Annotated in this window: 49 protein-coding genes, 1 tRNA gene and 2 riboswitches (1 of these 52 cut by a window edge); of the genes, 27 read left to right on the top strand and 23 right to left on the bottom strand. The window is 62.7% G+C overall.

The genetic code is table 11. From position 1 onward, the window contains the following. From nagA to metA, 5 genes are all read right to left on the bottom strand, one after another. A protein-coding gene (gene nagA, locus ACODTZ_RS19120) for an N-acetylglucosamine-6-phosphate deacetylase (protein WP_489027260.1) crosses the window boundary here: on the bottom strand, positions 1-1,121 show its 5' portion. Its footprint begins 31 nt before the window's first position; only the first 1,121 of its 1,152 coding nucleotides appear in the window; its start codon is at positions 1,119-1,121; its stop codon lies beyond the left edge, outside the window. Then, positions 1,121-2,152 (bottom strand): SIS domain-containing protein, encoded by a 1,032-nt coding sequence (locus ACODTZ_RS19115; RefSeq protein ID WP_047508964.1) that lies wholly within the window; start codon positions 2,150-2,152, stop codon positions 1,121-1,123. The genes nagA and ACODTZ_RS19115 overlap by 1 nt, the downstream gene beginning before the upstream one ends. Next, positions 2,149-2,922 (bottom strand): GntR family transcriptional regulator, encoded by a 774-nt coding sequence (locus ACODTZ_RS19110; protein WP_413394949.1) that lies wholly within the window; start codon positions 2,920-2,922, stop codon positions 2,149-2,151. The genes ACODTZ_RS19115 and ACODTZ_RS19110 overlap by 4 nt, the downstream gene beginning before the upstream one ends. A gap of 113 nt (positions 2,923-3,035) precedes the next feature. Further along, positions 3,036-4,058, bottom strand: coding sequence for an aldose epimerase family protein (locus tag ACODTZ_RS19105; protein ID WP_111562659.1), 1,023 nt, complete (start codon positions 4,056-4,058; stop codon positions 3,036-3,038). A 137-nt stretch (positions 4,059-4,195) separates the two neighbouring features. Next, complete coding sequence (gene metA, locus ACODTZ_RS19100) at positions 4,196-5,119, bottom strand: homoserine O-acetyltransferase MetA (protein ID WP_018901853.1); 924 nt, start codon at positions 5,117-5,119, stop codon at positions 4,196-4,198. Between the two features lie 34 nt (positions 5,120-5,153). Further along, a riboswitch (SAM riboswitch) is annotated at positions 5,154-5,231 on the bottom strand. A gap of 151 nt (positions 5,232-5,382) precedes the next feature. Here metA and ACODTZ_RS19095 point away from each other — a divergent pair. After that, a complete protein-coding gene (locus ACODTZ_RS19095; protein ID WP_489027257.1) occupies positions 5,383-7,212 on the top strand; it encodes an ABC transporter ATP-binding protein/permease in 1,830 nt (609 codons plus the stop codon). A gap of 15 nt (positions 7,213-7,227) precedes the next feature. Here ACODTZ_RS19095 and ACODTZ_RS19090 read toward each other — a convergent pair whose 3' ends face one another. Further along, entirely contained in the window at positions 7,228-7,851 is a 624-nt protein-coding gene (locus ACODTZ_RS19090; protein WP_489027256.1) for a DUF5666 domain-containing protein, read from the bottom strand. 147 nt (positions 7,852-7,998) lie between these two features. Between ACODTZ_RS19090 and ACODTZ_RS19085 the strand changes: the two genes are divergently transcribed. Continuing rightward, positions 7,999-8,394, top strand: a complete 396-nt coding sequence (locus ACODTZ_RS19085) for an ester cyclase (protein ID WP_489027254.1) — start codon at positions 7,999-8,001, stop codon at positions 8,392-8,394. 7 nt (positions 8,395-8,401) lie between these two features. On the opposite strand, the gene ACODTZ_RS19080 is transcribed toward ACODTZ_RS19085, so the two are convergent. The 4 genes from ACODTZ_RS19080 to ACODTZ_RS19065 all read right to left on the bottom strand — a co-directional run bounded on the left by ACODTZ_RS19080 (position 8,402) and on the right by ACODTZ_RS19065 (position 12,375). Further along, positions 8,402-10,225 carry an ABC-F family ATP-binding cassette domain-containing protein gene (locus ACODTZ_RS19080; RefSeq protein WP_489027252.1) on the bottom strand — a complete coding sequence of 608 codons (1,824 nt, stop codon included), beginning with the start codon at positions 10,223-10,225 and terminating at the stop codon, positions 8,402-8,404. A gap of 3 nt (positions 10,226-10,228) precedes the next feature. Further along, the gene (locus tag ACODTZ_RS19075) at positions 10,229-10,885 is read right to left on the bottom strand and encodes a thiamine diphosphokinase (protein ID WP_489027250.1); all 657 of its coding nucleotides are present in this window, start codon (positions 10,883-10,885) and stop codon (positions 10,229-10,231) included. Between the two features lie 188 nt (positions 10,886-11,073). Beyond that, positions 11,074-11,754: an OmpW/AlkL family protein gene (locus ACODTZ_RS19070; protein ID WP_489027248.1), complete on the bottom strand. Its 681-nt coding sequence runs from the start codon at positions 11,752-11,754 to the stop codon at positions 11,074-11,076. Between the two features lie 84 nt (positions 11,755-11,838). Further along, positions 11,839-12,375, bottom strand: coding sequence for a MarR family winged helix-turn-helix transcriptional regulator (locus ACODTZ_RS19065; protein WP_209234594.1), 537 nt, complete (start codon positions 12,373-12,375; stop codon positions 11,839-11,841). A 116-nt stretch (positions 12,376-12,491) separates the two neighbouring features. Here ACODTZ_RS19065 and ACODTZ_RS19060 point away from each other — a divergent pair, with 116 nt between their 5' ends. The 5 genes from ACODTZ_RS19060 to ACODTZ_RS19040 all read left to right on the top strand — a co-directional run bounded on the left by ACODTZ_RS19060 (position 12,492) and on the right by ACODTZ_RS19040 (position 19,428). Then, the gene (locus ACODTZ_RS19060; RefSeq protein ID WP_489027246.1) at positions 12,492-14,024 is read left to right on the top strand and encodes an MDR family MFS transporter; all 1,533 of its coding nucleotides are present in this window, start codon (positions 12,492-12,494) and stop codon (positions 14,022-14,024) included. A 72-nt stretch (positions 14,025-14,096) separates the two neighbouring features. Beyond that, a riboswitch (TPP riboswitch) is annotated at positions 14,097-14,212 on the top strand. A gap of 80 nt (positions 14,213-14,292) precedes the next feature. Beyond that, positions 14,293-15,273: a thiamine ABC transporter substrate binding subunit gene (gene thiB, locus ACODTZ_RS19055; protein WP_489027442.1), complete on the top strand. Its 981-nt coding sequence runs from the start codon at positions 14,293-14,295 to the stop codon at positions 15,271-15,273. 13 nt (positions 15,274-15,286) lie between these two features. Continuing rightward, positions 15,287-16,933: a thiamine/thiamine pyrophosphate ABC transporter permease ThiP gene (gene thiP, locus ACODTZ_RS19050; protein ID WP_489027245.1), complete on the top strand. Its 1,647-nt coding sequence runs from the start codon at positions 15,287-15,289 to the stop codon at positions 16,931-16,933. Then, positions 16,926-17,642: a thiamine ABC transporter ATP-binding protein gene (locus tag ACODTZ_RS19045; protein ID WP_489027243.1), complete on the top strand. Its 717-nt coding sequence runs from the start codon at positions 16,926-16,928 to the stop codon at positions 17,640-17,642. Before thiP ends, ACODTZ_RS19045 begins: the two co-directional genes overlap by 8 nt. A gap of 241 nt (positions 17,643-17,883) precedes the next feature. Continuing rightward, complete coding sequence (locus ACODTZ_RS19040) at positions 17,884-19,428, top strand: M48 family metalloprotease (protein WP_489027241.1); 1,545 nt, start codon at positions 17,884-17,886, stop codon at positions 19,426-19,428. A 59-nt stretch (positions 19,429-19,487) separates the two neighbouring features. Here the strand turns inward: ACODTZ_RS19040 and ACODTZ_RS19035 are convergent, their stop codons facing one another. The 5 genes from ACODTZ_RS19035 to ACODTZ_RS19015 all read right to left on the bottom strand — a co-directional run bounded on the left by ACODTZ_RS19035 (position 19,488) and on the right by ACODTZ_RS19015 (position 25,745). After that, on the bottom strand, positions 19,488-20,348 hold the full coding sequence (locus ACODTZ_RS19035; RefSeq protein ID WP_018901866.1) for an RNA polymerase factor sigma-32: 861 nt from the start codon (positions 20,346-20,348) through the stop codon (positions 19,488-19,490). 380 nt (positions 20,349-20,728) lie between these two features. Further along, positions 20,729-21,304, bottom strand: coding sequence for a CarD family transcriptional regulator (locus ACODTZ_RS19030; RefSeq protein ID WP_489027239.1), 576 nt, complete (start codon positions 21,302-21,304; stop codon positions 20,729-20,731). A 395-nt stretch (positions 21,305-21,699) separates the two neighbouring features. Further along, positions 21,700-22,038 (bottom strand): ferredoxin FdxA, encoded by a 339-nt coding sequence (fdxA, locus tag ACODTZ_RS19025; RefSeq protein ID WP_026283614.1) that lies wholly within the window; start codon positions 22,036-22,038, stop codon positions 21,700-21,702. A 194-nt stretch (positions 22,039-22,232) separates the two neighbouring features. Continuing rightward, on the bottom strand, positions 22,233-22,637 hold the full coding sequence (locus ACODTZ_RS19020; protein WP_018901869.1) for an RNA-binding S4 domain-containing protein: 405 nt from the start codon (positions 22,635-22,637) through the stop codon (positions 22,233-22,235). A 3-nt stretch (positions 22,638-22,640) separates the two neighbouring features. After that, a complete protein-coding gene (locus ACODTZ_RS19015) occupies positions 22,641-25,745 on the bottom strand; it encodes a helicase-related protein (RefSeq protein ID WP_489027237.1) in 3,105 nt (1,034 codons plus the stop codon). A 680-nt stretch (positions 25,746-26,425) separates the two neighbouring features. Between ACODTZ_RS19015 and ACODTZ_RS19010 the strand changes: the two genes are divergently transcribed. Together ACODTZ_RS19010 and ACODTZ_RS19005 are read left to right on the top strand one after the other, a co-directional pair. Beyond that, the gene (locus tag ACODTZ_RS19010; RefSeq protein ID WP_081619995.1) at positions 26,426-26,581 is read left to right on the top strand and encodes a DUF3309 family protein; all 156 of its coding nucleotides are present in this window, start codon (positions 26,426-26,428) and stop codon (positions 26,579-26,581) included. A 30-nt stretch (positions 26,582-26,611) separates the two neighbouring features. Continuing rightward, positions 26,612-26,872: a YMGG-like glycine zipper-containing protein gene (locus ACODTZ_RS19005; protein WP_018901871.1), complete on the top strand. Its 261-nt coding sequence runs from the start codon at positions 26,612-26,614 to the stop codon at positions 26,870-26,872. A 95-nt stretch (positions 26,873-26,967) separates the two neighbouring features. Here the strand turns inward: ACODTZ_RS19005 and ACODTZ_RS19000 are convergent, their stop codons facing one another. The 3 genes from ACODTZ_RS19000 to efp all read right to left on the bottom strand — a co-directional run bounded on the left by ACODTZ_RS19000 (position 26,968) and on the right by efp (position 28,408). Next, the gene (locus ACODTZ_RS19000) at positions 26,968-27,348 is read right to left on the bottom strand and encodes a helix-turn-helix domain-containing protein (RefSeq protein WP_489027235.1); all 381 of its coding nucleotides are present in this window, start codon (positions 27,346-27,348) and stop codon (positions 26,968-26,970) included. A 17-nt stretch (positions 27,349-27,365) separates the two neighbouring features. Beyond that, positions 27,366-27,677 (bottom strand): type II toxin-antitoxin system HigB family toxin, encoded by a 312-nt coding sequence (locus ACODTZ_RS18995; protein ID WP_047508931.1) that lies wholly within the window; start codon positions 27,675-27,677, stop codon positions 27,366-27,368. A 161-nt stretch (positions 27,678-27,838) separates the two neighbouring features. After that, positions 27,839-28,408 (bottom strand): elongation factor P, encoded by a 570-nt coding sequence (gene efp / locus ACODTZ_RS18990; protein ID WP_018901872.1) that lies wholly within the window; start codon positions 28,406-28,408, stop codon positions 27,839-27,841. 151 nt (positions 28,409-28,559) lie between these two features. On the opposite strand from efp, the gene epmA reads away from it, so the two are divergent. The 8 genes from epmA to ACODTZ_RS18950 all read left to right on the top strand — a co-directional run bounded on the left by epmA (position 28,560) and on the right by ACODTZ_RS18950 (position 40,139). Further along, positions 28,560-29,624, top strand: coding sequence for an EF-P lysine aminoacylase EpmA (gene epmA, locus ACODTZ_RS18985; protein ID WP_489027232.1), 1,065 nt, complete (start codon positions 28,560-28,562; stop codon positions 29,622-29,624). Further along, on the top strand, positions 29,621-30,670 hold the full coding sequence (locus tag ACODTZ_RS18980) for a lysine-2,3-aminomutase-like protein (RefSeq protein WP_489027231.1): 1,050 nt from the start codon (positions 29,621-29,623) through the stop codon (positions 30,668-30,670). The genes epmA and ACODTZ_RS18980 overlap by 4 nt, the downstream gene beginning before the upstream one ends. Positions 30,671-30,928: 258 nt before the next feature. Then, the gene (locus ACODTZ_RS18975; protein WP_018901875.1) at positions 30,929-31,180 is read left to right on the top strand and encodes an acyl carrier protein; all 252 of its coding nucleotides are present in this window, start codon (positions 30,929-30,931) and stop codon (positions 31,178-31,180) included. After that, on the top strand, positions 31,180-32,361 hold the full coding sequence (locus tag ACODTZ_RS18970; protein ID WP_489027229.1) for an acyl-CoA dehydrogenase family protein: 1,182 nt from the start codon (positions 31,180-31,182) through the stop codon (positions 32,359-32,361). The genes ACODTZ_RS18975 and ACODTZ_RS18970 overlap by 1 nt, the downstream gene beginning before the upstream one ends. 5 nt (positions 32,362-32,366) lie before the next feature. Next, entirely contained in the window at positions 32,367-33,275 is a 909-nt protein-coding gene (locus ACODTZ_RS18965) for an amino acid--[acyl-carrier-protein] ligase (RefSeq protein WP_112942666.1), read from the top strand. An 8-nt stretch (positions 33,276-33,283) separates the two neighbouring features. Further along, the gene (locus tag ACODTZ_RS18960) at positions 33,284-34,246 is read left to right on the top strand and encodes a DUF1839 family protein (RefSeq protein WP_489027227.1); all 963 of its coding nucleotides are present in this window, start codon (positions 33,284-33,286) and stop codon (positions 34,244-34,246) included. 16 nt (positions 34,247-34,262) lie between these two features. Next, positions 34,263-36,737, top strand: coding sequence for a glycoside hydrolase family 2 protein (locus tag ACODTZ_RS18955; protein ID WP_489027225.1), 2,475 nt, complete (start codon positions 34,263-34,265; stop codon positions 36,735-36,737). 90 nt (positions 36,738-36,827) lie between these two features. Further along, positions 36,828-40,139 (top strand): alpha/beta fold hydrolase, encoded by a 3,312-nt coding sequence (locus ACODTZ_RS18950; RefSeq protein ID WP_489027223.1) that lies wholly within the window; start codon positions 36,828-36,830, stop codon positions 40,137-40,139. Between the two features lie 77 nt (positions 40,140-40,216). Here ACODTZ_RS18950 and ACODTZ_RS18945 read toward each other — a convergent pair whose 3' ends face one another. The 3 genes from ACODTZ_RS18945 to ACODTZ_RS18935 all read right to left on the bottom strand — a co-directional run bounded on the left by ACODTZ_RS18945 (position 40,217) and on the right by ACODTZ_RS18935 (position 42,722). After that, positions 40,217-41,383, bottom strand: coding sequence for a glycosyltransferase family 4 protein (locus tag ACODTZ_RS18945; protein WP_489027222.1), 1,167 nt, complete (start codon positions 41,381-41,383; stop codon positions 40,217-40,219). Between the two features lie 139 nt (positions 41,384-41,522). Then, positions 41,523-41,759 carry an Lrp/AsnC ligand binding domain-containing protein gene (locus tag ACODTZ_RS18940; RefSeq protein ID WP_018901882.1) on the bottom strand — a complete coding sequence of 79 codons (237 nt, stop codon included), beginning with the start codon at positions 41,757-41,759 and terminating at the stop codon, positions 41,523-41,525. Between the two features lie 72 nt (positions 41,760-41,831). After that, entirely contained in the window at positions 41,832-42,722 is an 891-nt protein-coding gene (locus ACODTZ_RS18935) for a LysR family transcriptional regulator (RefSeq protein ID WP_489027220.1), read from the bottom strand. 112 nt (positions 42,723-42,834) lie between these two features. Here ACODTZ_RS18935 and hglS point away from each other — a divergent pair, with 112 nt between their 5' ends. The 6 genes from hglS to ACODTZ_RS18905 all read left to right on the top strand — a co-directional run bounded on the left by hglS (position 42,835) and on the right by ACODTZ_RS18905 (position 51,112). Beyond that, positions 42,835-44,244, top strand: coding sequence for a 2-oxoadipate dioxygenase/decarboxylase HglS (gene hglS / locus ACODTZ_RS18930; RefSeq protein ID WP_489027218.1), 1,410 nt, complete (start codon positions 42,835-42,837; stop codon positions 44,242-44,244). 24 nt (positions 44,245-44,268) lie between these two features. Then, positions 44,269-45,552, top strand: a complete 1,284-nt coding sequence (locus ACODTZ_RS18925) for an NAD(P)/FAD-dependent oxidoreductase (protein ID WP_489027216.1) — start codon at positions 44,269-44,271, stop codon at positions 45,550-45,552. A 25-nt stretch (positions 45,553-45,577) separates the two neighbouring features. Further along, on the top strand, positions 45,578-47,116 hold the full coding sequence (amaB, locus tag ACODTZ_RS18920; protein WP_489027214.1) for an L-piperidine-6-carboxylate dehydrogenase: 1,539 nt from the start codon (positions 45,578-45,580) through the stop codon (positions 47,114-47,116). 207 nt (positions 47,117-47,323) lie between these two features. Beyond that, complete coding sequence (locus tag ACODTZ_RS18915; RefSeq protein WP_489027212.1) at positions 47,324-48,355, top strand: iron ABC transporter substrate-binding protein; 1,032 nt, start codon at positions 47,324-47,326, stop codon at positions 48,353-48,355. 163 nt (positions 48,356-48,518) lie between these two features. Next, on the top strand, positions 48,519-50,078 hold the full coding sequence (locus ACODTZ_RS18910) for an ABC transporter permease (protein WP_489027440.1): 1,560 nt from the start codon (positions 48,519-48,521) through the stop codon (positions 50,076-50,078). Further along, on the top strand, positions 50,075-51,112 hold the full coding sequence (locus ACODTZ_RS18905) for an ABC transporter ATP-binding protein (protein WP_489027210.1): 1,038 nt from the start codon (positions 50,075-50,077) through the stop codon (positions 51,110-51,112). Before ACODTZ_RS18910 ends, ACODTZ_RS18905 begins: the two co-directional genes overlap by 4 nt. A 56-nt stretch (positions 51,113-51,168) precedes the next feature. On the opposite strand, the gene ACODTZ_RS18900 is transcribed toward ACODTZ_RS18905, so the two are convergent. Next, the gene (locus ACODTZ_RS18900; RefSeq protein ID WP_489027208.1) at positions 51,169-52,497 is read right to left on the bottom strand and encodes a glucoamylase family protein; all 1,329 of its coding nucleotides are present in this window, start codon (positions 52,495-52,497) and stop codon (positions 51,169-51,171) included. A 456-nt stretch (positions 52,498-52,953) separates the two neighbouring features. Then, positions 52,954-53,028, bottom strand: a tRNA-Gly gene (locus ACODTZ_RS18895). A gap of 255 nt (positions 53,029-53,283) precedes the next feature. Between ACODTZ_RS18895 and ACODTZ_RS18890 the strand changes: the two genes are divergently transcribed. The 4 genes from ACODTZ_RS18890 to ACODTZ_RS18875 all read left to right on the top strand — a co-directional run bounded on the left by ACODTZ_RS18890 (position 53,284) and on the right by ACODTZ_RS18875 (position 55,840). After that, on the top strand, positions 53,284-53,793 hold the full coding sequence (locus ACODTZ_RS18890) for a prolyl-tRNA synthetase associated domain-containing protein (protein ID WP_111562633.1): 510 nt from the start codon (positions 53,284-53,286) through the stop codon (positions 53,791-53,793). 53 nt (positions 53,794-53,846) lie between these two features. Beyond that, complete coding sequence (gene trxA, locus ACODTZ_RS18885; RefSeq protein ID WP_489027206.1) at positions 53,847-54,845, top strand: thioredoxin; 999 nt, start codon at positions 53,847-53,849, stop codon at positions 54,843-54,845. A gap of 124 nt (positions 54,846-54,969) precedes the next feature. Continuing rightward, positions 54,970-55,641, top strand: a complete 672-nt coding sequence (locus ACODTZ_RS18880) for an LON peptidase substrate-binding domain-containing protein (RefSeq protein WP_489027204.1) — start codon at positions 54,970-54,972, stop codon at positions 55,639-55,641. A 10-nt stretch (positions 55,642-55,651) separates the two neighbouring features. Beyond that, on the top strand, positions 55,652-55,840 hold the full coding sequence (locus ACODTZ_RS18875; RefSeq protein WP_018901898.1) for a Trm112 family protein: 189 nt from the start codon (positions 55,652-55,654) through the stop codon (positions 55,838-55,840). Positions 55,841-55,903: the final 63 nt, after the last annotated feature.

The following is a 55,903-nucleotide window of genomic DNA, read 5'->3' as shown; positions in this document are numbered from 1 at the left end:
TTGACCTTGATGCCGTCGGTCATGTGCACGAGATCGGCGCGCAGGCCGGGCGCGAGGCGGCCACGGTCATCGAGCTTCAGGAAGCGGGCGGGGTAGAGCGTGGCCATGCGCAGCGCCTCCGCGAGCGACAGATCGAGATAGGTGAGCCCATAGCGGATCGCCGAGGCCATATCCACGTCGGAGCCGGCGAGCGTGCCGTCTGACAGCACAAGTCTTGAGCAGAAAGCGCCGGTCTCGCGCCGCACCGTGCGGCCGTTCAGCGTAAAGCTGTTCTCGGTGGAACCTACCAGCGACATGGCGTCGGTGACGAAGAACAGCTTGCCCTCGCCGCGCTTGGCTCTCAGAGCCGTGCGCAGCGCCTTGGGATCGACATGGTGGCCATCGGCGATGATGCCGCACCAGACGGCCGGATGATCGATTGCCGCGCCCACAAGCCCTGGTGTGCGATGGCCAAGCTGGCTCATGGCGTTGAAGAGATGCGTCACCCCACGGGCGCCGGCGTCGAAGCGCGCCTCGGCGGCTTCGCTCGTGCAATCGGAGTGACCGATGCTGACGGTGACGCCTGCCTCGCTCAGTTCGCGCACCTGTCGTGCCGTCACCTGCTCGGCCGCCATCGTCACCAGCAGCGTGCCGATCGCCTCGGCGGCAGCGGAAAGCGCCTTGACGTCGCGGTCGTCAACCGGACGCATCAGTTCGGCCAGATGCGCGCCCTTGCGGGCAGGCGCGAGATGAGGCCCCTCAAGATGAAGGCCAGCCACGCCGCGGTTCGCCTTGACCGCTTCTTTCGCGGCGTCGATGGCGGCGGCTGTGGCTTCACCGGTATCGGTGATCAGCGTCGGCAGCAGCGACGTCGTGCCATAGGGGCGATGTCCCTCCGCGATGCGGTACATGGAGGCGGGCGACGGTTCGTCGTTGAGCATGCGGCCAGCGCCGCCATTCACCTGGGCGTCGATGAAGCCGGGCGCGAGAATGCCACCGTCAAGCGTGATCGTCTCGCCATCCGGCAGGTCGTTCAGGCCGGCGATCGTCTCGATGCGGCCGTCGGCGACAACAAGCGCCCTGTCGTCGTGAAAGCGCTCGCCGTCGAAGATGCGGGCGCCGGTGAAGATCTTGCGCAACATCAGACGGTCTCCGTCACCTTCAAGAGGTTCGCCGGCTTGTCGGGGTCGAAGCCCTTGCGGCGCGTGACCGCCTCGATCATGCGATAGTAGACGAGCAGCGAGACCAGCGGGTCCAGGAGGCCGTTGCCTGTCGTGGGGACGCGCAGGTTGATGCCGGGGAGTTCCTTGGTCGAGAAGGGCACGGTGGTGGCGCCGAGCTTGCTCAGACGCTCCAGCGCCTTGACGTTGTTGGCGTAGGCGGCGTCATCTGGCGTGAAGGCGAGGATCGGGAAGCCCGGCTGCACCAGGCGCATCGGGCCGTGCATGAGCTCGGCGAGTGAGAAGGCTTCGGCGTGCAGGCCGGAGGTCTCCTTGGCCTTCAGCGCCGCCTCGAGGGCGATGGCGAAAGCCGGGCCGCGGCCGCCGGTATAGAGCGAGGTGGCGTTGAAGAGCACGTCTTCGGCGGCAGCCGTATCGATGCCCGATGTGGCGCTCAGCGCTTCGGGAAGCTTTTCAAGCGCTGCCTGCAGGTCGCCACTGGCGCCGATTGCCGCCGTGACGCCCGACAGGGCCGCGACCGAGGCGATGAAGGACTTGGTCGCCGCGACGCTCTTTTCGGCGCCGGCGTTGAGGTCGAGCACGAGGTCGGCCTGCTTGGCGAGCGGGCTGTCGGTGACGTTGACGACGGCGATGGTCGTCGCGCCGCCGCGCTTGGCCGCTTCCTGAAGCGCTACGATATCGGGGCTCGCGCCCGACTGCGAAACGGTGAAGTGAATGCCGCCCTTGAGGCGCAGTGGCGTGCCGTATACCGACGCGATCGATGGGCCGACCGAGGCTACCGGAATGCCGCAGGTGATCTCGAAGAGGTATTTGAAGAAGGTGGCGGCGTGGTCGGACGAGCCGCGCGCGGCGGTGGTGACGACGCTTGGCGCGTTCTTGGAAAAGAGCTTGGCGATCTCGTCGAAAACAGGCTTTTCCTTGCGCAGCAGCGTGGCGACCACCTCGGGTGACTGGCCGGCTTCCTGCAACATCAGCGACTGGGTTTCACTCATAGCTCGTCTCCAATTCTCAATTCTGCAACAAAATCATATGCATCGCCACGATAGTGGGAGCGGGTGTATTCAACGACGCGCTGGTCTTCCAGGCGCGATACGCGTTCGATCAGAAGGGCCGGCGCACCAGCCGCAACGTCGAGCGCTGCCGCCGAGGTCGCGTCGAGCGTGACGGCGGAGAGTTTCTGTAGCGCGCGCACCGGGCGATGGCCGCTCGCCGTCAGCGCGTCGTAGAGCGAGCCTTCGCCGCCGGCGGTGTCATCGAGAAACTTCACGGGGACCACGGAGCGATCGATCGCCAGCGGCAGCCCGTCGGCGAGGCGCAGGCGATCGAGGCGCAACACGCGCTCGTCGACGCCGAGGCCGAGCAGGAAGGCCTCCTCCGGCGAGGGCTTGTTGATGGTGCGCGACAGGATTCTTGCCGCCGGCACGCGGCCACGCGAGCGCATGTCTTCGGAGAAGGATGAAAGTCGCCAGAGCGATTGCTCCATTCGCTCCACCTTGGCGGAGACGAAGGTGCCGCTGCCATGGCGTGATTCCAGCGTGCCCGCGTTTAGGAGATCGCGATAGGCGGTGCGCACCGTGACGCGACCGATCTTCAGGGCTTCCGCCAGATCGCGCTCGCTCGGCAGTGCTGCCCCAGGCTTCAGCAGGCCCTCATTGATCAGCCCGGTCAGTGTCTGCGCGAGACGGCGATAGAGGGGCCCGCTGCGCGCTGTGTCGCGCAGTCCGCGTGCCTCGATCTCGGCTATCAGACTGGTTCTATCCATGAGATTAAAATAGAACCTCTTTGGAACCAATTGCAAGCGCTAACTTGCATGAAAAAACCCTCGCAGAGCTCTGCGAGGGTTTGATGACATCAGAAGCGGTCGGCTTGCTGCCGTCAGCTCTTCGAGAAAATGTAGTCCGTTTCCTGGCGCAGCACTTCGCCGGGACGCAGAACCGCGTTGGGGAAGCCCTCGTGGTTGATGGCATCGGGCCAGATCTGCGTTTCCAGGCAGAAGCCGGCGAACGGGCCGTATTTGCGGCCGCCGATGCCGGGCACCGGCACATCGAGCTTGAAGGCGGCGTAGAACTGGACGCCGGGCTCGGTCGTTCGCACTTCCATCGAGACGCCGGAATAGAGGCTGCGCGCGAGCACCACGGAGCGCTTGGCAACACGTTCGGATGAGAGGCAGAAATTGTGGTCGTAGAGCGCCTGGGTGTCGCCCTCGAAGCGTTTCAGCGAGGCCATTTCGCGGAAGTCGAAGACAGTGCCTTGCACCGGGCGGATTTCGCCGGTCGGGATCTGGCGTTCGTCGGTCGGAAGATAGCTATCGGCCGCGATCATGATGTCGTGGCCAAGCGTGTCGTCGCGGCCGTCGAGATTGAAATAGGCGTGCTGGCAGACATTGGCGATGGTCGGCTGGTCGCTCGTCGTCTCGTAGACGACCGAGAGTTCACCATCGCCGTGCACGCGGTAGGTGACGAGGATGGTGCAATTGCCGGGATAGCCGCCGCGGCCATCGGCATCGACGATCTTCAGGACGACGCGGTCGCTGTCGTGCTCGACGATCGTCCAGTTGCGCAGCGCGATGTTCTCGAAGCCGCCATGCAGGTGGCTGACGCCGTTTTCGTTGAGGTCGAGCTGATAATTCTTGCCGTCGATCGTGAACTTGCCGCCGCCGATGCGGTTGGCGTTGCGGCCGGGCGTCGCGCCGAAATAGGCAGAATGCGCGGGATAGCTGTCGAAGTCATCGAAGCCGAGGGTGAGCGGCGCGTCATGGCCTTCGAGCCTGAGGTCCTGGATGACCGCGCCCCAGGTGATCACCTTGGCGGTCAAGCCGCCGCCCGAGATCTCGACGCGATGGACGGTTTCGCCCGTCTTCGTCGTTCCAAAAACGTCCCGCTTCAATCCATCCGCCATCCTGTTTCCTCCCCGGTTCGCGTCCGCAATTTCGCGAGGGAACCTGCTCTCAATTGAATGAAATCGCAACCGCCGCGATATAAAAAACAAACGCCGCCGGTCAGGTCCGGCGGCGTATCAGGCAAAGCGAAAAGGTCTCAGCCGTCCTCGCCAATATCTTCCAGATTGTAAGGTGTCGTCTGGTAGATTTCGTTGATCCAGTTGCCGAAAAGCAGGTGCGCGTGGCTGCGCCAGCGGTTCTGCGGCGGGATCGACGGGTCGTTATGCGGGAAATAGTTGTGCGGCATCTTGATCGGAACGCCGGCATTCACGTCGCGGAAATACTCGTCACCGAGCGACGTCGAATCATATTCGACGTGATTGAAGATATAGAGCCGGTTGCCCTTCTTCTCGTGAACGAGGCAGACGCCCATCTCGCTCGATTCCATCAGGATTTCCAGCGTGTCGGATTTTTCGATATCGGCGCGTCGCACTTCCGTCCAGCGCGAGACCGGAACCTCGAAATTGTCGGAGAAACCGTTCAGGTAGACCGACGACGGCTTGAGGTTCTTGTGGCGATAGACGCCGAAGGCCTTTTCCGTCAGCGCGTGCTTGGGAATGTCGTGAAAATGGTAGATCGCGGCCATCGCACCCCAGCAGACATTCATCGCGGAGTGCACGTTGGTGCGCGTCCAGTCGAAAATCTGCTGCATTTCATCCCAATAAGTAACGTCTTCGTATGGAAGCGTTTCGATCGGCGCGCCTGTGATGATGAAGCCGTCGAACTTCCGGTGTTTGATCTCCTCCCAGGTCTGGTAGAAGGAGAAGAGATGATCTTCCGAGGTGTTCTTCGCCTTGTGGTTCCCGACGCGAACAAGCGACAGCTCGACCTGCAGCGGCGAGGCGCCGATAAGGCGCGCCATCTGAATCTCGGTCTTGATCTTGTTCGGCATGAGGTTCAGAAGCCCGATCTGCAGGGGGCGAATGTCCTGACGGATCGCGGCCGTCTCGGTCATCACGCGCACACCTTCCTGAACCAGGGTTTCAAAGGCGGGCAGGGTATCGGGGATCTTGATCGGCATGGCGGTCACTCGATGAAAAAACGAAAATATCGCTATCGGTCCGCACGCGGCCCTTTAGCAACTTCTTTAACGTGGCTGCAAGCCGGCCGGCCAAATCACCACGGAGCGCTCTAAATAGACCCAGTCAGGCCGCGAATCAATGACCGATACGCGGCGTCGCCTATTTGCCGAGGTAACTCGCGCATTACCTGATGCTAGAAACTGTTGCTGGACAGGCTGACTCACGGTGCTATTCAGGTGCTACATACGCGTAAGGAAGCATGATGGCAGAGGACGTCAAAAGCAGACCGAGCATCCAGGGGCAGGACCGGGTAGGGTATGATCTCAGCCTGATCTTCCGCCTCAAGGTGATGTTTTCGGCATTCTGGCATTCCAGGGTGCGCGCGCCGGTGCTCATTCTCTCGACGGCGTTGATCGGGATCATTCTCGCGACAGCCTATGCCACCGTCATCCTCAACCAGTGGAACGCGCCTTTCTACGACGCCATCTCGCGGCGCGACCTGCCGGGGTTCTTCCACCAGCTGAAGATCTTCGCGCTGATCGCCGGCATGCTGTTGCTTCTCAACGTGGTGCAAGCCTGGCTGAACCAGATGACGGCGCTTTACATGCGCGAGGGGCTGACGCGGGATCTCGTCGACCAGTGGCTGCAGCGCAAGCGGGCGCTCCGCCTCGCCTCCAGCGGGCTGATCGGCGTCAATCCGGATCAGCGCCTGCATGAGGATGCGCGCAATCTGGCGGAAAGCACCACGGGTCTCGTCATCGGCCTGGTGCAATCGACGATCCTGCTGGTGAGCTTCATCGGCGTTCTCTGGGAGTTGTCGAGCGGCTTCGTTTTTCGCTTCGGCGAGTACGCCTTTTCCATTCCGGGCTACATGGTGTGGGCGGCGATCTTCTATGCCGCTTCAGCCTCGGTGCTCAGCCAGCTCGTCGGACGCAAGCTCGTCAAGCTCAATGCGGACCGTTTCTCCAAGGAAGCTGAGCTGCGCTTCGCGCTGATGCATGCCAACGAGAACATTCCGGCGATCACGGCTGCGCGCGGGGAGGAGAATGAGCGGGGGCGGATCAACACCGATATCAGCGCCGTTCTCGCCGTCATCAAGAAGCTGGCGATGGCCAACGTCAACCTGACCTGGGTGTCGGCCGGCTACGGCTGGCTCGTCGTCGTCATTCCGATCATCGTGGCCGCACCCGCCTATTTCTCCGGCGGCCTTACCTTCGGCCAGCTGATGATGTCGGTCGGCGCCTTCAACCAGGTCAACACGGCGCTGCGCTGGTACGTTTCGAACTTCGGCCCGATCGCCGAATGGCGCGCAACCTTGATGCGCGTTACCGACTTCCGCCAGGCTCTGACCACGATGGGCGACGACGTCGATCTCAAGGAAACGATCGCCTATGAGCGCAGCGCGCCAGGCACGTTGACGCTTGAGAATGTGACCATCGCTACCAAGATGGACGAGGAGATCGACCAGTGCGGCGGCTTCCGCCTGCATGAGGGCAGCGTCACCATCAAGGCCGGCGAGAAGGTGATGATCAACGGCGACCATAACGTCAATCGCAAGCTCCTCTTCCTGGCGATGTCGGAGCTGTGGCCCTGCGGTAGCGGCAAGATCGGCCTGCCGCCCACCGACGATATGCTGTTCGTGCCGCAATCGGCCTATATTCCCGGTGGTACTCTGCGCGAAGCGCTGGCGTTTCCTGCGGCCGCCGACACATACAAGAACGACGATGTGGTCGCGGCGCTCGAAAAGGCGGGGCTGCACAATCTCGTTGCCCGACTGGATACGCGCGCGCGCTGGGACAAGCTGCTCGATGCCGATGAACAGCGGGCTATCGGCTTCGCGCGGCTGTTGCTGGTCCGGCCGCAATGGATGGTTTTCGACGAAGTGCTGGAGGGCATGGAGCCCGAATGGCAGTCGACGATGATGAAGGTGCTCGAGGCGATGCCGGATGCGACGATGATCTATATCGGCCGCTCCGACGCCTATATCGAGGCCTTCCATCCGCGCGTGCTGCATCTCGAAGCGCTTGCCGCCAAGCCCGACGAAAACAAGGTAGCGGACAAGGCGCCGAACACCCCGGCGCCGGCACTCTGATCGCTTCGATCGGGCTTACATCGGCGGAACGACGCCGTTTGTGCCGACCGTGACCTGTGCCGCGGAGACAGTTCCGTCCGCTGCCTTCTCGCCCATGACGATGACATGCGCGCCTGGCGTCAGGTCCGACTTCTGCGCGGCCGTGAAGGTCACGATCGGTGTGTCGTCCGATATCGAGATGGTCTTTTCCTTGCCTTGATAGGTCAGCGTCACGGTGTGGCCATCGACGGATTTGACCGCCTTGGCGACGGTCGCGTTGGTCATGCTGCTGTTGGGTTTCAAATCCCAGGGGCGGCTGCCTTCGCCGGTGCCTTTCATGGCCGCCGGAAAGATCAGCACTTCCAGCGCGCCATCGCCGCCGTCCTGCTTGGGCAGCGAGGCGATGCCGACGAAATCGCCGGGCTTGATGTCCTCGACCGACGCCTTCTTGATGCCGCCAACCTTCCATTCCGGCTTCAGCGCAATGGTCTGGTCGGCGCCCTCGCGGGTCTTGACGACGAGCGTGTCGCCGGAAAGGCTGGCAATATCGCCACGCACGCGCACGCGCTGCGCATCAGCCGCCGATGTGATCTGCGACGTGCTCAGAAGAATGCCGACGGCAAGCGCCGCGACATGGCTGGTAATCAGATAGCGAGACATGGGTTTTCTCCTCTTGGCTCCGGGGGCGGGAGCCTTCGGGAGCTTAGGCACGAGGTCTTAGCGCTGGCCAATCAATGAAATGTGAGGGTTTCCGGCTCGGAGACGGGAGCTATCTGGCAGGGTATACCAATGGGTGGGAGAACTTGAATGCCGGAGACGAGACTTGCGGACATATATCGCGCCTATATCCATTGCCTGAATTCCGAGGATTGGGAAAACCTCGGCACCTATGTCGGGCAGGATGTGCGCTATAACGGCCAGATGGTTGGCCTCGATGGCTATCGGCAGGCGCGTGAGGCCGAGTTTCGCGGGATACCCGACCTCTATTTCGACGTCCAGATCCTGATCGCCGATGACACCACGGTGGCCAGCCGGCTGAATTTCGACATCAGCCCGCAAGGCACATTTCTCGGCTTGCCTGTCAACGGCAGGCGAATCTCGTTTTCCGAGAACGTGTTCTACGAATTTACCGAGGGCCAGATCGCGAAGGTGTGGTCGATCGTCGACAAGGCGGCGATCGAGGCTCAGCTTTCGGCGGTGTAGAGGGCGATCAGCCCTCCAGCTCTTCCCGGAGCATTTCGAGCTCCAGCCATTCCTCTTCCATCTTCACCAGGCTGTCGCGGAATTTCTCCATCTCGGCGGCCAGGCGGTTGAAGGTCGTGGGGTCCTTGGAGAAGAGGTTGGGGTCGGCCATCTTTTCCTCGCGCTTGGCGATCTCGGCTTCCGCCTTGGCCATCTCCTTGGGCAGGTTCTCGAGCGCGAATTTCTGCTTGAAGGAAAGCTTTCCCTTGCCCTTTGGCGCTTCGGCGGCGGGCGCCGCGTCCAGCGCTTTCGCCTTCTCGGCTTTCTCCGCCTTCTTGCGCTCGTCGGCGGCACCCTTGCGCTGCGCCAGCATGTCGGAATAGCCGCCGGCATATTCGATCCAGCGGCCATCGGGTGCATCGGGAACGGCCGGCGCGATGGTCGAGGTCACGGTGCGGTCGAGGAAGTCACGGTCGTGGCTGACGAGGATGACGGTGCCCGGGAAGCCTGCGACGACCTCCTGCAGCAGGTCCAGCGTCTCGATGTCGAGGTCGTTGGTCGGCTCGTCGAGGATCAGCAAGTTGGACGGCCGCGCCAGCATGCGGGCGAGCATCAGGCGGGCGCGCTCGCCGCCAGAGAGGTTCTTGATCGGCGTGCGGGCCTGCTCTGGCTGGAACAGGAATTCTTTCATGTAGCCGGTGACGTGGCGCTGCTCGCCGTTGACAAGCAGGTTCTCACCGCGCCCGTCGGTGAGATAATGCGCCAGCGTGTCCTCGGGGTTCAGATCCTCGCGCTTCTGGTCGAGCGTGGCGATCTCCAGATTGGTGCCGAGCTTGATGATGCCGGTGTCGGGCGGCAGCTGGCCGGTCAGCATCTTCAGGAGCGTGGTCTTGCCGGCGCCGTTCGGGCCGACGAGGCCGATGCAATCGCCGCGATGAACGCGGATCGAAAACGGCGTGACGATCGGGCGCTCGCCATAGGTCTTGGTGATCTTGTCGGCTTCGATGACGAGCTTGCCGGATTCCTGCGCATCGGAGACGGTCGCCTGCACGGTGCCCTGCGGCCCTTTGTGGCCGCGATAGCTGGCGCGCATCGTCTGCAGCTCGCCGAGGCGGCGCATGTTGCGCTTGCGGCGCGCGGTGACGCCGTAGCGCAGCCAGTGCTCCTCGCGCTCGATCGCCTTGCCGAGCTTGTGCTGCTCCATCTCCTCGGCTTCCAGAACCTGGTCGCGCCAGGCCTCGAAATGGGCGAAGCCGCGGTCGAGGCGGCGCGAGGTGCCGCGGTCGAGCCAGACGGTGGCGGTCGAGACCTTTTCGAGGAAGCGCCTGTCGTGCGAGATCAGGACCAGCGCGCTGCGGGTCTTCTGCAGCTCGCCTTCCAGCCATTCTATGGTGGGCAGGTCGAGATGGTTGGTCGGCTCGTCGAGAAGCAGGATATCGGGCTCTGGCGCGAGAACGCGGGCAAGTGCCGCGCGGCGCGCTTCGCCGCCCGAGAGGTTCTTCGGATCTTCCTCGCCGGTGAGGCCGAGATGCGACAGAAGATAGGTCACACGGTAGGGGTCGTCGCCCGGTCCAAGCCCAGCTTCCGCGTAGGCCTGCACGGTGCTGTAGCCGGCGAAATCGGGCGCCTGTTCGAGATAGCGCACGGTCGACGACGGGTGGCGGAACACCTCGCCGGACTGCGCCTCGACCATTCCGGCGGCGATCTTCAGCAACGTCGATTTGCCGGAGCCGTTACGGCCGACAAGGCAGATCTTGTCGCCGGGCTCCACCTGCAGGGCAGCGCCCGCCAGAAGTGGCGCGCCGCCGAAGCTCAGGAAGATATCGTCGAGTTTAAGGATAGGGGGCGCCAAAAATCAGACTCCGGAAAGATCGTAAGGGCGGGCGAGCACGATGGCGCGGCCGCTTTGAAGCGAGAAGCGCACGGGGCCTTCCGCGACATTGGAAATGGTGCGTGACGAGCCGAAGGGCAAATGGAAATCGCTGAGCGGATAGCGGGCGTTTTCGATGAAGAGGCCGCTGAGCTCGCTGAAGGCGGGAACGGAAAACAGGCTGTTCTTCGGCAGGTCGAGCGTGATGCTGCCCGCGATCAGCGGCACGGCTTCCTCCGTGCCTGAGGTGAGCAGCACATCGAGGCCGGTCTCTGCCAGACTGACAGCGTAGAGCAGGTGCTGCAGCGCGTGGTCGGAGCGGTCGCCTGAGAGGGCGCCGACGAGGATCAGCCTTGTCGCGCCGCGGGCTATCGCTTCCGATACGGCGATCTCGCCATCGGTGGCGGCCTTGGCGGCGGGGTAGGGTTTTCTCGGGATATTGGAGAAGGCCGCCGTCAGATCATCCGGCGTGGAATCGAAATCGCCGACCCAGAGCTCAGGCCTGACATCGAGCGCCAGCGCGTGCCGCATGCCACCATCGGCCGCGATGAAACGGCTGCCGGAGACGGCTGCGCGAAGGCGCTCCGTCATATGCAGCTCGCCGCCGAGCAGGATGGTGAAGGTGGATTGGCTCATGGGCATTGCCCATAGCGCAAAGCGGGGGAAAAGGGAAAGGGCGCGGACATGGTTTGTCCGCGCCCTCAAGCGTTTCTGCAATAAAGGTTGGCTAAAGCGCGTCGCGATCCTTCGGATTCGCTTGCCACGCTTTAAGCCTTTGTCTGTCGCATGTCGGTGCCGCAAAACCGCTGCACACTTTTGCGCGACATGCTTTAGAAGCGGTAGGTTACACCGGCGCCGATCAGCCAGGGATCGAGCTTGGCCTTGCCGGTCATGTCGGTGCCGCCGACGTTCACGTTGAAATCGGGACGCAGGAAGATCTTCTTGACGTCGACGTTGAGGCCCCAGTGCTCGTCGAACATGTAGTCGAAGCCGGCCTGGAGCGCGACGCCGAAGGTGTTGTCGATGTCGAGGCTCTGGGCGCTCTTGCCCTTCTCGTTGTAGAAGATGGTGTAGTTCAGGCCGGCGCCGACATAAGGCTTGAAGTTGCCGAAATCGTTGAAGTGATACTGCAGCGTCACCGTCGGCGGCAGCAGCCAGGTCTTGCCGACATCGCCGAGGCTTTCGATCGAACCCTTGCCGGTAACGTTGGCGAATGTCGTGCCGAGAATGAGTTCGGCGGCGATGTTGTCGGTGAAGAAGTAGGTGACGTCGAATTCAGGAACGACGGTGTCCGAATAGGAGAGATCCGAGCCAGGGACGCCGCCAACGTAGCCGGAATCCTGGGTGATAACGCCAAGCGCGCGCAGGCGGATCATCCAGGGACTCTGGCTCTGCGTCGCTTCCTGTGCCGCGGTCGGCTGGGTCAGGTCGGCGGACATGGCCGGATGGGCAGCGGCAACCAGAACGACGGCAGCGAACATGCCCTTTAGTTTTGCCAGGCGGCGTTTCATTCGATTCTCTCCTAGGTTTTATGGTCAGGGGGAGTTCTATGAAACGCGGCAAGGTAACTGTTTGATTCAGATCAATCTCTCGATCTATTTTCCGGCTTTTGGTGTCGCAGGCAAATGTTTGTCCGGCATGGCGAAAACGCGCTCGAAACCTGTCATGTACCGATCAAACAGCTCGGCAAAGTTTTTGGCGTCCTCGGACGACCAGTCGGAGACGACATCCTTGATGATCGCGAGCTTTTGAGATTTCAGTTCTGTGAGCAGGCTCCAGCCGGATGGCGTGATCACCACCAGGATCCGCCGGGCGTCCTGCTGAGATGCGGCGCGTTCGAGAACACCGCGGCCCACCATGTCGGCGACAATGCGGCTTGCGCGGGACGGATCGATGCGCATGGCCTCGGCAATCGTCCCCACGGTCACCTCGCCATTCCTGCGGGCGAGCTTGACGGCTTCGAGAACATCCAGATGCGAAAGCTCCAGATCCGGAGCCACCTTTTCGATGGCGAGGCGGGCAATCAGTCGTCGCCCCGTGATCATCCGCATACGGCTCATGCTTTGGCCGATATGGGCGATATCATCTTCGGTCGGCGTGGTGTCGGGGTCGATTTGCAAAGTATCTGTCATGAGGTGGAGGATAACAGAAGCGATCGGGGAGGAAAATATGCTGATGTCATTTACATGACGTTGACATTTATATGCTGATAGCACATAAATTGCGCCCCAACCAGAAAGATCGCCCCATGAATCCACAGATCGCAGCGCAGCCGCTGGTGACCGACCCCCGTCGTCGGCTCATTCTCTTTCTTTTCCTGATGACCGCCATGTTCATGGCCATGCTCGACAACCAGATCGTCGCCACGGCGCTTCCGACAATCGTCGGGGAGTTCGGGCATCTTGAGCGGTTCAGCTGGGTCGGCTCGGCCTATCTGCTGGCTGTCAGCGCGGTGATGCCGCTCTATGGCAAACTCGGCGATCTCTTCGGCCGCAAATATGTGATGATGGCCGCGATCCTGATCTTCACCGTGGGTTCGGCGGTTTGCGGGCTGGCGGTTTCGATGAATACGCTGATCGCCGCGCGCCTGCTGCAGGGTCTCGGTGGCGGCGGGATCATGGTGTCGATCTTCGCGGTGACGGCCGATCTCTTCGAGCCGCGCGAGCGCGCCAAATACCAGAGCTATGTCAGCCTTGTGCTGATGGCGTCGGGCGCTATCGGGCCCGTGCTCGGCGGCACGATGAGCGATCTCTTCGGCTGGCGCTCGATCTTCCTCGTCAATATTCCTATCGGTGTTGTCGTGCTCGGTGGCCTGGTTTTCATGCTTCCCTATCGCAAGCCGAACCGTCGTCCGACGATCGACTATGCCGGCGCCATTCTGCTGGCGCTGACGACGACAAGCATCGTTCTGGCCGCTGATGGCGCACAGGTGTTCGGCTCGCTGATCGCCCCGCTTAATCTCGCAATCATCGCTGCCGGCGTGGTCTTCCTGGTGTCGTGGGTGTTCGTCGAGCGCCGTGCCGCCGAACCGATCATTCCGCTGTCGCTGTTTCGCAATTCGACCTTCAGCCTGCTGCTGATCATGTCGATCATGAGCGGCGGCATCGCTATCGGCATGGTGAACTATTTCGCGCTCTTCCTGCAGACCACGACAGGGCTTTCTCCGTCCGCGGCCGGGCTGCTCTTCATCCTGTTGACCGGAGGCCTGATGTGCGGGTCGATCTCGGCCGGCCGGATCATCTCGGTGACGGGGCGCTACAAGCCGTTCGCCATCGCCAGCCTCAGCTGCAACGCCTTGGCCTTCGCGCTGTTGTCGCAGTTTCATGCCGGCACGCCGCTCATCTTCATCGGCGCGGTGATGACACTGCAGGGTGTCGGCGTCGGCCTGGCGCAACAGGTGCCGATCATCGGCGTGCAGAACGCGGCGCCGGTGCGCGATATCGGTGCGGCAACCGGCTCGGTGACACTGTCGCGCATGGGCGGGGCCTCTATCGCGATCTCGATCTACGGCGCGATCATCGGCTCGCAGCTTTCGCGCGTCGGTTCCTCCATCCCCGGCGTTGCCGATATCGAGCAGCTCACGCCGAAGATGCTGGCCGCCTTGCCGGAGGCCGCACGCCAGGCGGTTGCCGAGGCCTATGCCAATGCCTTCGTGCCGCTGTTCATTACGTCCTGCGGCATCGCGCTGATCGGGCTTGTGGCGGCCCTCATGCTGAAGCCGGTGCAACTGCCGCGTACAGGTGGCGCACCGGCGAAAGCGGCTGCCGAGGCCGCCGAATAGCCAACGAACTGGCAGACTGAACCTGGCCGACGTCCGCTCTTGCCAGACGCCGGCTACGGATATACACCTTGCGACGCTCTAACGGGGTGCCTCGTATCTTCAGGATGCTTGGCTGAGAGGCTTGCAAAAGCCAACCCGCGGAACCTGATCCGGCTAACACCGGCGGAGGGATTAGACGCGTGACACCAGGCACCGCCCTTTTCCCCTTCAATGAACCTAGAGGAGAGGTGTCATGACCCATTTCAAGACCTATGCGCTCGGCGCCGCCATGCTGTTGGCGGGCTTTTCGGCAACGGCAGCACACGCCGCCGACAAGACGCTCACCATCTACACCTATGAGAGCTTCACCTCCGAATGGGGTCCCGGCCCGAAGGTGAAGGCAGCGTTCGAGAAGACCTGCGGCTGCACGGTCAACTTCGTCAGCGTTGCGGATGGCGTGGCGCTGCTGTCGCGTCTGAAGCTCGAGGGATCGGGCACGAAGGCGGATGTCGTCCTCGGCCTCGACACGAACCTCATCACCGAAGCCAAGGCTACCGGCCTGTTCGATGCGAGCGGCGTCGACACCGGCGCGTTGCAAGTCCCCAGCGGCTTCAAGGATGATGTCTTCGTGCCCTATGACTACGGCCATTTCGCCGTGATCTACGACACGCAGACCTTCAAGACGCCGCCCGCGAGCCTGAAGGAACTGGTCGACGGCGATCCCGCGCAGAAGATCGTCATCGAGGATCCTCGCACCTCGACACCGGGCCTCGGCTTGCTCTTGTGGGTGAAGTCGGTCTATGGCGACCAGGCGCCGGAAGCCTGGGCGAAGCTCAAGAAGCGCGTGCTGACGGTGACGCCCGGCTGGTCGGAGGCCTATGGCCTGTTCACCAAGGGCGAGGCGCCGATGGTGCTCTCCTATACGACGTCGCCCGCCTACCACATGGTTTCGGAAAACACCGATCGCTACCAGGCGGCCGCATTCTCCGAAGGGCACTACATCCAGATCGAGGTCGCGGGCCTGTTGAAGAATGCGCCGGACAAGGTGCTGGCGCAGGACTTCCTGAAGTTCATGGTCACCCCAGGTTTCCAGGACACGATCCCGACCAACAACTGGATGATGCCGGTGTCCAAAACCTCGGAGCCGCTGCCGGATGCTTTCGGCAAGCTCGTCAACCCGTCGAAGACCTTCCTGATGAGTTCGGATGAGGTCGCCAAGAACCGCAAGGCCTGGATCGACGAATGGCTGGCCGCCATGAGCATGAATTGATGAGCATGAATTGATGCTTCTTGCGCCGTCCGAAAGACGATATGCGCTGGCCGGCGGGGCGCTCAGCCTCGCCGCCATTCTTGTCTTCGTGACGGTCGCTACGCTCTCGCTGCTGATCTCCACCGACGGCATGCCTGTCGGCGCGATCCTCTCCGACCCATACATCCTGCGCGTTCTGCGCTTCACGCTTCTGCAGGCGGCGCTTTCGACGCTGCTGTCGGTCGTGCTGGCCATCCCTGTCGCACGGGCGCTGGCGCGGCAGCCGCGATTTGTTGGCCGCATCTGGATCATCCGGCTGATGGCGGTGCCGATGGGGCTGCCGGTGTTGATCGGCGCACTCGGCCTGATCGGCATCTGGGGCCGGCAGGGTGTCGTCAACACGATGCTCTCGTGGACGGGTCTCGATCAACCCGTCAGCATCTATGGCCTGTCGGGCATTCTGCTCGCGCATGTGTTCTTCAATCTGCCGCTTGCCTGCCGGCTGATGCTGGCGGCGCTGGAGCGGGTGCCGGGCGAATACTGGCTGGTGGCGAGCGGTCTCGGCATGCGGCCGGTTTCCGTCTTCCGCTTCATCGAATGGCCGGTGCTGCGCTCTGTCATACCAGGCGTGGCGGGACTGATCTTCATGCTCTGCGCCACCAGCTTCACGCTGGTGCTGATGCTCGGCGGCGGACCGGCGGCGACCACGATCGAGGTGGCGATCTACCAGTCGCTGCGCTTCGATTTCGATCCCGGCCGCGCGGTGGGCCTGTCCCTGCTGCAGATCGCGTTGACGGCCGTGGTGCTCGGCATTCTGTCGCTGCTGCCGGCATCCGGAGATGCGGGACTGACGGCGGGCCGCACGATCCGGCGGCCCGATGGCACGCTGTTTGGTGCATGGATCGCCGATCGCGCGCTTCTCACGCTGGCTGTGCTGTTTCTCGGCTTGCCGTTGCTCTTCATCGTCATTGCCGGCCTGCGCGCCGATCTGGTGAAGCTCGTCGGCGAAGCGATCTTTTGGCGGGCGCTTGCCACCAGCGGCGTGATGGCGCTCTCGTCGGCCTTGCTGTCGTTCGCCCTGTCGATGCCGCTCGTGCGTGCGCGCCATACGCTTTCGCTTGAGAGGAGATCACGGCGCGGCGCGCGGTCCTTCTTTGCCGCCATGGGGGCTGCATCGTCGCTCGTGCTGCTCTTTCCGCCCATCGTTCTCGCCACGGGGTGGTTCCTGGCGGCGCGTGATGTCGGTGACGTCAATGTCGTGGCGCCGGTGCTTGTCGTCGTCATCAATGCGCTGATGGCGCTGCCCTTCGTCGTCAGGGTGCTGGAGCCGGCCTACGCAATCCACCAGCGCCGCACGCAGCGGCTGAGTGCCAGCCTTGGCATCTCCGGTCTTGCCAAGCTGCGACTGATCTCGTGGCCCGATCTGCGCAAGCCGGTGCTGACGGCGCTTTCTTTCGCCATGGCGCTGTCGCTGGGCGATCTCGGCGCTGTCGCGTTGTTCGGTTCGGATAGTTTCGTGACGCTGCCATGGCTGGTCTATTCCAGTCTCGGGAGCTATCGCACCAATGATGCCGATGGGCTGGCGTTGATCCTTGGCGTGATCTGCCTGCTATTGACGATTTCGGGCACGATGGGCGGGGTGGCGGATGAACCGAAGCGGGAGGCGCTATCGCATGACTGATGCCATCGAGATGCGCGGCGTGACGCTGCGGCTGGGCCAGAACTCATTCGTGTTCGATTGCGCGTTGCCTGAGGGCGCCGTCATCGGCGTTACCGGCGCGTCTGGCGCGGGCAAGTCGACCTTCCTCAATCTGCTGGCCGGTTTCGATACGGCGGATGCAGGGCAGATCCTATTCAAGGGCAAGGATATCGGCCATCAGCATCCGGCAGAGCGGCCCGTGTCACTGGTGTTCCAGGATAACAACCTCTTTGCGCATCTCGATGTCTTCACCAATATCGGGCTCGGCATTCATCCGGCGCTGAAACTCGGGGACACCGATCGGCGCGCGATCACGTCGGCGCTTGAGAAGGTCGGGCTGTCAGGCTTCGAAAAGCGAATGCCGGCGACGCTTTCCGGTGGCGAGCGGCAGCGGGTGGCGTTTGCCCGGGCGCTGGTGCGTCAGCGACCTATCCTTTTGCTCGACGAGCCCTTCGCCGCACTCGATCCAAGCCTGCGCCGCGACATGGCGGGGTTGCTTCTGGCGATGCATCGCGACAGCGGCAACACTGTTGTCATCGTGTCGCACGACGCCGACGAGATCAGGCGGATTGCCGACTATGCAATTTTCATTGATCAGGGAAGGGTCGCGGTTGCCGCACCGATCGAGCGGTTTTCGACCGGCGAGAACAATTCCGCGCTGCGGCAATTTCTCCGGATCGACGAATCTTAACAAGACAACGGCACTTTCGCCATAATTTGCGGCGACCCAGAGAACTCCTTAACCACGTTAGGCTTGCTAAAGTATAAAGCCGCCATATTTAGGCAGAGTCTCGCTATGCAACCGATGCGGAAATCAGCTAAAGCAAAGACTTGGGCCCTCGATTGTGCACTGCGGAAACGGGGGCGTACGCCTGTTGAACCTTGATGAAGACGACCGGGGCGCCATGACGGCGAGCCGGCCGAGAAGCGCGATGACTCGGGGAGCCAGACTGGACCGCATGACGACGTGGAAACTGCCCGCGCCTTCCAGTGATGTGTTCTTCGCAGCGTGCCGCTGGGCGCGACGGGCGTCGATCCTGTCCGCCTCCACCCTGGCGCTTTACGGCTGTCAGTCGGCGCTCGAACAATCCTATCAACCCAGTGTCGGCCCTTCGTCCAATCCGCAGATTGTCGACGAGGTGCAGAAGAACGATCCGCGTGCCGCCATGGGCGCGCGCGAGCATCCGCGCATCGTGGCCAGCTATGGCGGCGAATACAAGGACGCCAAGACCGAGCGGCTCGTGGCGCGTATTGCCGGTGCGCTGACGGCGGTGTCGGAAAATCCGAGCCAGTCCTACCGCATCACCATCCTGAATTCGCCCGCGATCAATGCGTTCGCGCTGCCCGGCGGCTATCTTTACGTGACCCGCGGTCTTCTGGCGCTCGCCAACGATGCGTCGGAAGTGGCCGCCGTGCTGTCGCACGAGATGGGCCACGTCACCGCCAATCACGGCATCGAGCGGCAGAAGCGCGAAGAGGCGGAAGTGATTGCCAGCCGCGTCGTCGCCGAAGTTTTGTCGAGCGATATCGCCGGCAAGCAGGCGCTGGCGCGCGGCAAGCTGCGCCTTGCCGCCTTTTCGCGCCAGCAGGAATTGCAGGCCGACGTCATCGGCGTGCGCATGCTCGGCGAAGCCGGCTACGATCCCTATGCGGCCAGCCGCTTCCTCGATTCCATGGCCGGCTACAGCCGCTTCATGTCGGTTGATCCCGATGCCGACCAGAGCCTGGACTTCCTGTCCAGCCACCCGAATTCGGCGCAGCGCATCGAACTGGCGCGCGATCATGCCCGCGCCTTCGGGCAGGAGGGCAAGGTCGGCGATACCGGGCGCGGATATTATCTCGACGGCATCGATGGCCTGCTCTACGGCGACAGCCCGGAAGAGGGCTATGTTCGCGGCCAGACCTTCCTGCATGGTGGTCTCGGCATCCGCTTCGACGTGCCGCCGGACTTCAAGATCGACAACAAGGTCGAGGCGGTCATGGCGACCGGTCCCGGCGATATCGCGATCCGCTTCGACGGCGTGGCCGACAACCAGAACCAGTCGCTGACCAATTACATCTCGAGCGGCTGGGTCACCGGGCTCGATCCGTCGACCATCCAGCAAATCACGGTCAACGGCATGGAGGCCGCCACCGCGCGCGCCAGTGCCGATCGCTGGGATTTCGACGTGACTGTCGTGCGCAACAACTCGCAGATCTTCCGCTTCCTCACGGCCGTGCCGAAGGGAAGCACCGCGCTGCAATCGACCGCCGATGTGCTCCGCTCCAGCTTCCGCCGCATGACGCCGGCCGAGGCCGCGTCGCTGAAGCCGCTTCGGGTTCGTGTGCTGACCGTGCAGCCGGGTGACAACATCACCACGCTCGCGGCGCGGATGATGGGGACGGATCGCAAGCTCGATCTGTTCAAGCTGATTAACGCCCTGCCGACCGGCGCGTCTGTCGCGCCCGGCGACCGCGTCAAAATCATCTCGGAATAAAAAGAGGCCCGGCTTGCGCCGGGCCAGTTGCATCACTGGGGAGTAATCTCGGGGATGTCTTAATGCGCGGCCATGTACGGGTCGGCGCTGACGAGCGCTGTGCGGAGCTTTTCCATCGCGCGGCTTTCGATCTGGCGGACGCGCTCCTTGGAGATGCCAAGGTCGGCGCCGAGCTCTTCCAGCGTCGCGCCATCTTCGGCAAGGCGGCGGGCGCTGATGATCTTCATCTCGCGTTCGTTGAGATGCGTGAGCGCGGAGGCAAGCCAGACACGGCGGCGTTCGCCGTCGATCATGTTGGTGACCTGTTCGTCGGGCAGCGGCTCGTTGCTGACCAGGAAGTCCATTTTCTCGGCGCTGTCGGCATCGCCAGACACTGATGGCGCCTGGAGCGAGGCGTCGTTGCCAGAAAGGCGCGCATCCATGGTCTGGACGTCGGAGAGGCTGACGCCGAGCGCTGCCGCGATCTCCTGGTGGATCGATTGCAGCGTCAGCTGCGTATCGCCCTTGGCGAGCTTGGCGCGCAGGCGGCGCAGATTGAAGAACAGCGCCTTCTGCGCCGAGCTGGTTCCGCCGCGTACGATCGACCAGTTGCGGAGAATGTAATCCTGGATCGAAGCGCGGATCCACCAGCTTGCATAGGTGGAGAAACGGACGTCGCGCTCCGGCTCGAAACGGGCGGCGGCCTCCAGAAGGCCGACATAGCCTTCCTGGACGAGGTCGCTCATGGGAAGTCCGAAGTTGCGGAATTTCGCGGCCATGGAAATGACGAGGCGCATATGCGCCATTGCGATCTGGTTGCGTGCCCCACGGTCGTCGTTGTGCTTCCAACGGACAGCGAGGTCGTGTTCTTCCTCGCGGGCAAGATAGGGAGCCGCCATGGCGATCTTGATCATGCGCCGGTCTGCAGACATGTTCTTCATATCGGTCTCCTGAGTTCAGACTTTTAGCCCTGAAAAAGGGCAAACAAGGCTTGCTTCCGGACATTGCGGACCGGATCAAATTCATGGCTGGAAGATATGAAGGCCCCTAACTCTGGACGTCTCAGAGAGAGGCCCTAGTTACTGCTATGTGCTGGTTATGCCGCGAGCCCAGACCGTTTTCTTCACGTTGCCAAATCGGCAATTTGTGGAAGGCATGATCCGCTCCTCGTCGCATCCTGACATGAAAACCGGACCTCCAGCGAAATTGCTTTCTCCCGGAAGTCCGTGGTGACAGTGTGTAAACGCGCGACCGTGGAAAAGGTTCCAATAAAAAAACCCGGCACGATGGCCGGGTTTTTTGGTGAGAAGAAAGCCTGAAATCAGGCTGCTTCTTCCTCTTCTGCTTCGTCTTCTTCCACAGCCTTGCCGCGCTTCGGACCCTTGTTCAGGTTCGTCTCGACGAGGCGGACAGCTTCGGTTTCCGAGAGCTTGTTGACGGCGGCGATTTCGCGCGCCATGCGGTCAAGCGCTGCTTCGTAAAGCTGGCGTTCGGAATAGGACTGTTCCGGCTGGTTTTCGGCACGATAAAGGTCGCGAACGACTTCAGCGATCGAGATCAGGTCGCCGGAGTTGATCTTGGCATCATATTCCTGCGCGCGACGGGACCACATGGTGCGCTTGACGCGCGCCTTGCCCTGCACGACCTTCAAAGCACGCTCGACGAAATCCGTCTCGGAAAGCTTGCGCATGCCAATGCTCATGGCCTTTGCGACCGGCACTTTCAGGCGCATCTTGTCCTTCTCGAAATCGATAACGAAAAGTTCGAGCTTCATCCCGGCAACTTCTTGCTCTTCGATGGCGCTGATGGTACCGACGCCATGAGCGGGGTACACGATCGATTCACCGGTCTTGAAACCAAGGCGGGCTGCTGAAGGCTTTTTCTGCTGGATCGTCATTCTTGTCAAAAACTCCCTGTTACGCTTCCGGCCAAGGCCGGAGCCGGGTCAGTCAGGCCCGGATGAGACGGTCGGATCCGTCGGGTGACTTTACTTCTGGTCCCACCGGGAAGAAGCAAGCATATTCAGACACGCAATCTTGGGGCGTGACAGCTCAAGATCATGATATGTCACGGAAATCGCGCTTGGATTTGTTTGCTTTCGTGGTGGTTTGGGGCATCCTTGATGCCGCAAAAGGAACAGTGTGTGAAAGTTACCACAAAAATATGAGGAAATCAATAATTTACTGCGTATGAGTCATGCGGGCAACACATGTCGCCCCCATAAGTCATGCATATCCGCCGTGAGATTGGGCAGATTCCGGCCCTGTCTCAGACTATAGTATCAACGGGCGATCAATCGCCGGCGCCGGGCTTTTCCGAGAAGTATTTCTCGAACTTTCCGGTCTCGCCATCCACGTCCTTGGCGCCATCCATCGCGTCCTTCTTGACGGTGATGTTGGGCCAGATGCTGGCGAACTCGGCATTGATCTTCAGCCACTTGTCGAGGCCCGGTTCGGTATCCGGCTTGATCGCCTCGGCGGGACATTCCGGCTCGCAGACGCCGCAGTCGATGCATTCGTCAGGATTGATCGCGAGGAAATTCTCGCCTTCATAGAAGCAATCAACGGGGCAGACTTCAACGCAATCGGTATATTTGCAGCGAATGCAGTTGTCGGTCACGACATAGGTCATGAAGAACTCCAGGATTTTCACGCAGACGGGGCCGGGCAACCTGGAACGTCGCGCCTTTCCCCTGGCCGGAGACGGACATGACCAGTCTTGGGAACTGCCACGCCATCCGGCAAGTTGCTTGTGAAGTATCGGCTTTGGTGCCGGATTTCAAGGATAAAGAAAGCGCGAAACAGCCGAGTTTGGAGACGGATTTTCTAATCGTCGTCCGACATCAGGCGGTCGATTGCGCGGCGCTCTTTCTTGGTCGGGCGTCCAGCGCCCGTATCGCGGGTCGCCTGCTCGTAGGGCGTCAGCTGTTTGCGGTCTTGCGCGGAGGGGGAGATGTCGTCGTAGAGGAGGCGGGCCTCCTCGAAAGGGCCGCGCCGCGCGCCACCGGATTTGACGATCAGAACGAACTCGCGGCGGTCGAGCGAGAGCTCGATCCTGTCGCCGGTCTTGATCTGGTGGCTTGGCTGGGAAACGCGCTCGCCGTTGATGCGCACATGCCCGGATTGAACATGGGCCTGCGCCAGCGAGCGCGATTTGATCATGCGCGTGAAGAACAGCCACTTGTCGATGCGCTGGCGCGAACCGCTTGATGGCTGTGTCTTCTCGCTCATCGATTACTTCTTCATCTGCTCCTTCAAGGCAGCGAGCTTGGCGAAGGGCGAATCCGGATCGACCGGCTTTTCCTTGCGCGGGGGCTTTGCCTCGAAGCGCAGCGGCTGGGAGCCGCCACGGTTGTTGTTGCGGTCGTCGCGACCCTTGCCGCCGCGGTCCTGACGGTCGCCGCGCTGGTCGTTGCGGCCCTGGTGCGGCTTGCCGCCGTCCTTGCCACGGTTCTGGCGGTTGCCGTCGCGGTTCTCGCCTTCGCCGCCCTGGCGACGATGGCCGTGGCCACGATCCTGGCGATCACCCTGACGCTCACCCTGGCGTTCGCCGCCACGACGCTCGCCATGGCCGCGTGCCTGGCGCTGGTTGCCGTCGGTGCGGCCGCCAAGACGCCAGAGCAGAACCGGCTTCGGCTCTTCGGCTTCGGCTGCAGCGACTTCGGTTGCGGGTGCAACTTCGGCAGATGCTTCGGTCGCAGTTGCTTCAGCGGCCGGTGCTTCGGCAACAGGGGCTTCGGCGGTTTCGGCGGCTGGCGCTTCCACAGCCGTCTCGTCAGCAGAGGCGCTGTCGGCGTCGTCGTGCTCGGCCGTTTCAGCGGCGGCGTCAGCGGTTGCTTCCGTCGTTGCAGCTGCGGCAGCCGGCGTCGCGGCGGCGTCCTGTGCTGCCAGATAGGTGGCTGCTTCCTCGGCCTTCACGGCGTCGGCGCGGTAGCCGAGACCCTTCAGGATCTCTTCCATGTCTTCGAGCGTGGCGCCGAGGATGGAGAGCATCGCCGTGGTCGTGGTGAAGCGGCGGCCGTCATACGCACCCTCTGGGCGGTTCGGCTGACCCGGCTTCCACTGCAGCAGCGGACGGATGATGTCGGCCAGGCGCTCGAGGATATCGACGCGAACGGCGCGCTTTCCAAGGAAGCGGAAGCCCGCCAGCTTGTAGAAATTGCGCTCATAGCTCGGATCGGTGACGACAGAGGTACGGCCGGCGGCCAGAACCGGAATGAGGTCGCCGTAGCCCGGCTTGTCGAGACCGTCATTTTTCAGCGCCCAGAGCAGCGTGATGAGTTCGGCCGGAGCCGGCTTCAGCAGTGCGGGGACGAAGATGTGGTAGGCGCCAAAGCGAACGCCATAGCGGCGCATCGAGGCGCGTGCGTCCTGATCGAGCGACTTGACCTCTTCGGTCACGTCGCGACGGAAGAGCACGCCGAGATTTTCCACCAGCTGGAACGCAAGACCCTTGGCGAGGCCCTGCAGGTCTTCAGCGCGCGACAGATCGTCGAGCGGCTTCAGCACGGTCGAGATGTGGTGATTGACGAAGCGCTCCAGGCGGGCGGCGACGTGGTCGCGCGCATTGCCGGTCAGCTGTTCGTCGGCAAGCAGGATCAAGCGCGGACGCATGATGTGCTCGGTGCCGGCCAGACGTGCCACGGGATCGCCGAGCCAACGGATCGAGCCGTCGGAGCCGATCGCCAGATCGCCGTTGCCGGACGCGTGAATACGCGCTGCGCGGGCTTCGAATTCCAAAGCAAGCGCCTTTTGCGAAGCAGCCTGGACAGCCTTCGCGTCCGGACCATCCGCTCCCGATACAGGCGTGAACCGGAAACCCGACAACTGCCCTACATGATGTCCTTCTACGAAGACATCGCCATTTACACTGATTTCAGCTTCCAGCATCGCATTCTCTCTCAGGCGCTTCATGAGCACAGATGTCCTGCGATCAACAAAGCGTTTCGTCAACCTTTCATGTAACGCATCGGACAATCGATCTTCGATTTCCCGCGTCTTTTCCTGCCAGTGTGTCGGATCGGCAAGCCAGCTGGGCCGATTCGATACATAGGTCCACGTCCTTATCTGCGCGATTCGCGCCGAAAGCGTGTCAATTTCACCGTCAGTTCGATCTGCGCGGTGCACTTGTTCGGCAAGGAAATTCTCATTTACCGTGCCATAGCGCACGAGATCGGAAAAGAGGGTCGCGATCAGATCGGCGTGCTGGGCCGGCGTAATGCGCCGATAATCCGGCAGCGCGCAGGCCTCCCACAGCTTTTCGACCCTTGCCGGCGTATCGGCCAGATCGCGAATCTCGGGATAGCGCGACAGCTGCTCGAGCGCCTGCTGGTCGACAGCCGGCAGCGCGCGCGTCAGGCCGGGTACGCGCGGCCCGGTTTCAAGGCTGGCGCGCAGCGTCTGGATCGACTTGAAATCGAGGTCCGTGGTGCGCCACTGCAGCATCTTGACGTTGTCGAAGTGGTGGCCCTCGATGCGGCCGACCAGCTCCTCGTCGAACGGGTCGACATGGCCCGTCACACCGAATGTGCCGTCGCGCAGATGGCGTCCGGCGCGGCCGGCGATCTGGGCGAGCTCGGCGGGATTGAGGTTGCGGAATTGGTAGCCGTCGAACTTGCGATCCTGGGCGAAGGCGACATGGTCGACATCGAGGTTGAGCCCCATGCCGATCGCGTCGGTCGCCACCAGATATTCGACGTCGCCGGCCTGGTAGAGCGCCACCTGGGCATTTCGAGTGCGCGGGCTCAGCGCGCCGAGAACGACAGCCGCGCCACCGCGCTGGCGGCGGATGAGCTCGGCGATCGCATAGACCTCGTCGGCCGAAAAGGCGACGATGGCGGAGCGCTGCGGCAGGCGAGTGATCTTCTTCTGGCCGGCGTAGAGCAGGTGCGACAGGCGCGGACGCTCGACGACGGTGATGCCGGGAAGCAAATGCTGGAGGATCGGCCGCATGGTCCCGGCGCCGAGTAGCAGCGTCTCGTCGCGGCCGCGCAGATGCAGGATACGGTCGGTGAAGATGTGTCCGCGCTCGAGATCGCCTGATAGCTGCACTTCGTCGATGGCAACGAAGGCGGCCTTGGTTTCGCGCGGCATGGCTTCGACGGTGCAGACCGAGTAGCGCGCATTCGGCGGCGAGATCTTCTCCTCGCCGGTCACCAGGGCTACGTTGTGGACACCAACCTTTTCGCAGACACGGGTATAGACCTCACGCGCGAGCAGGCGCAGCGGCAGGCCGATGATGCCAGTGCCGTGGGCAACCATCCGCTCGATGGCATAATGGGTCTTGCCTGTATTGGTTGGACCGAGCACCGCGGTCACGCCGCGCCCACTCAGTATCATCGGCTGCGATGTCAGTGTCTTTGTCCTGCAGACGGGGCGGGGGTGCCCCGGGGGTAAAACCAAGCTCCTGATCCGAAGCAGACAAACAAATGGACAGCCGCTGGCGCAAACGCAAGGGCTGATTTGAATTTCACCGGCGGATTTTAGCTCTCGCGAATAGCTTGTGGAATGCTCGCATAACGATTCGGAACAGCAGTAGAACGAATCGGAGACGAATCGCTGACTCCCGATGATTCAGGGTTTGTTCACTGCTAAGTATTGATTTTGAATCACTTTTTCCCACCAGATGCTGAATCGGATGATTCTCGCTTGGCGTGTACAGGCATTTTTGTTCGGCGGATAAGGAAGGGGCGCTCAGCCATGACTTCGGTCCCGCCCGAAATGTAAAAAATCCGTTTCGAAGCGTGCTCGATCAAATCCGGAACAAAGGGCAGACGAATCAGCGACTTTGCCAACTTCCCGGTTTGTTCACGACAACCTATTGTATTTTATGGAAATTTTAACCATAGGCGCAAATGCGCTTTTGGCGCCGCGCCTGCTATGCGTCAGCGCGAGGATGCCAGGTGACGTCGGCTTACCTGCTGAAAAATATTGTCCTCTTGGAAAAAATCGGCGGAACCAAAAGCCGGCTTACGTGTTTCTGGCTCATTCAAACTCGAAATGCGCTGAGGTCACGGGATATGCTTGGAACGATACTACTCATTATCCTTATTCTGCTTTTGCTCGGAGCCCTACCGAATTGGGGTTATAGTCGCAGCTGGGGCTATGGACCTTCTGGCGGTTTGGGCTTAGTTCTTGTGATTATTATCATTCTCGTACTCATGGGCCGCATCTAAAGCGCGCCAAAAACCCTGGGAGACATAGTTATGATGAAGAAGATTGTACTCATCGGCGCTCTGGTCGGCGCGCTCGCATCCTGCACGGCCACGGAACAAGGCACCGCGATCGGCGCCGGCACCGGCGCTGTGATCGGCGGCGCTGTCAGCCACAGCTGGGGTGGTGCGGCCGTTGGCGCCGTTGCCGGCGGTCTCGCCGGCGCGCTCATCGGCCAGTCGGTCGAACGCCGCGGCTACTGCGTCTACCGCGACCGCTACGGCCGCCGCTACGAAGCACGTTGCCCGCGCTAATGGGTTTGGCCTGAGCGATCGGGCCTATGGATAAGATAAAGGCGTCGGTTTTCCGGCGCCTTTTTTGTTGCGATTCCGCATTGCGCCAGACGCCATCAGGCGGCAATTTCGCCGATCAGCGCGCCCGCCGGAATATTCCATTCCCTGCTAAGCTTTCTGATCTGGTCCAGGTTGATTTCCCGCTTGCCATTCAAAAGATCGGCCGCTCGCGCCTTGGAGCCAATCACGGCCACCAGATCGGCACGGCTGTAATTGTTGGCCGCCATCACCGATTTAATCACCTCGACTGGGCTTGCGACCGGTATTGGGTAATGCTTGGCTTCATATTGCTCGATCAGCAAGACGAGCGCATCGAAATGAGCGGCCGCATCGGACCCTTCGTCGGGTTCGTTTTCGAAATATGGCCTGACTTCCTGCAAGGCGGCATTGTATTCGTCCTCGCTCTGAAGCGTTCGAAAGGTCTTCAAGTCGAGCATATCGATCTCCATTGACGTCAGAGTTTATGCACGTCGATCGCGTCATACTGGGCGTGGGTTCCAACAAACAGTACGAAAATCCGTTTTGTTCGAAACGCGACGAGGCCCACTATTCGGTACTTGTTGCCGCCGACGTCGAAAATGACCTTGTTGCCGGCAACAATATCGGCCGAATTGAACGTCTTCTTCAGTTCGCCGAAGTTGCTCCAATTTGCCTTGGACGCTGCCGTGTACCACTCGGTCATCGCAGCTTCGGCGGTTTGTCTCGGCGCGCCTTTCGGCAGGCTATTCCAGAAATTGACCAAGGCGGACTTAGCGATGACGTTCACTTTCCCTCCTATATAGCTCGTTCCCAATTTGGAAACAAGGAGAGTGTTTCCAAATTGGGAACTCATCGATCGCTTAACAGATCACAATCTGCATCCAACGCCAAAGAAAAAGGCCGCATCGCGCAAGCGATACGGCCTTTGAATCTTCAGTCCAGCGCCGATTAGTTCTTGGCGCGCTCGACGTAGGAGTTGTCTTCGGTCGCGATGACGACGCGGGTGCCGGCGTCGATGTGCGGGGGAACCGAGGTGCGGACGCCGTTGGAGAGCATAGCCGGCTTGTAGGAAGACGATGCCGTCTGGCCCTTGACGACCGGCTCGGTCTCGGTGATCTCGAGCGTCACGTGGCGCGGCAGCTGCAGGGCAAGCGCTACACCTTCGTGCATCGACAGGATGCAGACCATGCCTTCCTGCAGGTAGGCCTTCTGGTCGCCCATGGTTTCGACGTCGACGACGACCTGGTCATAGGATTCCGGGTTCATGAAGTGGAAGCCTTCGCCGTCCTCGTAGAGGAACTGGTGGTTGACGTCTTCCACAAAGGCGCGCTCGACCTGTTCGGTCGTGCGCCAGCGCTCGGAGACCTTCACGCCATCGACGATGCGGCGCATGTCGACCTGGGTGACCGGCGTGCCCTTGCCCGGGTGGAAGTTGTTGGCCGTCAGAACGACGTAGAGCTTGCCGTCCACATCGAGGACGTTGCCCTTGCGGACGGAAGAGGCGATGACCTTGACCATAAGAGTTCCTTGTAACTCGGCTTTTGGCGTCGTAGAGGACTGTCGAAATGGCCCCGGAGACGCAATCAGGTGTTCTTTGGGGGCGCAACTAACCTAAAATCCGGCAAATAGCCAGCCCTTGCGTTGGTTGATCCGGTCAGGACAGCATTCGATGAAACCCTCGATCGCCAAAGCGTCGCCCTGGTGGACGCCCAGTGTGCATGCCGACCGCCGGCCGTTCCTGATCGGACGCAACCGGATTCAGGCGGCTCTGCGCGGCTATTTCGCGCGCGAGGACTTTATCGAGGTGGATACGGCCACACTGCAGGTGTCGCCTGGAAACGAGGCGCATCTGCATGCCTTTGCCACCGAGGCGCTGACCACGGATGGGCAGGCCGCACCGTTTTATCTGCACACCTCGCCCGAATTCGCCTGCAAGAAGCTGCTTGCGGCCGGCGAGGAGCGCATCGCCTGTTTCGCGCATGTCTATCGCAACCGCGAGCGCGGGCCGCTGCATCATCCCGAGTTCACTATGCTCGAATGGTATCGCACCGGCGAGAGCTATGAGAGCCTGATGATGGACTGCGTGCGCATCGTAGCACTTGCGGCCGAGACCATGCAGACGACGATGCTGAGCTATCGCGAGACTAACTGCGATCCCTTCGCCGGGCCGGAGCGCCTGAGCGTAGCCGAGGCGTTCCGTCGTGATGCCGATATCGATCTTCTGGGCTCGGTCAGCGCCGATGGCTCGACGGACCGTGAGCATCTGGCGGCCGAGATACGGCGCAACGGCATGCGCGTTGCCGAGGACGACCAGTGGGCCGATCTCTTCAGTCGCGTGCTGGTCGAGAAGGTCGAGCCGCATCTTGGCATGGGGCGGGTGACGATCCTTGATGAGTATCCGGTCTGCGAAGCCGCCCTCGCACGGCCATCAGCGGCCGATCCCCGTGTGGCCGAGCGTTTCGAGGTTTATGCCTGCGGCGTCGAGCTGGCGAACGGCTTCGGCGAGCTGACCGATCCCGTCGAGCAGCGCCGCCGCTTCGAGATCGAGATGGCGGAGAAAAAGCGCATCTACGGCGAGACCTATCCGATCGACGATGATCTGCTCGACGCGTTGGCTATCATGCCTGATGCCAGCGGCATCGCGCTCGGCTTCGACCGGCTGGTGATGCTGGCAACGGGCGCGCGGCGGATCGATCAGGTGCTGTGGGCGCCGGTGGCGGAGTACGGGCAGTGACGATCACCCGGCCGATCAAGACGGTGGACGAGCTCGCCAGTGCCGGGCTCATCCTCGACCGCGAGGCGCTGGACGAGGTCGAGGCGCGCTATGCGATCGCGGTGACGCCGGCGATGGCGCGGCTGATCGACTATGACGATCCCAATGACCCGATCGCGCGCCAGTTCGTGCCTGATGCCGCCGAGCTCATGATGACGCCGGAAGAGCGGGTCGATCCGATCGGTGACCACGCGCACAGCCCCGTCGAGGGCATCGTTCACCGCTATCCCGATCGGGTGCTTCTGAAGGCGGTGCATGTCTGTCCCGTCTACTGCCGCTTCTGCTTCCGCCGCGAGATGGTGGGGCCACAGGGGCTGGGGACGCTCGATCCGGCCGCGATGAAGGCAGCCTTCGATTACATCAGAGGCCATGACGCGATCTGGGAAGTCATCCTCACCGGCGGCGATCCGCTGGTGCTGTCGCCGCGCCGGCTGCGGGATATCCTCGAACAGCTCAAAGATATCGATCACGTCAAGATCGTGCGCTTTCATAGCCGCGTGCCGGTCGTCGACCCTGACAGGATCGATGCGGCGTTGATCGAGGCGCTGAAGGCGAGCGGCAAGACCACCTATGTCGCGCTGCATGCCAACCACCCGCGCGAGCTTACGGCCGAGGCGCGCGCCGCCTGCGCCCGGCTCATCGATGCCGGCATCGTCATGGTCAGCCAGTCGGTGCTGCTCAAGGGCGTCAACGATGATCCCGATGTTCTGGCGGAGCTGATGAAGGCCTTCGTTGAGACGCGGGTGAAACCCTATTATCTGCATCACCCCGATCTCGCGCCTGGTACCAGCCATTTCCGGCTATCGGTCGAAGAGGGGCAGGCGATCGTCGCTTCCTTGCGTGGTCGCATCTCTGGATTGTGCCAACCGACCTATATTCTGGATATTCCAGGAGGATACGGCAAAGCCGATATCGGCCAAAACTCGATCCGCAGAAACGCGGAGGGTTGCTATTCGGTTTCCGACTACAACGGACAAGAGCATATCTACCCGCCGCGCGGGAGTTAACTGTTCCGTTCTTCGTTTCATTTCAGCACTTGCGGTCATCCGTGCCTGCGCCAAGCGTTGTTTAAGCTATTCTCGCAAAGCAATGATCCGATTTGCTTTATCTCTACTGATCAGCCGAAGATGCTAAATTCTTAGCTTTTCATCGTGGCCAGATTTAACCACATGCCTTAGCGGAATATTGGTTTTTCCTCCTTAAAAGCACCTCCATGACAGGGCGATGAGCGCCCGCTCTGGTTATGACAGCTTGGAGATGTGAGGATGAATACGACGATCCGCGAACTGCTTGCGAAATTCGGCAAGCTGCCTGTGGCCATCGACACCGTGGCTGACGATGCCGATCTTTACGCGGCGGGGCTCACCTCCTTCGCATCGGTTCAGCTCATGCTCGGCATCGAGGACGCCTTCGATATCGAGTTCCCGGACAATCTCCTCAATCGCAAGTCCTTCGCCAGTATCTCGGCCATCGCCCGGACCGTTGATCTGATCAAGGATAGCCGGAAGGTCGCCTGATGAACTTCCCGGTCAAAATCACGGAAGACAGTTTTGCAGCAAGGGCTGCCCGCGTTGCCGCCATTGCGGCGAAATTCGCGGACGCCGTCGATTTTGAAGGCCGGTTTCCTCAGGAAGCGGTGGATGCGATGAAGGCGGAGCGCCTGCTCAGCATCCAGATTCCCCGCAGCCTCGGTGGCGAAAGCGCAACGACGACCGAGATCGCCGAGCTCTGCTCGATGCTCGGCCAGGCCTGCGCCGCCAGCGCCATGGTCTTCGCCATGCACCACATCAAGCTTTCCAGCCTCGTCGAGCATGGGGCGGATAGCGCGTGGCACGCCGATTTCATGCGCCGCATCGCCGCCGAGCAGCTGCTGATCGGGTCGGCGACGACCGAAGGCGGCATCGGCGGCAATCTGCGCAACAGCATCTGCGCCATCTATGTCGAAGGCGGCGTTTGCCGTCTCGAAAAGGATGCGACGGTCATTTCCTATGGCGCCCATGCCGATGCAATCCTGATCACCTCGCGCGCCCATGCCGATGCGGCGCCTTCCGATCAGGTGCTGACGGCATTTCTGAAAGATCAGTACACGCTCGAAAAGACGCATGCCTGGAACACGCTCGGCATGCGCGGCACCTGCTCCGACGGCTTCCTGTTCAAGGGTGAAGCACCGGCGAGCCAGATCCTGCCGAAGCCTTTCGCCGAGATCGCGGCGCAGTCGATGCTGGCGTCCTCGCACCTGCTCTGGAGCGGCGTGTGGTACGGCATCGCCATCGATGCATTCTCGCGCGCGCAGGCCTTCGTGCGCGCCGCTGCCCGCAAGTCGCCGGGTGCGCCTCCTCCGGGCGCACTGCGTCTCGCCGAAGTGTCGAACCTGTTGCAGATGGTGAAGTCCAACGTCGTCGCCGGCCTCAAGGCCTACGAGGATGCCAAGGCCGATCCCGACAAGCTGTCGTCCATGGCGTTTGCCGTGGCGATGAATAACGTCAAGATCGCATCGTCGGAAACGATCCTTGAGATCGTCAACCACGCCATGCTGATCTGCGGCATCATGGGCTACAAGAACGGCACGCCGTTCAGCCTCGGACGGCATCTGCGCGATGCGCATTCCGCCCAGCTGATGATTTCCAACGACCGCATCCTTGGCAACACGTCGAGCATGCTCCTTGTCCACAAGCAGGACACTAGCCTACTGGGGTGACTCACATGGATATGCAGACCTCCTTTCTGGACCGGCTCTTTGAATCCGGCCTTCTGATTGATATGGGCGTCGATGGCCTCTATGGCCGCAGCGGCCAGTTCGAGGACGTGATCGCCGCCTTCGAGCGCCTGATCGATCGCTTCGGCGGCGCGGACGGCGCGGAAGCGATGCGCTTTCCGCCGGGCATGAACCGCGAGATCTTCGAAAAGAGCGGTTATATGAAGAGCTTCCCGCAGCTGGCCGGCACGGTCCACAGCTTCTGCGGCAACGAGCTCGACCACATGAACCTGTTGCAGTGCATGGAAGTGGGCGACGACTGGACCAAGGGCCAGGAAGCCACCGAAATCGTTCTGACGCCGGCCGCCTGCTATCCGCTCTACCCGACGGTCGCCCGCCGCGGCAACCTGCCGAAGGACGGCGCGCTGTTCGATCTGCAGTCCTATTGCTTCCGCCATGAGCCGTCGCGCGATCCGGCCCGCCAGCAGCTGTTCCGCATGCGCGAATATGTCTGCATGGGCACCGAACTGCATGTCACCGACTTCCGCCAGAAGTGGATGGATCGCGGCCTTGAGATGATGAAGCTCGTCGGTCTCGACGTCACCATCGATGTCGCTAACGATCCGTTCTTCGGCCGCGCCGGCAAGATGATGGTCAACAACCAGCGTGACCAGAACCTGAAGTTCGAGCTTCTGATCCCGATCACCTCGACGGCCAATCCGACGGCCTGCATGAGCTTCAACTTCCACCAGGATTCCTTCGGCCAGAAGTGGGGCCTGAACCTCGAGGACGGCAGCGTCGCCTTCACGGCCTGCGTTGGCTTCGGGCTGGAGCGCATCGCGCTGGCGCTGTTCCATCACCATGGCCTCGACGTCAAGCTGTGGCCGGCCTCGGTGCGCCAGGCGCTCTGGGGCTAAGGGAAACGATGGCATCCGTCTTCCCGGGGATCAGCCCGGACAGCTATTCCCCACATGCGCTGCATTCCATGGAGCGCATGTGGCCGGAGACCAATTGCTATATTGACCTCTGGATCGAAGTGTTGAGCACGCTTGGGCTCGCGCCGGAGGCGATGCTTGGTTTCACGCTCGGTCAGGATTTCGAGGGCGACCAGTTCACCTTCTTCAAGGTGCCGCTCGAGGATCTGGAAGCGCTCTACGGTATCAAGGTCACCGAGCTTGCGATCTTCGACAAGGTCGAGCGGCATGTCGCGACGCAGATTGCGCGCGGGCGTCTATGCCTGATCGAGATGGACAGCTTCTACATGCCAGACACGCATGGCACCGCCTACCGGCAGGAGCACGGCAAGACGACGGTTGCCATCAATCGGCTGGACATGGCCGGAAAGCGTGTCGACTACTTCCATAATGGCGGCTTCTTTTCGCTTGAGGGCGAGGATTTCGACGGGCTGTTCCAGCTCAATCTTCGCGACGAGGATCCGCAGTTCCTGCCCTATACCGAGTTCGCCAAGTTCCCCGACGCGCCTGTTGATCCGCAGGCGACGCGCGGCGTCTCGCGCGCGCTGCTGTCTTCGCATTTCGCCCGCCGCCCGCGCGAAAACCCGATCCGCGCTTTCGCTGGCGTCTTTCCAGAGCAGGTCGAGGCGGTGGCCGAGCGGCCCTTCGGCTTCTTCCACAAATACGCCTTCAACACGCTGCGCCAGTTCGGTGCCAATTTCGAGCTCTTGGCCGATCATCTGGCCTGGCATTCGGAGGCCGAATTCGGCGAGGCCGCCGAGCATGCACGCAAGCTGTCGGAGGCCGCGAAATCCGTGCAGTTCCAGCTGGCACGTGCCGTCACGCGCAAGAAGTTCGAGCCGCTAGCAACCGCGCTTGATCCGGCGGCCGATGCGTGGGATTCGATGATGGCTTCGCTCACGAAACGTCTTTGAAGCCGGAGGCCTGATCATGCGTGGGAGACTGGCGAGCATCGCGGCGGAGGAGATCGCGCTCAGCGAAGGATGGAACCTGGTTCTGACGGAACCCGGCGCCTGCGCCAATCCGCACGACCTGCCGCTCTCCGCCCAGTTCATCCCCGCCGAAGTGCCGGGCACGGTTGCGGCCGCGCTGGAGCGAGCGGGCTTGTTCGATCGCGAAAATCCCGTGCCGCTCGACAACAGAGATGCCTGGTATGTCTGCCGCCTGTTCGACGCAGCGCCCGGTGACGCGATCCTGCGCTTCGAGGGGCTGGCGACGCTGTGCCATGTGTTCCTGAATGGCCAGGAGATCCTTTCGTCCGAGAGCATGTTCACCATGCATGAGGTGCCTGTGACACTGTCAGGTGGCGACGAGCTGGCGCTCTGCTTTCGAGCGCTTGCGCCTCGCATCGCAGATAACGGCCCGCGCGCCCGCTGGCGGCCGCAGATGATCACGCCGCAGGGCCTTAAGAACGTCCGCACCACGCTGCTTGGCCGCATGCCCGGCTGGTGCCCTGAGATCCACGCCGCCGGGCCTTGGCGGCCGGTCACGCTGGTGCGTCGCGATGTGGTGTCGCTGGATGATGTCAGTGTGCGGGCGGTGCTGGAGCCGGATGGTTCAGCTAAGCTCAGTGTGTCCTTGCGCACCGATGCCGAGGCACCCGAATTGTCGCTGCGCTGCGGCGGCATCGAGCAGGCGTTCGAAAAGGTGGGGGAGCGGCACTACTCGGCCATTCTGCGGTTGAAGGACGTGGAGCCCTGGTGGCCTCACACCCATGGGACGCCGCGCCTCTACGACTATGCCGTCGTCATCGATGGTGTCGAACATCCGCTGGGCAAGACCGGCTTCAGGAGCGTCGTGGCCGATCGCGGCCCTGACGGCAGCGACTTCGCGCTTCTCGTCAATGGCGAGCGGGTGTTTTGCCGCGGTGCGGTCTGGACCACGGCCGATATCGTGAAGCTTCCCGGCGCGCGCGCGGATTACGAGCCGTTCCTGCGGCTGGCGGCCGAGGCCGGCATGAACATGATCCGCATCGGCGGCACCATGGCCTACGAGACATCAGATTTCTTCCAGCTTTGCGACGAGCTCGGGCTGATGGTCTGGCAGGACTTCATGTTCGCCAATTTCGACTATCCGAAGAACGACAAGGCCTTTACCGCGCATGTGCATGCCGAGGTCGAGGAGTTCCTGCACGGTGCACAGGGTTCGCCATCGCTTACGGTGCTCTGCGGCGGCAGCGAGATCTATCAGCAGGCGGCGATGCTCGGCCTGCCGCCGGAGTTCTGGTCCGGCCCGATCACCGACGAGATCATTCCGGCCATCGCGGCACGGCTCTGCCCCGAAATCCCATATGTCGCTAATTCGCCGTCCGGTGGCGCCATGCCGTTTTCGCCGAATGCCGGCGTGACGCATTATTACGGCGTCGGCGCCTATATGCGGCCGCTAGACGATGCGCGCCGTGCGAACGTGCGCTTCGCGGCCGAGAGCCTCGCCTTCGCCAATGTGCCGCAGCAGAAGACGCTGCAGCGGCATCTCGATGTCCCGCCGGTCCACAGCCCACTATGGAAATCGCGTGTGCCAAGGGATCGCGGCGCTTCCTGGGATTTCGAGGATGTGCGCGATTTCTATCTCGGCCATCTCTACGACGTCGATCCGGCGCGCTTGCGCCGTGAAAACCGCGATCTCTATCTCGACCTGTCGCGCGCCGTCACCGGCGAGGTGGCGGAGGAGACCTTCGCGGAATGGCGGCGCAAGGGATCTAGCTGCAATGGCGCGCTGGTCTGGACGCTGCAGGACTTGTTGCCCGGCGCCGGCTGGGGCGTGATCGATTCAACCGGCGCACCGAAGCCGATCTGGTACGCGCTGCGCCGCGCCTTCCGGCCGATGCAGGTGCTTATGACCGACGAGGGGACCAATGGCCTCGACGTGCTTGTGATCAACGAGACCGAACACAGCCTGCAACTCGATCTCGAGGTCATCTGCTTCAGGAACGGCCGACAGAATGTGGCGAGCGGCGGACGCATCCTGACACTTGCGCCACGCAGCACGGAGACGTTTGCCGCAACCGATCTGTTCGGCGCCTTCTTCGATACCACCTACGCGTTCCGCTTCGGGCCGCCGGCGCATGATGTCACCGTGGCGCGGTTGAGGCTTCCCGAGGGTGGCGCGGTGGTGGCGGATGCCTTCCATTTCCCGCAAGGGCGTTCGAAGGCTGTGCACGATGCCGAGATCCAGGTGTCTCTGGCCGAAGACGGCGGCGCGTGGTTTGCGGATCTCGCCACCGACAGGCTGGCACAGTCGGTGCATATAAGCGTCGATGGTTTCCGGCCCGATGACGACTGGTTCCATCTGGCGCCGGGGGCCGCCAAGCGCGTTCTGCTGCGGCCGCTTTCGGGGCGAGGGGCGGAGGATCGCCCGACCGGCGAGGTGCTGACACCAGGCGGCGCGCACGCCTTTTCGTTCTAGAGGCGCTCGTCGCAAAAGATGAGGCGCAATCAATTTCGAAAGACTTTCTTACTAAAATAGGCCCTTCGAACGGCCTAAAGCGGATACGGTATGTCTAAGGGAATTATCGCGAATTCTGTGATGAACGGCGCGGCGGGAATGCTGCTCCTGGTAACGGGATTCCTGTCTTCCATCATCACCGCCCGGCTGCTCGGGCCTGAGGCGAACGGCATTGTCGCCTTCTCGCTCTGGCTCGTGGTGACAGGCGCGTCGATCGCCGAGCTCGGCTCCAGCATCACCATGTCGAAGACGCTGCCGCAGCTTCAGGCGGAAGGTTTTGACGCGCGCCGGAGGCTGGGTTTCGCCTCGCTGCTCGTCACCGTCATGCTGTGCTCGACGCTGTTTCTGCTCGGCCTCTACGCGCTGTTCTTCCTGACGTCGGAACAGATGCATTGGGCGAAGACCGCCCCCTCGGTCGCCTATGTGACAGGCGCGCTGTTCTTCGTGCAGGCCATCGGATCCTTCGTCAAATTCTACCTTATCGGTGAGCGGCGGCTGACCGATTTCTTCAAGCTCGCCATGGGCGTGTGCCTGCTGCAGCTGATCGGCGTCGGCGCCGGCGCCGTGCTCTATGGGGTCGAGGGCGTGCTGGTCGGCTACCTGCTGGGGCAGATGGTATTCTTCATCGCCACCATCCCGATCCTGATGACGCCGCGCGATCGCTGCGGGGTTCCGCTGAAATATCTGGCGGCCTCCTCGATCGTGCTATCGGCGCAGTTCCTGATCGATTCCATCTTTCTCAACAGGCTGGAGCTCCTGTTCCTGCAGCAGTTCTGGTCAGTCGAGATGGTCGGCTTCTATGCCGTCGGCCTGTCGGTCGCCAATATCGCGCTGCAATTGCCGATCCAGATGACAGGCAGCCTGCTCCCCTATTATTCGGAGCGGCGCCACTCGAGCGACGACCGCACCCTGCCGGTCGAGGTGTTCGCGGCCGTTACCCGCAGCATGGCCTATATCATCCTGCCTATGAGCTTCGGGCTTGCCGCCATATCGAGCGAGTTGGTGCGCGCGGTGTTCGGTGAGGCATTCGCGCGCAGCGGAACCGTCGTGGCGCTGCTGGCGCTTGCCGCCCCGTCCTACACCTTCATGCAGACGCTCAGCCTCTATCTTCTCTCCATGGATCGCGCCCGCGACCGGCTGAAGGTGAGCCTCGTCGGCGCCGCCGTGATGACGCTCGGCTGCCTTGCGGTCGTTCCGTTCTTCGCCGCCGAGGGCGCCGCGATGGTGCGCATCGGCGTGTTCACGATTATGTGTATTATCATGGTGCGACAGACCGGTTTCGGCTCTCAGCTCTCTGGTCTTTACGTAAATCTGCTCAAGACGCTTGCCGCATCGGTCCTGTGCGCAATTATAGCCCTTGGAATTTTACACTATATCAATGGTTCTATTGGACTTCTTCTCGCAGTCGTTCTTGGGGGCGCTGGCTATATTGTTGCGCTCAAGCTTTTAAAGGCAATTCCGCGAGAGGATGCCGATGTTATGTCGTCTATTGTCGAAAAATTGCCGGGCTCGGTAGGAAAGTCCGCCCGCAAGGCCGTTGCCTTCATCGCGCCGGCAAATGCCAAGACGGCGGAAGCCGAAGAGGCGATCGAGATCACCGTCGAGACCGGTCTTGCCGAGGGCGCCGGCAACGAGGCCGCGCTGCCCTTTGCCTTTAATGGCACGATCGGCCTGTTCAAGCCGGAAGACGCTGGCGTTGCCAAGCGCTCCACGGCCGTGCTCTTCGTCAATCCCTGGGGGCTTGAGGAGATGTGCAGCCGGCGGTTCTTCCGCGTCACGGCGGAGCATTTCGCGGGCCTCGGCGTGCCTAGCCTGCGCTTCGATTATCCCGGCGCCGGTGATGCGCTTGATGTCGACGACACCGTTGGCCTGAATATCTGGGAAGACGCGATCCGCGACGCCGCTGAGCGGTTGAAGCAGCTGAGCGGTTGCAGCCGCATCATCATCGTCGCGCAGGGGCTTGGAGCGGCACTGGCGCAGAGAGCCGCGCCGTCGATCGAAGGCGTCGATGCCATCGCCCTGCTCGGTCCCGTCGCCAACGGCCGTGCCTATCTGCGCGAGCTTCGTGCATGGGCGACGTTCATCAATCATCACCTGGGATTGGGCGAGGATGCCATTCCCGAGGGCAAGCACATGATCGCCGGGCTTCAGATGCCCGATGGGATCGCCGCGGAGCTGTCGAAGGTACGCATCGCTGCGCCGGAAACGCTGGCAGCACAGCGCTACCTCATTCTGGAGCGCCCGGAGCGCGCCGACGACACGACGCTCGCCGACAATCTGACCGCGCTTGGCGCGACGGTCGAGCAGCAGACGTTCAAGGGCTATGACAGGCTGATCTCCGACCCGGTCTTCTCGCGGACGCCGATGGAGGTCGTCGAGACGCTGGCGCAATGGGTGGACAAGCAAACGTCGGTCGATCCGGCTGCGGCACCTTCCGCCACCGCTGTCGATACGCAGTCGCTCGCAGGCGACGGCTTCGAGGAAGTGCCGGTTCGTTTCGGCGCGTTCAATCATCTGGTCGGCGTCGTCACGCGTCCGGTCGGCCTGCCGCGCGGCAACAGCGTGGTGTTTCTGTCGACCGCCTATGACCGCCAGTCCGGCTGGGGTCGCGCGATCACCGACATGGCCCGGGGGCTTGCCCGCGAGGGCGTCGCCTCGATCCGCTTCGATTCCGCCAATGTCGGCGACAGCCCGCCGCGTCCGGATGCACCGGATCAGATCCTCTATTCCGCCACCCAGAACGCCGATGCGCAAGCCGCACTCGATCTGCTCGAAGGCATGGTGCCGGGCCCGCTGATGGTCGCCGGGCGCTGCAGCGGCGGCTATGTCGCCATCCGCTCCGCCGTCGACGATGTCAGGGTGAAGGCTGCCGTATCGATCAACCCCTTCGTTTATTACTGGGATCCGAACCAGCCAGTCGAGCGCAAGCATGTCGTGTCGGTGCCGCGCAGCTTCGAGGATTACGGCCAGCGGCTCTCCAGCTTTGCCACGGTCAAGCGTCTCATGAAGGGCGATATCGACGTGCTGGCGGCGACGCGCAATGTCATTATCGCCTTTTCACGCCGCATGTCGGTGCGCATCGCGCCGCTGCTCGAATATCTGCCGAGCCGCCGGCACACGGCGAGCGAGGTGAAGAAATCCTTCGTCACCGTCGGCAAGCGCAAGGTGCCGCTGACGCTGATCTACAGCGAAGGCGATGTTGGGCTGGAGCACATGTACTTCCACTTCGGCCCCGGCGGCCGCAAGTTCGAGCGCCATCCGAACGTCCGGCTGGTGATGCTGCCCGATGCCGATCACAATCTGACCCCGCCGGAATCGCGCCGGACGGTGTTCGCCGAGATCGCGCGGCTGGCGAAGGCCTGAGCGGGCACAGGCGTGCGCCGGCTCGTTTCGGGTCGGTCAAGTTTTCGGACTATCGAGGGTGATTGCGCCGGCTTTTATTAGCCGGCGATGAGCTCTTTGTAGACGCCGATGTAACGTTCCGCGACGACGTCCCAGGAATAGGCAGAGGCGTCGGAGAGAAGGGCGGCTCGCACCGCCGGGCCCTGCGCTTCCAGGCGCTTGCAGGCCGTTTCCAACGCGAGGGCTGCGGCCGCCGTATCGGCGAAGTCTGCGAGCAGTATGTCCTTGTGGCGCTCGCCGAGCGTTCTAAAGGCCTCGTTGGTGTTGAGCACCGGCACCAGGCCGGCGCTCATGGCTTCCAGCGCCACAAGCCCAAAACCTTCATAGGATGAGGCGGAGGCGAAGATCGAGGCGTCGGCGATGATCCGCCCGACGGCGCCGTTGTCGGCGTCGACATGGATGGTGACGGCGTCGTTAAGCTTCAGCCGGTCGATCTGGGCCATCAGGTCCTGTCGGGTCAGATCGGATTCGACGCCGGCGATATCGAGATGCCAGTCCGGATTGCACACTCTCAGCACCGCCACGGCGTCGATCAGCCTGTCGAGGCGCTTGTTGACCGAGAACCGGCCGATCGTGACGATCCGGCGCTTGGGGCTGCGCGATGCGCGGTCGGCGAACTTGCCGATGTCGGCGCCGTTTTCGATGAGAATGCTGCGGCTCGGCGCGATCTTTTCGAACTGCGCGAGATCCGACATGCTGCAGCCGATGACCCGCTTGTAGGCCATGGCCGAGAGGCGGGTGATGGTCTGGAACCAGACCTTCTTGATCGCCGCGAATTTCGTCGTGTGGAAGAAGCCGCCATGGGTGGTGACCACCATCGGCTTGCGATGCAGCAGCCGGCCCCAGGCAAGCGCATCGAAGAAGAAGTCGATCGCGTGCACATGGATCAGATCGGCGTCGCCGAGATGGCGGAAGACCTCAGGCGCGAGCGGATAGCGCGTGCTGCCCGACCAGGGGATGCGGACGACGTCAATGCCGTCGATGGTTTCGCGCGGTGGCAGCATCTTGTCCCGGGCGGTGAACAAGCTGTCGAGCGTGATGACGCGGACACGGTAGCCGCGCTTCAGCGTCTGGCGCGCGAGATTGGCGACAACGTCCTCCAAGCCGCCGCGATTGGGCAGGAACTGGCGGATGACGTGAACGATCAGCGGCGCGTTGGCGGCGACCGGTTCGGCGTCATGGGAATAGAGCTCGGCGGCGGACATATGTCATTCCTTCGGCCGCGATGGGATGGTCGCAGCGTTCATCGATGCCACATGGCAACCGCCCGCGTTAAGGCGGCGTTAAATGTCCGCGCCTTCGGGGATTTGCTTTTGGGAAGAGTTAACCGACCGTGACCCGAGGTCAGAATGCGCGGAAGGTCAGCGTCGTCAGCGAGCGGACGATGCCGGGAATGCTGGCGATCTGATCGTTAACGAATTTCCCGATGTCCTCGCCTTCCTGGATATAGACCTTGAGCATCAGGTCGTAATCGCCGCTGGTCGAATAGAGCTCCGAGACGCGTTCGGTCTTGTAGATTGCGTCGGCGACCTCATAGGTCTTGCCGGGGGCGCATTGGAGCTGGACGAAGATCGGCTTCATGGGAATTTCCTGGGTCGAATTCTGTTGCGGCGCATAATGCGCGAAACGACGGGTGTGGCGCAAGCGGTTCCGTCAAGCTGCGGCTTCGCGGACGATCCAGTCGCGGAAGGCTGCGAGCGGGGCGTAGTCGGCGCGCTCGGCGGGGAAGGCCAGATAGTAGCGTTCCTTGCTCTCCATCTCGCGATTGACTGATGCCACGAGATCGCCGCGCTTCAGCTCGTCCTGGATGAGGAACGTCGGCAGCAGCGCCACGCCGAGCCCGGCGATCGCCGCCTGGGCCGCCGTTGCGAACTGGTCGAAGAGCATGCCGTGAACGGTCTGCGGCGGCACCTCGTTGTCGGCGAACCATTGTTCCCAGGCATCCGGGCGGGTGGTCAGATGCAGCAGCGGCACGTCGACGAGATCGGACGGCTGGCTGATGCCATACCGGTCGCGGAAATCGGGGCTGCAGGCGGGCACGGTCTTTTCCGACATCAGGAATGTCAGCTCGGCGCCCGGCCAGAGCGGATGGCCGAAATGGATGGCGGCGTCGATCGAATCGAGCCGGAAATCGAAGGAGGACAGACGGGTGACGAGGTTGATGGTGACGCCGGGATTGGCGGCCAGGAAGCGGCCGAGGCGCGGCGCCAGCCAGCGTGTGCCGAAGGTCGGCAATATGGCTAGGTTCAGCGTGCCGCCGTGCGGATTGGCGCGCAGGTTCAAGGAGGCGCTGGAGATGCGCCGCAGCGCCTCGCGGATCTCGCGGGCATAGCCGTCACCGGCAAGCGTCAGGCGCACGGTCTGGCGCTCGCGGATGAAGAGCTCGACGCCGAGTTGCTCCTCCAGCGTCTTGATCTGGCGGCTGACGGCGCTTTGCGTCAGGTCGAGTTCCTTGGCCGCGGCCGTGACGCTGCCGGTGCGCGACACCGCCTCGAAAGCGGAGAGCAGCGCGGTGGAGGGTAGAAAACGCCTTGACGTCAGCATGGGTCATTCCATTTCAGAATGAGCTATTTCCGAAATGTCGATATTTATGGCTTTCGGGCGCTTGTAAATAGCTGCACTAATCATAATCGGAATGAACGTGGGGATCTCTATCATGGCAGGCTTCGTTTCCACAGACCGCATCCGTTCGCTGTTTACCGAAGCGATGTCGCAGATGTATCGCGCCGAGGTGCCGCAATACGGAACGCTGCTGGAACTGGTTTCCGACGTCAATGCCGAGGTGCTGGCCAAGGACAATGCGCTCCGCGAGCGCCTGACACGGGCCGGCGAGCTGGAGCGCATCGATGTCGAGCGCCATGGCGCCATTCGTCTCGGCACTCCCGAAGAGCTTTTCACCATCCGCCGCCTCTTCGCGGTCATGGGCATGCAGTCGGTCGGTTACTACGATCTCTCGGTGGCGGGCGTGCCTGTGCATTCCACCTGCTTCCGCCCGGTCGACCAGGCGGCGCTCAGCGTCAATCCGTTCCGGGTCTTCACCTCTTTGCTCAGGCTCGAACTCATCGAGGACGAGGCTTTGCGCGCCGAGGCCGCCGATATTCTTTCGAAGCGCCGCATCTATACCGAGCGCGCCATCCAGCTGATCGAGCGTTACGAAGAGGCAGGCGGGTTGACCGAGGCTGAAGCGCAGGAGTTCGTCGCCGAGGCGCTGGAAACTTTCCGCTGGCACGGCGAGGCCACCGTTACCGCCGAGAATTACAAGCGCCTGCACGACGCGCACCGGCTGATCGCCGATGTCGTCTCGTTCAAGGGGCCGCATATCAACCACCTGACCCCGCGCACGCTCGATATCGACGCGGTGCAGGCCCGCATGCCGGAGCGCGGCATCACGCCGAAGGCCGTCATCGAGGGGCCGCCGCGCCGTGATTGCGATATCCTGCTCAGACAGACCAGCTTCAAGGCGCTGGAAGAGGCGATCGCCTTTGCCGGCGAGACGGGCGCCACCAAGGGCACGCATACGGCGCGCTTCGGCGAGATCGAGCAGCGCGGCGTGGCGCTGACGGCCAAGGGCCGCGCGCTTTACGACCGGCTGCTGGCCTCGGTTCGCGGCGAGGTGCAGGTCGGTGCGGGCGGCGCCAAGGCCGGCGATTACGATAGCGAGCTTGCCGAGCGGTTCCGCGAACTGCCGGACAGCTGGGCGGCGCTTCGGGCCGAGCAGCTGGCCTTCTTCCACTATTCCGCGACGCCCAAGGGCGTTGCCGCAGCCGTCGACGGCGCGCTGCCTGACGATGCGGAGGCGCTGATCGATATGGGTTATCTCACCTTCGATCCCATCGTCTACGAGGACTTCCTGCCAGTCAGTGCGGCCGGTATCTTCCAGTCGAACCTCGGCACGGATCAGCAGCAGAACTACGCGACCCGCTCCAACCGCTCGGCCTTTGAAGAGGCGCTCGGCGCGACCGTCACGGATGAGCTTGACCTTTACGCGGAACGTCAGGCACGCTCGCTGGAGGCGGCGATCGATCTGCTCGGGCTTTCCGGCCTGCGCCTCAGCAACGTTGCCTGATAGACCCGCGAACGGAGCTCTCCGATGCTGAATGATCCGCGCTCCCACGGCCTCTGGGAAAAGACCGCGCCGCAGCCGCCGGCAACGGTGCCGCTTGCGGGTGCTGTGACCGCCGATATCGTCGTGGTCGGCGGTGGCTATACCGGGCTGTCGTCCAGCCTGCATCTGGCGGAGGCCGGCAAGTCGGTGGTGCTGCTCGAGGCCAACGAAGTCGGCTTCGGCGGCGCGGGGCGCAATGTCGGGCTGATCAATGCCGGCATGTGGGTGATGCCCGACGATCTGCCCGGCGTTCTCGGCCCCGTCTATGGCGAGCGCCTGCTCGACCTGCTCGGCAATGCGCCGAAGCTGGTGATGGAGCTGATCGACAAGCACAAGATTGCCTGCGAGCTCGAGCGCAACGGCACGCTGCATGTGGCCGTCGGCGCCGATGGGCTCAAGGAAATCACCGATCGCGCCAGCCAGTGGGCGGCGCGCGGCGCCGATGTCAAATTGCTCGATGCCGCGGAGACTGCACGACGCGTGGGCAGCAGCGCCTATACCGGATCGCTGCTCGACATGCGCGCCGGTACGCTGCAGCCGCTCGCCTATGCGCGCGGCCTCGCGCATGCCGCCGTCAAGGCCGGCGTTGCGCTGCATACGTCGAGCCCCGTCATCGCCACCGAGAAAAACGGCAATCGCTGGACAGTCAGAACCGCGAAGGGTTCCGTCACCGCCGACTGGATCATCGTCGCGACGGACGCCTACAGCACCGGCCCCTGGGAGCCGGTGCGCAACGAGCAGGTCCATCTGCCCTATTTCAACCTGGCGACCCGGCCGCTCGGCGACAATCTGCGCAAGTCGATCCTGGCTGGCCGCGAGGGCGTGTGGGACACCAAGGAAATTCTCTCCTCCTACCGCATGGACCAGGCCGGCCGGCTGGTGTTCGGTAGCGTGGGCGCACTGCGCAATACCGGGCTTTCCGTCCACAAGGGCTGGGCGCGGCGCGCGCTGAAGAAGCTCTTCCCGCAGCTCGGCGATGTCGAGTTCGAATGCGAGTGGTACGGCAAGATCGGTATGACCGACAATTCGCTGCCGCGCTTTCACAAGTTCGCCGACAATGTCGTCGGCTTTTCCGGCTATAATGGCCGGGGGATCGCGCCGGGAACGGTGTTCGGCCGCACACTCGCCCGCCATATCCTGGGCGAGATGAGCGAGGCCGAGCTGCCGCTGCCGCTGACTGATCCCGCCGAGCCGCGCTTCCGCGCCGCCAAGGAATTATGGTACGAAGCCGGCGCCCAGGTCGCCCACTTCGCCGATGCCCGCTTCTAAGAACAATAAGGTTGGAACCACGACAATGACCATCGAAACGCTCGATCTCGCCACCGAAACCAAGACCCTGCTTGCCAAGCTCGGCGTCAGCGCCGACCGCTTCACCGGCGGCACGCTGCGGGTGACGTCGCCCGTGACAGGCAAGGAAATCGGCGCGCTGAAGGAAGTTTCTGTCGCCGACGCCAAGACCGCGATCGATAACGCCCACAAGGCATTTCTCGAATGGCGCGCCGTTCCGGCCCCGAAGCGCGGCGAGCTCGTGCGCCTGCTCGGCGAGGAGCTGCGCGCGGCCAAGGCCGAGCTCGGCCGGCTGGTGTCGATCGAAGTCGGCAAGATCACGTCCGAAGGTCTCGGCGAAGTGCAGGAAATGATCGACATCTGCGATTTCGCCGTCGGCCTGTCGCGCCAGCTCTACGGCCTGACGATCGCCACCGAGCGTTCCGAGCACCGGATGATGGAAAGCTGGCACCCGCTCGGCGTCGTCGGCATCATCTCGGCCTTCAATTTCCCCGTCGCCGTCTGGTCGTGGAATGCGGCGCTGGCGCTGGTCTGCGGCAACTCCACCGTCTGGAAGCCGTCGGAAAAGACGCCGCTGACCGCACTTGCCACGCAGGCGCTGTTCGAAAAGGCGCTGAAGCGCTTCGTCGCCGAAGGCGGCACGGCGCCGGCCAATCTCTCGACGCTTCTGATCGGCGGCCGCGATGTCGGCGAGGCGCTGGTCGATCATCCGAAGGTGCCCCTGGTTTCTGCCACGGGCTCGACTGCCATGGGCCGCGCCGTCGGTCCGCGCTTGTCGCAGCGCTTTGCCCGCGCCATCCTGGAACTCGGCGGCAACAACGCCGCGATCATCTGCCCGACGGCCGATCTCGACCTGACGCTGCGCGGCGTCGCCTTCTCGGCCATGGGCACCGCCGGCCAGCGCTGCACCACGCTGCGCCGCCTGTTCGTGCATGAGAGCGTCTACGACGCGCTGGTTCCGCGCCTGCAGAAGGCCTACGGCTCCGTCAGCATCGGCAATCCGCTGGAAAATGGCACGCTGGTCGGTCCGCTGATCGACAAACAGGCCTACAGCAACATGCAGTCGGCGCTGGAGCAGGCGAAGGCCGCGGGCGGCAAGGTCACCGGCGGCGAGCGCGTCGAAAACGGCGCAACCGAGGCCTTCTATGTGCGCCCGGCGCTGGTCGAGATGCCCGCGCAGACCGGCCCGGTCGAGAACGAAACCTTCGCGCCGATCCTCTACGTCATGAAGTACAGCGATTTCGACGCGGTTCTCGAAGACCACAATGCCGTACCGCAGGGCCTGTCGTCGTCGATCTTCACCAATGACATGCGCGAAGCCGAAACCTTCGTCTCGGCGCGCGGGTCCGATTGCGGCATTGCCAACGTCAACCTCGGCCCCTCGGGCGCCGAGATCGGCGGCGCGTTCGGCGGCGAGAAGGAAACCGGCGGCGGCCGCGAGTCCGGTTCCGATGCATGGCGCGCCTACATGCGCCGCACCACCAACACGATCAACTACGGCAAGACGCTGCCTCTGGCGCAGGGCGTGAAGTTCGACGTCGAATGAGCGTCTGACGGCTGTGATGATTAGGGGCGGGAGCGCGATGGCGTTGCCGCCCTTTTTGCTGCCGGCTAGAATCATTCTAAGTATTTTCCAATTATTTCAAGCCTTTGTGATGGCCTTCAGGTCGCCTAAACTTGAAATCGAGTGCCAACGAAAATATACCGCTGCAATCATCATGGATATCGCAGATGACATGCCATGGAGGGCATCATGACCGTCTCCCTTAATCGCCTCTCGCAGGCGGCCGCGCTCGGCGCCATGCTTCTTGCCGCGACATCGCTCGTTTCGGGCGCCAAGGCGCAGGAGGAGGAGTCCGAAGGGATCGTCGTCTACAACGCCCAGCACCAGAGCCTCGGCCAGGAGTGGGTGGACGCCTTCACCAAGGAAACCGGCATCAAGGTGACGATGCGCCAGGGCAGCGACATGCAGTTCGCCAACCAGATCATCCAGGAAGACGAGGCGTCGCCCGCCGACGTGTTCCTCACCGAGAATTCGCCGGCGATGACTTTGGTCGATGCCGCCGGGCTCTTCGCCCCGATCGACAAGGCAACGCTCGACCAGTTGCCGGAAGAGTTTCGCCCGAAGGACGGCATGTGGGCCGGCATCGCGGCGCGCTCCACGGTGTTCGCCTATGACAAGACCAAGCTCACCGAGGACAAGCTGCCGAAATCGATGATGGATCTCGCTGATCCCTCGTGGAAAGGCCGCTGGGGTGCCGCCCCTGTCGGCGCCGATTTCCAGGCGATCGTCAGCGCGCTGTTGCAGCTGAAGGGCGAGGAGGCGACGGCCGCCTGGCTGAAGGCGCTGAAGGAAAACGCGACCTCCTACAAGAGCAACACGGTTGCCATGAAGGCCGTGAACGCAGGCGAGGTTGAAGGCGCGATCATCTATCATTACTACTGGTTCGGCGATCAGGCGGCGACGGCTGAAAACAGTAAGAACGTCGCGCTGCACTATTTCAAGAACCAGGATCCGGGCGCCTTCGTCAGCCTCTCGGGCGGCGGCATCCTGAAGTCGAGCCAGCACCAGAAGGAAGCGCAGGCCTTCCTGAAGTTCATCACCGGCAAGGCCGGGCAGGCGATCCTGAAGAACGGCACCTCCTATGAATACGCCGTCGGCAAGGGTGCGGCCTCCAACGACAAGCTGGTGCCGATGGCCGACCTGCAGGCGCCTGCGGTCGATGCCTCGCAGCTGAACAGCAAGAAGGTGGTCGAGATGATCACCGCAGCCGGCCTGATCTAACGGCTGCAGCGCGGCGGCCGGGGCAAAACTGTTGCTTTTGCCTCAAGAAAACTTTAGGCCATGACGATACACGGCAACCGCTTGTTCAAAGGCGGTTGCCTTCCTTTTTCAGCGTGTCAAAGGCGCGGCCTTGCTGCAGGACAACAGATTGCTTGCTTCCGATATGTCGGCGGCGCGGCCGGCGGCAGGACTGGCGCGACCGCGCCGGGGCATGCCTTATGCGCCCGTCGTGCTTTTTGCCGCAATCGTCGCGCTGTTCAGCCTCGTTCCCCTCGGTTTCATCGGCTGGATCACCGTCGATGTCGGCTGGGAAACGGTGAAGCAGCTGGTGTTTCGCCCGCGCGTTGGCGAGCTGCTCGTCAACACCGTCGCCCTCGAAGTCATCACCGTGCCGCTGTCGATCGTGCTGGCGGTAACGCTTGCCTGGATCACCGAGCGCACCGATGTCCCCTTCGCACGCCTCTGGGCGTGGCTTGCCGTGGCGCCGCTTGCCGTGCCTGCCTTCGTGCACTCCTACGCCTGGGTCAGCCTGGTGCCCGGGATGCGCGGGCTGCAGAGCGGCGTCTTCGTTTCGGTGCTGGCATACTACCCGTTCCTCTACCTGCCCGTCGCCGCGGCCCTGCGGCGGCTCGATCCGGCGATCGAGGATGCGGCCGCCTCGCTGGGGCTCGGGCCCTGGGCGGTGTTCTTTCGCACCATCCTGCCGCAGCTTCGGCTTGCCATCTGCGGCGGTTCGCTGTTGATCGCGCTGCACTTGCTGTCGGAATACGGGCTGTTCGTGATGATCCGCTTCGACACGTTTGCGACCGCGATCGTCGACCAGTTCCAGTCGGCCTATAACAGCCCGGCCGCCAATATGCTCGGCGGGGTGCTGGTCGCCTGCTGCCTGCTCTTGCTTGCGATCGAGGTGCTGGTGCGCGGCAATGAGCGCTATGCCCGTGTCGGCTCCGGCTCGGCGCGCCCGGCCGATCGCCGCCGTCTCGGCTGGTTCGCGGTGCCGGCGGTGCTGCTGCCCGTCATCGTCGCGGCGCTGACGCTCGGCGTTCCCTTCGTCACGCTGGTGCGCTGGCTTTATCTCGGCGGCGCCGGTATCTGGCGCGTCGAGGTGGGCAATGCCTTCGTGCAGTCGATCGTGCTGGCGTTTGCCGGCGGCATCCTGGCGACGATCGCGGCCGCCCCCATGGCGTGGCTGTCGGTGCGCGCGCCGGGGCGCGTGCAGCGCGTGCTCGAAGCCTGCCACTATTATGTCGGCTCGCTGCCGGGCGTGGTCGTGGCGCTGGCGCTGGTGACGATCACCGTGCGCCTTGTGCTGCCGCTCTACCAGACCTTCGCGACGCTGCTGCTCGCCTATATCCTGCTCTTCCTGCCGCGCGCCATGGTCGGCCTTCGTGCCAGCATCGCGCAGGCGCCGGTGGAGCTGGAGCGGGCCGCGATGGCGCTTGGGCGCACGCCGGGCCAGGCGGTGCGGCAGATCACCATGCGGCTTGCAGCGCCGGGTGCCGCAGCCAGCATCGCGCTGGTGGCGCTTGGGATCACCAACGAGCTGACCGCGACGCTGATGCTCTCGCCCAACGGCGTCGAGACGCTGGCCACGAAATTCTGGTCGCTGACCAGCGAGATCGATTATGTCGCCGCCGCGCCTTACGCCTTTATGATGGTCGTGCTGTCGCTGCCGCTGACCCTTCTTCTCCATGCTCAATCGAAACGGACTGCCGGACAATGACGCTGCTTACGATCGAAGGTGCCAGCAAGCGTTATGGTCAGGTGCAGGCGCTCGACAACATCTCGCTGGAGGTGACGGCGGGCAGCCGCACCGCCGTGGTCGGCCCGTCCGGCTCCGGCAAGACGACGCTCTTGCGCATCATCGCCGGCTTCGAACAGCCCGATCAGGGTCGCGTCACGCTTGATGGCGAGTTGCTGGCCGATGGGCCGGCCGCGGTGCCCGCGCACAAGCGCGGCATCGGCATCGTCTCGCAGGAAGGCGCGCTGTTTCCGCATCTCGACGTCGCCGGCAATATCGGCTTCGGCATTGCCCGGAGCGCGACCGACCGCGACAAGCGGGTGCTCGACCTGCTCAATATGGTCGAACTCGATCGCGGCATGCTCACGCGCCGCCCGCACCAGCTCTCCGGTGGCCAGCAGCAGCGCGTGGCGCTGGCGCGCGCGCTTGGTCGCGAGCCGCGGCTGATGCTGCTCGACGAACCCTTCTCGGCGCTCGACACGGGTCTTCGCGAAAACATGCGCAAGGCGGTAGCCCGCGTGCTGCAGGCGGCCGGCATCACCAGCATTCTCGTCACCCACGACCAGGCCGAGGCGCTGTCCTATGCCGATCAGGTGGCCGTTCTGCGCGACGGCACGCTTGTGCAGGCCGGATCGCCGCAATCGCTCTATCTCGCGCCGCGTGACCGGGAGACGGCGCTGTTCCTGGGCGACGCCGTGATGCTGCCGGCGATCATCCGCAACGGCCATGCCGATTGCGCGCTCGGCCATGTCGCGGTCGATAGCCAGCATCAGGGCAAGGTCGAGATCATGCTCCGGCCCGAACAGATTCGCGTCGTCACCGACAGCAGCGAAAAGCCTTATGGGGGACGCGTGGTCGAGGTGGATTTCGGCGGCGCGACCTGCACGGTTGCTGTTTCGCTCGACGGCGTGGCGCTGCCGCCGATCCTGATCAAGACCTCGAGTGTGGCGCTGCCTTTGCGCGGCGACCGGGTGCGGCTGGAGATCGCCGGCAAGGCGCATGTTTTCGTGCGCTGAGGGGTAACCTCTGCGCTGGCGGGCGCTCTCCGCGCTCGCCCATCCGCTAAACGCCGTCAGGCGATCTTGAGCTCTTCGTCTTCCGCCTCGTCTTCCAGCCAGCCACCGGTGAAGCCTGCGCGTTCGAGGCCGGTGCGGATGACGTCGGACTTGCGCATTAGGCTCCAGATGAAATCGGAGCGATCGTTTTCGATCGACATCACGAGCAGCCCCTGGTCGATGCCGACGCAGCGGTCGTCCACCCACCCCTCCGGTCCCGCCGTCTTGACGGATGGGTTGAAGCCACCAGGGAAGCGACCTTCGTAGCAGAGGTCGGGATAAGCCTGGAGCAGTGCCCGCGTGCCCGAGATCGCCGCCTCGCGGTCATAGGGCAGGGCTGCAAGCGCGCACCATGGCGCAAGCGTTCCATCATCGGGGCCGAGTGGCGCGCCTCGGGCGGCGTAGCCGAGCACACTCGGGCGCCGGTCGCCATGGCGGCTGCGCGACGGCGGCGGACCGTCGGAGGCCGACAGGCCCCAGACATCCCTGGAATAGCCGATGAAATGGCCGGGGTTGCGCTCGGCGTAGTCGCGCTGCACCTCGATACAGATCTGCGTGTTGCGGAAATAATCGCTGTCGCGCGCCGCCATCGGTCTGTCGCGGATGCCGCGAAAATCGATCCAGGCATGCGAGAAGAGGTGGATGAAGAAGGGTCCGGCATAGAGATAGCACTTCTCGCCGAAAAGCATCCAGGAATAGCTCGAGGTAAAGGCGTCGTAGCTCGATTGCGGGATCGGGTGCGTGGGCGAGGCGAGCGCCAGCGTGTAGAGCAGCACCGCCTCGTCATAGCCCTGCCAGCGCCAGCGCAGGAAGCCGCTTGAGGGCTTCCAGCCCATGCAGATGGTCTCGCCCTTGTTGAGCGCCCAGTGCCAGTCGATGCGTTCGTAGATCAGCGTCGCCAGCCGACGGATCTCGACCTCGGCCTCGTCGTCGCCATCGAAATAGGCGGCTGCCGTCAGCACGCCGGCGACGAGCAGCGTTGTGTCGATGGTTGAGAGTTCGCTGTTCCAGGCGCGGTGGCCGGTGTCCATGTGCAGGAAGTGGTAGAAGAAGCCCCTGTAGCCGATCGCATGCCGCTCCCGGCCCTGATGGCCGTTGGCGAAGAAGCAGAGCGTCGTCGTGGTGCGGGCTATTGCGTCCGTCCGCGTCATCCAGCCGCGCTCGACGGCGACGGTGTAGGACGACAGCGCGAAGCCGACGGCCGCGATGCTGCAGGGCACGTTTGCGACCGATGTATCGGCGACAAGCCCGTTTTCGGGGTTGGAATGTTTCAGGAAGTAATTGAACGCCGCCTGCTGCAGCCTGTCGACCAGCGCGGCATCTGTTTCCTCGGTCCGTTGCAGCATCTTCTCCCGCCCAATCGGTTATCCTGCCCCTTGCTTCAACATGGGCAGGTGCGAGGCGCAAATCAATGTTTTTTGAGGGGTGGGGTTGGGGCTTTGCGCTCGTAACACATCGCGGGACGTAGAGGAGATTTGTTTCCGGCCTTGAGACGGGAGGCATCCGCCCTCTCGACCGTCACCCTCGGCCTTGTGCCGAGGGTCTAAGCACGTTTCCGCGAATTCAACGGTGCTGATGTTTGCGACGGGGCGGTGTTCGCCGTCGAGCGTCACCCAACTGTCGAAAACAGAGCGCCAGATGTCCATTCATGTTGAGCAAGAGGGACCGTGCTCAGATCCTCGGGACGAGCCCGAGGATGACGGTCGCGCGTGCGGTTTCGCGCTTCGATCCTAAGGTCGCGTCGATCGATGCGGCCAATCGGCGATCCTATAATTACAATATATCAATTGGTTGGGAAGATTTGGAGCGGGCGAAGGGGTTCGAACCCTCGACCCCAACCTTGGCAAGGTTGTGCTCTACCACTGAGCTACACCCGCTCATAATCCCGACGGCCTGTGGTAGTTAGAGAGGACCGTGGGCGCCACCTTGCGGCGACGGGCGCTATATCGCCCAAACGATTTTCAAATGCAACAGGGAAATGACGGAAAGGCGAAGAAAAATTTGAAAAGCTTTCCCGACCCCACCTAAAATGCCGCAAATGCAGGGAAAAGCGGCGAATAGGCACGTTGCAAAAAAGGGGAGGGAGACGTAATCAGGGGGCGCCTTATCCCAATAGAGTGCTGGAACGAGCCATGACCGAGAAGACGCCGAAGACCGCAACCGAACTCTACGCCTTTCTCGACGGGCTCGGCATCAAGCACAGCACGAAGACGCATGCGCCGGTCTTCACGGTGGCCGAATCGGTGGCGCTGCGCGACGAGATTCCGGGCGGTCACACCAAGAACCTGTTCGTGAAGGACAAGAAGGACCAGTTCTTCCTGCTCACCGTCGAGGAGAATGCCTCGGTCGACCTGAAGACGGTGCACACGCTGATCGGTGCCGCCAGCAAGGTGTCGTTTGGCAAGCCGGAGAAGCTGATGGAGTATCTGGGCGTTATTCCGGGCTCGGTTACGGCCTTCGGCGCGATCAATGATTCGGACCACAAGGTCACATTCGTTCTTGATGCCGATCTCATGAAGGACGAGATTATCAATTGCCATCCGCTGTCCAACGACGCGACCACGTCGATTGCAAGCGCCGACCTCGTCCGCTTCATGGAAGCGACCGGTCACACGCCGCTTGTCTTGAAAGTGACGTCCTGACATACGATTTTAACGCTAGAAAAGCCGGCTGACCGGCGCGGCGGGAGATACTCATGAGCGGCAACGACAATCCCTACAGCAATTCCTTCGGCCAGATGTCGGCAACGGCGAGCTATGGCGGCGCGCCTGCAGCACCGGCCCAGGCAGCGGCGCCGGCACCCATCGCGGCCGGCGGCGGCTATATCAAGGATACGACGACGGCGACCTTCAGCAAGGACGTCATCGAGGAGTCGCGCAACCAGCCTGTTCTCGTCGATTTCTGGGCGCCCTGGTGCGGCCCGTGCAAGCAGCTGACCCCCGTCATCGAAAAGGTGGTCAACGAGGCTCAAGGGCGCGTCAAGCTCGTCAAGATGAACATCGACGACCATCCGTCGATCGCCGGCCAGCTCGGCATCCAGTCGATCCCCGCCGTCATCGCCTTCGTTGGCGGTCGTCCGGCCGATGGCTTCATGGGCGCGGTGCCCGAAAGCCAGATTCGTGAGTTCATCGATCGCGTCGCCGGTCCCGCGGGTGCCGACCAGGCGGCCGAGATCGAGGCCGTGCTTGTCGAGGCCGATGGTCTGCTCGCCAGCGGTGATATCAATGGCGCAGCACAGCTCTATGGCGCCGTCATGCAGGCCGATCTTGATAATGCCAAGGCGCTCGCCGGCATGGCGCAGTGCATGATCGCCGCCAACCAGCATGAGCGGGCGCGCGAGGCGCTGAAGGAACTTCCCGACGAGATGGCGGCTGATCCGGCGATCCAGGCGGTGGTGAAGAAGCTCGAGCAGATCGAGGAAGCCCGCAAGCTCGGCGATCCCGTGGCTCTCGAGCAGGCGCTTGCCGCTAACCCCGACGATCACGAAGCGCGCATGAAGCTCGCCAAGATCCGCAATGTGGAGGGCGCGCGCGAGGAGGCGGCCGATCACCTGCTCTACATCATGCGCAAGGACCGGACCTTCGACGACGACGGCGCGCGCCGTCAGCTGTTGCAGTTCTTCGAGGTCTGGGGCTTCAAGGATCCGGCCAGCGTTTCGGGACGGCGCAAGCTTTCGGCGCTGCTGTTCTCTTAAGCATCAGCGACATTTCGCCTTCCTGTTTGCCGCCATCGACCCTTGCGTTTTCGATGGCGTACCCCACATTCCTCTGGATGCGGGCGTGTGGTTTAGGTCCGCCGATTATGCGGGACGAGTGCCGATGCAAGTGGGGAATGCACGATATCTGAAGAGCGGCGATGTGCCTGACACGATCGCCGTCTTCCCCTTGACCGGTGCGCTGCTGCTTCCGACCGGCCAGCTCCCGCTCAACATCTTCGAACCCCGCTATCTCGCCATGTTCGACGCGGCGATTTCAGGCAACCGGCTGATCGGCATGGTGCAGCCGGCGCTTGGAGAGAGCGACGACAAGAGCAGCGAAGGCAATCTCAGCGCCGTCGGCTGCGTCGGGCGCATAACCTCGTTTGCCGAGACCGGCGACGGTCGCTACATCGTCTCGCTAACCGGCGTCTGCCGCTTCCGTCTGCTCGACGAGAAGGATACACACCAGCCCTACCGCACCTTCCGCATCGCGCCGTTCATCTCCGATCTCTCGGCACGCAACGAAGAGGACGCGGTCGACCGCGCGGCGCTTCTCGCCGCCTTCAAGGCCTATCTTGAGGCCAACAAGCTGGAGGCTGACTGGGAGAGCGTGGAGCGCGCCAGCAACATGACGCTGGTCAATTCGCTCGCAATGATGTCGCCCTTCGGCCCGGCGGAAAAGCAGGCGCTTCTCGAGGCGCCGGATCTGAAGACGCGGGCGGAAACGCTGATCGCCATCACCGAAATCGTCCTTGCCCGGGTCTTCGGTGACTCGGACACGATTTTGCAGTAGAAGCGGTCGCATGGACGAAAAACTGAGCCGCGTCGATCCCAAGCTTCTGGAACTGATGGTCTGCCCACTGACCAAGGGGCGGCTCACCTATGATCGCGAGCACAACGAGCTCGTCTCCGAAAAGGCAAAGCTCGCCTACCCGATCCGCGACGGCATTCCGATCATGCTGGTGTCGGAAGCGCGCGAGATCGAGGAATAGATCAGGCCCTAGAGCCTTTCCTGGTTAGATTGAAGCATTCTGTTGGCTCAAACGGAGTCGGAT

Source organism: Rhizobium sp. FG113, assembly GCF_057809895.1.
This window is presented reverse-complemented; position numbering and strand designations above follow the sequence as displayed.

What these genes read in the sequence shown, in the direction of transcription:
- epmA (WP_489027232.1), top strand. Translation starts at nt 28,560, where the DNA reads ATGAAACCCTCGATCGCCAAAGCGTCGCCCTGGTGGACGCCCAGTGTG.
- ACODTZ_RS19065 (WP_209234594.1), bottom strand. Translation starts at nt 12,375, where the DNA reads ATGACAGATACTTTGCAAATCGACCCCGACACCACGCCGACCGAAGAT.
- ACODTZ_RS18880 (WP_489027204.1), top strand. Translation starts at nt 54,970, where the DNA reads ATGCAAGTGGGGAATGCACGATATCTGAAGAGCGGCGATGTGCCTGAC.
- ACODTZ_RS19060 (WP_489027246.1), top strand. Translation starts at nt 12,492, where the DNA reads ATGAATCCACAGATCGCAGCGCAGCCGCTGGTGACCGACCCCCGTCGT.
- ACODTZ_RS18875 (WP_018901898.1), top strand. Translation starts at nt 55,652, where the DNA reads ATGGACGAAAAACTGAGCCGCGTCGATCCCAAGCTTCTGGAACTGATG.
- metA (WP_018901853.1), bottom strand. Translation starts at nt 5,119, where the DNA reads ATGCCGATCAAGATCCCCGATACCCTGCCCGCCTTTGAAACCCTGGTT.
- ACODTZ_RS19110 (WP_413394949.1), bottom strand. Translation starts at nt 2,922, where the DNA reads ATGGATAGAACCAGTCTGATAGCCGAGATCGAGGCACGCGGACTGCGC.
- thiB (WP_489027442.1), top strand. Translation starts at nt 14,293, where the DNA reads ATGCTGTTGGCGGGCTTTTCGGCAACGGCAGCACACGCCGCCGACAAG.
- trxA (WP_489027206.1), top strand. Translation starts at nt 53,847, where the DNA reads ATGAGCGGCAACGACAATCCCTACAGCAATTCCTTCGGCCAGATGTCG.
- ACODTZ_RS18965 (WP_112942666.1), top strand. Translation starts at nt 32,367, where the DNA reads ATGGATATGCAGACCTCCTTTCTGGACCGGCTCTTTGAATCCGGCCTT.
- thiP (WP_489027245.1), top strand. Translation starts at nt 15,287, where the DNA reads ATGCTTCTTGCGCCGTCCGAAAGACGATATGCGCTGGCCGGCGGGGCG.
- ACODTZ_RS18905 (WP_489027210.1), top strand. Translation starts at nt 50,075, where the DNA reads ATGACGCTGCTTACGATCGAAGGTGCCAGCAAGCGTTATGGTCAGGTG.
- ACODTZ_RS18950 (WP_489027223.1), top strand. Translation starts at nt 36,828, where the DNA reads ATGTCTAAGGGAATTATCGCGAATTCTGTGATGAACGGCGCGGCGGGA.
- ACODTZ_RS19030 (WP_489027239.1), bottom strand. Translation starts at nt 21,304, where the DNA reads ATGACGATCCAGCAGAAAAAGCCTTCAGCAGCCCGCCTTGGTTTCAAG.
- ACODTZ_RS18925 (WP_489027216.1), top strand. Translation starts at nt 44,269, where the DNA reads ATGCTGAATGATCCGCGCTCCCACGGCCTCTGGGAAAAGACCGCGCCG.
- ACODTZ_RS18890 (WP_111562633.1), top strand. Translation starts at nt 53,284, where the DNA reads ATGACCGAGAAGACGCCGAAGACCGCAACCGAACTCTACGCCTTTCTC.
- ACODTZ_RS19040 (WP_489027241.1), top strand. Translation starts at nt 17,884, where the DNA reads ATGACTCGGGGAGCCAGACTGGACCGCATGACGACGTGGAAACTGCCC.
- ACODTZ_RS18940 (WP_018901882.1), bottom strand. Translation starts at nt 41,759, where the DNA reads ATGAAGCCGATCTTCGTCCAGCTCCAATGCGCCCCCGGCAAGACCTAT.
- ACODTZ_RS19095 (WP_489027257.1), top strand. Translation starts at nt 5,383, where the DNA reads ATGGCAGAGGACGTCAAAAGCAGACCGAGCATCCAGGGGCAGGACCGG.
- ACODTZ_RS18910 (WP_489027440.1), top strand. Translation starts at nt 48,519, where the DNA reads ATGTCGGCGGCGCGGCCGGCGGCAGGACTGGCGCGACCGCGCCGGGGC.
- ACODTZ_RS19085 (WP_489027254.1), top strand. Translation starts at nt 7,999, where the DNA reads ATGCCGGAGACGAGACTTGCGGACATATATCGCGCCTATATCCATTGC.
- hglS (WP_489027218.1), top strand. Translation starts at nt 42,835, where the DNA reads ATGGCAGGCTTCGTTTCCACAGACCGCATCCGTTCGCTGTTTACCGAA.
- ACODTZ_RS18915 (WP_489027212.1), top strand. Translation starts at nt 47,324, where the DNA reads ATGACCGTCTCCCTTAATCGCCTCTCGCAGGCGGCCGCGCTCGGCGCC.
- ACODTZ_RS19035 (WP_018901866.1), bottom strand. Translation starts at nt 20,348, where the DNA reads ATGAAGAACATGTCTGCAGACCGGCGCATGATCAAGATCGCCATGGCG.
- ACODTZ_RS19075 (WP_489027250.1), bottom strand. Translation starts at nt 10,885, where the DNA reads ATGCCCATGAGCCAATCCACCTTCACCATCCTGCTCGGCGGCGAGCTG.
- ACODTZ_RS18955 (WP_489027225.1), top strand. Translation starts at nt 34,263, where the DNA reads ATGCGTGGGAGACTGGCGAGCATCGCGGCGGAGGAGATCGCGCTCAGC.
- ACODTZ_RS19115 (WP_047508964.1), bottom strand. Translation starts at nt 2,152, where the DNA reads ATGAGTGAAACCCAGTCGCTGATGTTGCAGGAAGCCGGCCAGTCACCC.
- ACODTZ_RS19000 (WP_489027235.1), bottom strand. Translation starts at nt 27,348, where the DNA reads ATGCTCGACTTGAAGACCTTTCGAACGCTTCAGAGCGAGGACGAATAC.
- ACODTZ_RS19010 (WP_081619995.1), top strand. Translation starts at nt 26,426, where the DNA reads ATGCTTGGAACGATACTACTCATTATCCTTATTCTGCTTTTGCTCGGA.
- ACODTZ_RS18935 (WP_489027220.1), bottom strand. Translation starts at nt 42,722, where the DNA reads ATGCTGACGTCAAGGCGTTTTCTACCCTCCACCGCGCTGCTCTCCGCT.
- ACODTZ_RS19090 (WP_489027256.1), bottom strand. Translation starts at nt 7,851, where the DNA reads ATGTCTCGCTATCTGATTACCAGCCATGTCGCGGCGCTTGCCGTCGGC.
- ACODTZ_RS18970 (WP_489027229.1), top strand. Translation starts at nt 31,180, where the DNA reads ATGAACTTCCCGGTCAAAATCACGGAAGACAGTTTTGCAGCAAGGGCT.
- efp (WP_018901872.1), bottom strand. Translation starts at nt 28,408, where the DNA reads ATGGTCAAGGTCATCGCCTCTTCCGTCCGCAAGGGCAACGTCCTCGAT.
- ACODTZ_RS18900 (WP_489027208.1), bottom strand. Translation starts at nt 52,497, where the DNA reads ATGCTGCAACGGACCGAGGAAACAGATGCCGCGCTGGTCGACAGGCTG.
- ACODTZ_RS18945 (WP_489027222.1), bottom strand. Translation starts at nt 41,383, where the DNA reads ATGTCCGCCGCCGAGCTCTATTCCCATGACGCCGAACCGGTCGCCGCC.
- ACODTZ_RS19020 (WP_018901869.1), bottom strand. Translation starts at nt 22,637, where the DNA reads ATGAGCGAGAAGACACAGCCATCAAGCGGTTCGCGCCAGCGCATCGAC.
- ACODTZ_RS19045 (WP_489027243.1), top strand. Translation starts at nt 16,926, where the DNA reads ATGACTGATGCCATCGAGATGCGCGGCGTGACGCTGCGGCTGGGCCAG.
- fdxA (WP_026283614.1), bottom strand. Translation starts at nt 22,038, where the DNA reads ATGACCTATGTCGTGACCGACAACTGCATTCGCTGCAAATATACCGAT.
- ACODTZ_RS18975 (WP_018901875.1), top strand. Translation starts at nt 30,929, where the DNA reads ATGAATACGACGATCCGCGAACTGCTTGCGAAATTCGGCAAGCTGCCT.
- ACODTZ_RS19105 (WP_111562659.1), bottom strand. Translation starts at nt 4,058, where the DNA reads ATGGCGGATGGATTGAAGCGGGACGTTTTTGGAACGACGAAGACGGGC.
- ACODTZ_RS19015 (WP_489027237.1), bottom strand. Translation starts at nt 25,745, where the DNA reads ATGATACTGAGTGGGCGCGGCGTGACCGCGGTGCTCGGTCCAACCAAT.
- amaB (WP_489027214.1), top strand. Translation starts at nt 45,578, where the DNA reads ATGACCATCGAAACGCTCGATCTCGCCACCGAAACCAAGACCCTGCTT.
- ACODTZ_RS19070 (WP_489027248.1), bottom strand. Translation starts at nt 11,754, where the DNA reads ATGAAACGCCGCCTGGCAAAACTAAAGGGCATGTTCGCTGCCGTCGTT.
- ACODTZ_RS19005 (WP_018901871.1), top strand. Translation starts at nt 26,612, where the DNA reads ATGATGAAGAAGATTGTACTCATCGGCGCTCTGGTCGGCGCGCTCGCA.
- ACODTZ_RS18960 (WP_489027227.1), top strand. Translation starts at nt 33,284, where the DNA reads ATGGCATCCGTCTTCCCGGGGATCAGCCCGGACAGCTATTCCCCACAT.